The sequence below is a fragment of the Henriciella sp. genome, from assembly GCF_029936995.1.
GTDB lineage: Bacteria > Pseudomonadota > Alphaproteobacteria > Caulobacterales > Hyphomonadaceae > Henriciella.
On record NZ_JAPYRE010000008.1, the window covers coordinates 1 to 57,671 of the forward strand.

Annotated in this window: 37 protein-coding genes, 1 tRNA gene and 2 rRNA genes (1 of these 40 running past the window's edge); 17 read left to right on the top strand and 23 right to left on the bottom strand. The window is 59.9% G+C overall.

What is annotated here, in order from left to right:
- The 3 genes from Q1K31_RS15120 to Q1K31_RS15130 form a co-directional block, all read left to right on the top strand.
- Positions 1-357, top strand: a 23S ribosomal RNA gene (locus Q1K31_RS15120); the annotation flags it as partial.
- Positions 358-480: 123 nt separating this feature from the next.
- Positions 481-595: ribosomal RNA gene (gene rrf / locus Q1K31_RS15125) — 5S ribosomal RNA — on the top strand.
- A gap of 183 nt (positions 596-778) precedes the next feature.
- Positions 779-855, top strand: a tRNA-Met gene (locus Q1K31_RS15130).
- 780 nt (positions 856-1,635) lie between these two features.
- Here Q1K31_RS15130 and Q1K31_RS15135 read toward each other — a convergent pair.
- The 3 genes from Q1K31_RS15135 to Q1K31_RS16690 all read right to left on the bottom strand — a co-directional run bounded on the left by Q1K31_RS15135 (position 1,636) and on the right by Q1K31_RS16690 (position 3,551).
- Positions 1,636-2,076 (bottom strand): hypothetical protein, encoded by a 441-nt coding sequence (locus Q1K31_RS15135; RefSeq protein ID WP_300381343.1) that lies wholly within the window; start codon positions 2,074-2,076, stop codon positions 1,636-1,638.
- Entirely contained in the window at positions 2,069-3,244 is a 1,176-nt protein-coding gene (locus Q1K31_RS15140; protein WP_300381346.1) for a hypothetical protein, read from the bottom strand. Before Q1K31_RS15140 ends, Q1K31_RS15135 begins: the two co-directional genes overlap by 8 nt.
- A 112-nt stretch (positions 3,245-3,356) precedes the next feature.
- On the bottom strand, positions 3,357-3,551 hold the full coding sequence (locus Q1K31_RS16690; RefSeq protein ID WP_367187596.1) for a helix-turn-helix transcriptional regulator: 195 nt from the start codon (positions 3,549-3,551) through the stop codon (positions 3,357-3,359).
- A gap of 405 nt (positions 3,552-3,956) precedes the next feature.
- On the opposite strand from Q1K31_RS16690, the gene Q1K31_RS15145 reads away from it, so the two are divergent.
- The gene (locus Q1K31_RS15145; protein ID WP_300381349.1) at positions 3,957-4,202 is read left to right on the top strand and encodes a hypothetical protein; all 246 of its coding nucleotides are present in this window, start codon (positions 3,957-3,959) and stop codon (positions 4,200-4,202) included.
- A gap of 74 nt (positions 4,203-4,276) precedes the next feature.
- Here Q1K31_RS15145 and Q1K31_RS15150 read toward each other — a convergent pair whose 3' ends face one another.
- Entirely contained in the window at positions 4,277-5,098 is an 822-nt protein-coding gene (locus Q1K31_RS15150; RefSeq protein WP_300381352.1) for a hypothetical protein, read from the bottom strand.
- 88 nt (positions 5,099-5,186) lie between these two features.
- On the opposite strand from Q1K31_RS15150, the gene Q1K31_RS15155 reads away from it, so the two are divergent.
- On the top strand, positions 5,187-5,696 hold the full coding sequence (locus Q1K31_RS15155) for a hypothetical protein (protein WP_300381361.1): 510 nt from the start codon (positions 5,187-5,189) through the stop codon (positions 5,694-5,696).
- Here Q1K31_RS15155 and Q1K31_RS15160 read toward each other — a convergent pair.
- Entirely contained in the window at positions 5,693-6,907 is a 1,215-nt protein-coding gene (locus tag Q1K31_RS15160) for a site-specific integrase (protein WP_300381363.1), read from the bottom strand. The genes Q1K31_RS15155 and Q1K31_RS15160 overlap by 4 nt on opposite strands.
- 355 nt (positions 6,908-7,262) lie before the next feature.
- Here Q1K31_RS15160 and Q1K31_RS15165 point away from each other — a divergent pair, with 355 nt between their 5' ends.
- The 3 genes from Q1K31_RS15165 (at position 7,263) to Q1K31_RS15175 (ending at position 11,145) form a co-directional block, all read left to right on the top strand.
- Positions 7,263-8,243, top strand: a complete 981-nt coding sequence (locus Q1K31_RS15165; RefSeq protein ID WP_300381365.1) for a nitronate monooxygenase family protein — start codon at positions 7,263-7,265, stop codon at positions 8,241-8,243.
- Positions 8,244-8,332: 89 nt separating this feature from the next.
- Positions 8,333-9,529 (top strand): acyl-CoA dehydrogenase family protein, encoded by a 1,197-nt coding sequence (locus tag Q1K31_RS15170; protein WP_300381366.1) that lies wholly within the window; start codon positions 8,333-8,335, stop codon positions 9,527-9,529.
- A 95-nt stretch (positions 9,530-9,624) separates the two neighbouring features.
- The gene (locus Q1K31_RS15175) at positions 9,625-11,145 is read left to right on the top strand and encodes a BCCT family transporter (RefSeq protein WP_300381368.1); all 1,521 of its coding nucleotides are present in this window, start codon (positions 9,625-9,627) and stop codon (positions 11,143-11,145) included.
- On the opposite strand, the gene Q1K31_RS15180 is transcribed toward Q1K31_RS15175, so the two are convergent.
- On the bottom strand, positions 11,142-15,500 hold the full coding sequence (locus Q1K31_RS15180; protein WP_300381370.1) for a translocation/assembly module TamB domain-containing protein: 4,359 nt from the start codon (positions 15,498-15,500) through the stop codon (positions 11,142-11,144). The genes Q1K31_RS15175 and Q1K31_RS15180 overlap by 4 nt on opposite strands.
- The gene (locus Q1K31_RS15185) at positions 15,500-17,266 is read right to left on the bottom strand and encodes an autotransporter assembly complex family protein (protein WP_300381372.1); all 1,767 of its coding nucleotides are present in this window, start codon (positions 17,264-17,266) and stop codon (positions 15,500-15,502) included. The genes Q1K31_RS15180 and Q1K31_RS15185 overlap by 1 nt, the downstream gene beginning before the upstream one ends.
- 222 nt (positions 17,267-17,488) lie before the next feature.
- Here Q1K31_RS15185 and Q1K31_RS15190 point away from each other — a divergent pair, with 222 nt between their 5' ends.
- Positions 17,489-18,124: a 4'-phosphopantetheinyl transferase superfamily protein gene (locus Q1K31_RS15190; protein ID WP_300381374.1), complete on the top strand. Its 636-nt coding sequence runs from the start codon at positions 17,489-17,491 to the stop codon at positions 18,122-18,124.
- On the opposite strand, the gene Q1K31_RS15195 is transcribed toward Q1K31_RS15190, so the two are convergent.
- The 6 genes from Q1K31_RS15195 to Q1K31_RS15220 form a co-directional block, all read right to left on the bottom strand.
- Complete coding sequence (locus Q1K31_RS15195) at positions 18,114-18,698, bottom strand: GNAT family N-acyltransferase (protein WP_300381376.1); 585 nt, start codon at positions 18,696-18,698, stop codon at positions 18,114-18,116. The two genes, Q1K31_RS15190 and Q1K31_RS15195, sit on opposite strands and share 11 nt — an antisense overlap.
- Positions 18,695-25,957, bottom strand: a complete 7,263-nt coding sequence (locus Q1K31_RS15200; protein ID WP_300381377.1) for a beta-ketoacyl synthase N-terminal-like domain-containing protein — start codon at positions 25,955-25,957, stop codon at positions 18,695-18,697. The genes Q1K31_RS15195 and Q1K31_RS15200 overlap by 4 nt, the downstream gene beginning before the upstream one ends.
- Positions 25,950-27,362 carry an SDR family NAD(P)-dependent oxidoreductase gene (locus tag Q1K31_RS15205; RefSeq protein WP_300381379.1) on the bottom strand — a complete coding sequence of 471 codons (1,413 nt, stop codon included), beginning with the start codon at positions 27,360-27,362 and terminating at the stop codon, positions 25,950-25,952. Before Q1K31_RS15205 ends, Q1K31_RS15200 begins: the two co-directional genes overlap by 8 nt.
- 77 nt (positions 27,363-27,439) lie before the next feature.
- A complete protein-coding gene (locus tag Q1K31_RS15210) occupies positions 27,440-31,402 on the bottom strand; it encodes a beta-ketoacyl synthase N-terminal-like domain-containing protein (RefSeq protein WP_300381382.1) in 3,963 nt (1,320 codons plus the stop codon).
- 26 nt (positions 31,403-31,428) lie between these two features.
- Positions 31,429-32,844 carry a PfaD family polyunsaturated fatty acid/polyketide biosynthesis protein gene (locus Q1K31_RS15215; RefSeq protein WP_300381385.1) on the bottom strand — a complete coding sequence of 472 codons (1,416 nt, stop codon included), beginning with the start codon at positions 32,842-32,844 and terminating at the stop codon, positions 31,429-31,431.
- A 284-nt stretch (positions 32,845-33,128) separates the two neighbouring features.
- Positions 33,129-35,978: a phosphoenolpyruvate carboxylase gene (locus tag Q1K31_RS15220; protein WP_300381387.1), complete on the bottom strand. Its 2,850-nt coding sequence runs from the start codon at positions 35,976-35,978 to the stop codon at positions 33,129-33,131.
- Between the two features lie 240 nt (positions 35,979-36,218).
- On the opposite strand from Q1K31_RS15220, the gene Q1K31_RS15225 reads away from it, so the two are divergent.
- Both Q1K31_RS15225 and Q1K31_RS15230 read left to right on the top strand, forming a co-directional pair.
- Positions 36,219-36,860, top strand: coding sequence for a carboxymuconolactone decarboxylase family protein (locus Q1K31_RS15225; RefSeq protein ID WP_300381390.1), 642 nt, complete (start codon positions 36,219-36,221; stop codon positions 36,858-36,860).
- 19 nt (positions 36,861-36,879) lie between these two features.
- Positions 36,880-37,416 (top strand): VOC family protein, encoded by a 537-nt coding sequence (locus tag Q1K31_RS15230; RefSeq protein WP_300381392.1) that lies wholly within the window; start codon positions 36,880-36,882, stop codon positions 37,414-37,416.
- A gap of 8 nt (positions 37,417-37,424) precedes the next feature.
- On the opposite strand, the gene Q1K31_RS15235 is transcribed toward Q1K31_RS15230, so the two are convergent.
- Positions 37,425-38,294 (bottom strand): LysR family transcriptional regulator, encoded by an 870-nt coding sequence (locus tag Q1K31_RS15235; RefSeq protein ID WP_300381395.1) that lies wholly within the window; start codon positions 38,292-38,294, stop codon positions 37,425-37,427.
- 109 nt (positions 38,295-38,403) lie between these two features.
- Here Q1K31_RS15235 and Q1K31_RS15240 point away from each other — a divergent pair, with 109 nt between their 5' ends.
- Genes Q1K31_RS15240 through Q1K31_RS15255 form a run of 4 tightly spaced genes read left to right on the top strand, consistent with a single transcriptional unit; the run spans position 38,404 to position 42,754 of the window.
- Entirely contained in the window at positions 38,404-39,900 is a 1,497-nt protein-coding gene (locus Q1K31_RS15240) for a CoA-acylating methylmalonate-semialdehyde dehydrogenase (RefSeq protein WP_300381398.1), read from the top strand.
- 10 nt (positions 39,901-39,910) lie between these two features.
- The gene (locus Q1K31_RS15245; RefSeq protein WP_300381401.1) at positions 39,911-40,942 is read left to right on the top strand and encodes an enoyl-CoA hydratase/isomerase family protein; all 1,032 of its coding nucleotides are present in this window, start codon (positions 39,911-39,913) and stop codon (positions 40,940-40,942) included.
- Between the two features lie 44 nt (positions 40,943-40,986).
- The gene (gene mmsB / locus Q1K31_RS15250) at positions 40,987-41,877 is read left to right on the top strand and encodes a 3-hydroxyisobutyrate dehydrogenase (protein WP_300381404.1); all 891 of its coding nucleotides are present in this window, start codon (positions 40,987-40,989) and stop codon (positions 41,875-41,877) included.
- A gap of 4 nt (positions 41,878-41,881) precedes the next feature.
- Complete coding sequence (locus Q1K31_RS15255) at positions 41,882-42,754, top strand: ROK family protein (protein ID WP_300381407.1); 873 nt, start codon at positions 41,882-41,884, stop codon at positions 42,752-42,754.
- Here Q1K31_RS15255 and Q1K31_RS15260 read toward each other — a convergent pair.
- Both Q1K31_RS15260 and Q1K31_RS15265 read right to left on the bottom strand, forming a co-directional pair.
- Entirely contained in the window at positions 42,751-43,569 is an 819-nt protein-coding gene (locus tag Q1K31_RS15260; protein ID WP_300381410.1) for a DUF4198 domain-containing protein, read from the bottom strand. The genes Q1K31_RS15255 and Q1K31_RS15260 overlap by 4 nt on opposite strands.
- Positions 43,569-44,630: a DUF6607 family protein gene (locus Q1K31_RS15265; protein WP_300381412.1), complete on the bottom strand. Its 1,062-nt coding sequence runs from the start codon at positions 44,628-44,630 to the stop codon at positions 43,569-43,571. Before Q1K31_RS15265 ends, Q1K31_RS15260 begins: the two co-directional genes overlap by 1 nt.
- Positions 44,631-44,775: 145 nt before the next feature.
- Between Q1K31_RS15265 and Q1K31_RS15270 the strand changes: the two genes are divergently transcribed.
- The gene (locus tag Q1K31_RS15270; protein WP_300381415.1) at positions 44,776-46,956 is read left to right on the top strand and encodes a TonB-dependent hemoglobin/transferrin/lactoferrin family receptor; all 2,181 of its coding nucleotides are present in this window, start codon (positions 44,776-44,778) and stop codon (positions 46,954-46,956) included.
- Positions 46,957-47,012: 56 nt separating this feature from the next.
- On the opposite strand, the gene Q1K31_RS15275 is transcribed toward Q1K31_RS15270, so the two are convergent.
- The 6 genes from Q1K31_RS15275 to Q1K31_RS15300 all read right to left on the bottom strand — a co-directional run bounded on the left by Q1K31_RS15275 (position 47,013) and on the right by Q1K31_RS15300 (position 54,917).
- On the bottom strand, positions 47,013-47,960 hold the full coding sequence (locus Q1K31_RS15275; protein WP_300381418.1) for a hypothetical protein: 948 nt from the start codon (positions 47,958-47,960) through the stop codon (positions 47,013-47,015).
- Positions 47,947-50,622 (bottom strand): fimbria/pilus outer membrane usher protein, encoded by a 2,676-nt coding sequence (locus Q1K31_RS15280; protein WP_300381420.1) that lies wholly within the window; start codon positions 50,620-50,622, stop codon positions 47,947-47,949. Before Q1K31_RS15280 ends, Q1K31_RS15275 begins: the two co-directional genes overlap by 14 nt.
- 17 nt (positions 50,623-50,639) lie before the next feature.
- Positions 50,640-51,392 carry a molecular chaperone gene (locus Q1K31_RS15285; RefSeq protein WP_300381423.1) on the bottom strand — a complete coding sequence of 251 codons (753 nt, stop codon included), beginning with the start codon at positions 51,390-51,392 and terminating at the stop codon, positions 50,640-50,642.
- Between the two features lie 89 nt (positions 51,393-51,481).
- Positions 51,482-52,000: a hypothetical protein gene (locus tag Q1K31_RS15290; protein WP_300381426.1), complete on the bottom strand. Its 519-nt coding sequence runs from the start codon at positions 51,998-52,000 to the stop codon at positions 51,482-51,484.
- A gap of 758 nt (positions 52,001-52,758) precedes the next feature.
- Positions 52,759-54,048 carry an MFS transporter gene (locus Q1K31_RS15295; RefSeq protein ID WP_300381429.1) on the bottom strand — a complete coding sequence of 430 codons (1,290 nt, stop codon included), beginning with the start codon at positions 54,046-54,048 and terminating at the stop codon, positions 52,759-52,761.
- 5 nt (positions 54,049-54,053) lie between these two features.
- Positions 54,054-54,917, bottom strand: a complete 864-nt coding sequence (locus Q1K31_RS15300; RefSeq protein WP_300381431.1) for an alpha/beta hydrolase — start codon at positions 54,915-54,917, stop codon at positions 54,054-54,056.
- A 159-nt stretch (positions 54,918-55,076) separates the two neighbouring features.
- On the opposite strand from Q1K31_RS15300, the gene Q1K31_RS15305 reads away from it, so the two are divergent.
- Positions 55,077-55,724 carry a TetR/AcrR family transcriptional regulator gene (locus Q1K31_RS15305; protein ID WP_300381434.1) on the top strand — a complete coding sequence of 216 codons (648 nt, stop codon included), beginning with the start codon at positions 55,077-55,079 and terminating at the stop codon, positions 55,722-55,724.
- 76 nt (positions 55,725-55,800) lie between these two features.
- Here Q1K31_RS15305 and Q1K31_RS15310 read toward each other — a convergent pair whose 3' ends face one another.
- Positions 55,801-57,671: the 3' portion of a TonB-dependent receptor gene (locus Q1K31_RS15310; protein WP_300381437.1), read on the bottom strand. The gene runs 484 nt beyond the window's last position; the window shows 1,871 of its 2,355 coding nt (coding positions 485-2,355); its start codon lies off the right edge, out of view; the stop codon is at positions 55,801-55,803.

Genomic DNA, 57,671 nt, shown 5'->3' on the forward strand with positions numbered 1-57,671 from the left:
AGCAGGTCCCAAGGGTTCGGCTGTTCGCCGATTAAAGTGGTACGTGAGCTGGGTTCAGAACGTCGTGAGACAGTTTGGTCCCTATCTGCCGTGGGTGTTGGAAACTTGAGAGGATCTGTCCTTAGTACGAGAGGACCGGGATGGACATACCTCTGGTGGACCTGTCGTGGCGCCAGCCGCGCAGCAGGGTAGCTATGTATGGACGGGATAATCGCTGAATGCATCTAAGCGAGAAACCCACCTCAAAACCAGGTTTCCCTTGAGAGCCGTTCTAGACTAGGACGTCGATAGGCTGGATGTGGAAGCGCGGCGACGCGTGGAGCTAACCAGTACTAATTGCTCGATAGGCTTGATCTTGCGAAACTTCGTGTGTGGTGGTGAACGTACCAGCATACAGGTTTTCGGATCAAAACACCGACCTACCAAGTGGTAAGTTTAGTGATACATGTTGGTCTTTGCACCATTGCCCGTTTCCGCCGACCCGGTGGTTATGGCAGGGGTTCCACACCCGATCCCATTCCGAACTCGGTCGTTAAGTCCCCTAGCGCTGATGGTACTGCATCAACAGATGTGGGAGAGTAAGTCGCTGCCGGGTCAGCCGAAACGGGCCATGTTGCAAAACCAGAAAGCTTGCAGACAAAGTCTTTTCCTCACTTCTTCCGCCTCCGGGCGGGACGTGACCGGCCGTCAATTGCCGGTGCACGACGCTGTCCGGCCCCTTGCGGCCGGATTTGTGTTTTTGGGCCGGTGATTTATAGGCTGGTCCGACAAAAGCTGACGCGGGATGGAGCAGTCCGGTAGCTCGTCAGGCTCATAACCTGAAGGTCGGTGGTTCAAATCCACCTCCCGCACCCATCAAGCCCCTGATTTCCGAAAGGAAATTGGGGGCTTTTCTTTTGCGCAAAATGTAGCGCTTCGCCGTGTCAGACCAGTGTCAGAATATAAGCTGTGGAAAGCCGCGCCGCGCGCGCGCGAGTTTCGCGCACAGGGCAACGAAATGCAGCGAAGAAATGGAAAGGAAAAAGAGCGGTTGAGATCGACCGAGGGGAAGCCCTCACTTGGGCCGACCCGCTTTCCAGTGCGAATCCGTAGCGTGATCCGATCCTATGGGCGCGACGAGAAAAGGGAATGAGCGTCGGCGAGCTTCCTGCTCCCTGTTGCTGTCCTCTCGGTGAGGGACGGAGACTGTCAATGTTTTGACGGTTCCCGGTTTCTGAGTGGGGCGAGTGGTGGAGTACGTGCCGAAACAGATATCCAGCCGGGGCCGGTTGGCCGCTGGCAGATTCCGTGAGTGGTTCCGGCTGCTTCCGATCCATTGCCACGGGGATGGGGGCGGGGGGAGGACAGTGAGCGGAGGGCGTCCATTTTTGGCGATAAACGAGACGCGCGCGCGCGCGGCGCGGCCAGGTCACACTTCGCCCCGACTATGGTTATGGGGCGGGGCGCTCAGGCTCACCAAAGACAGTCAATCTTCGTCTCCACCATCACTCACCGAACCAAACGCAGAAGATCAGGCCGTGCAAGGGCAAGCCTACCGGTCGAACGACCCTTGCACGGCCTGATCTTCCACGTTCAATTGGATCAGCAAGCGACGGCGGCTCCGAAGACAGTTCATTCGTCATCCGTAGCGGAGTGCTAATTTGAAGAGGGGAGCTTTTCGAGGAGAAAAGCAGGGCAGTCCCGGACCACAGCAATCATAGAAACGAGAGTGAGCAACTGGCCGAAGCCATCGGAGTCGGCAGGCAATGGAGCGTACCAAACTGGGTGACCTTCTTTATCAAATAGGTCGCCGCGAGCTTCCGCCTGTTGTATCGCCTGACTAAGCGTTTCTTTGAGAGCTTCCAGCCATCCGTTTGGAAGAGGCCGTCTTTTTTCTCGCACATCTTGAATGAACCCGAGTGCAGCCTCGCGATCCAATTCTCCGTCATCGAGTTCAAACTGTTCAATGCAATCATCTCCGTCGAATAGAATGTGGTCCAATACATAATCGTTGGAGATGTTGAAGGTGGTGACGGCCCACACGAACCCGCAGTGCTTTTTCACCTGCTTATCCATCTTATTTATGCGCTTAGACATGCTCCGGCTCTCCTTTCGACAATAGGCCATATTTGCGGCCAGCTTTGGCCAGTTTCTTTTTGGTCTCGCTCTTGTTCTCTGAGTATGCATCGAGCACGCCAGCGAGTTGTCTCGCTGCAAAGTCATCGAAATTCTCAGGCGATATGTTGCGTCTGGCGCCCATTGATATGACCGACCCGGCGATCTGAGCGCGGATCATGTCTTCCCAATGTGCCAATTCGATTTCTTGGATGTGCTCTTCCGGGATGTCAGTGGTTAGGCCGAATAAGTCGCCCTTTAGAGCATCATGAGCCGCGTTCCAGATGGGATGCAGCGGCCAACGTGATCGGTTGTGATCGGTCGAAGAGGGCACGACGTACCGAACATCGCGGAGCATCCCGCGGAACATACGTTGAGCGGTGCCCTCGACCTGGGCCCATGTAGCTAACTTCCAATCGTCCTTTAGATGCTTCTTGCCTGCTCGAAGCTCGATCCGCCAAATGCGGCTTTGGTCTGCGACCGAGAAATCAATCTTCGGCTTACCTTCTTTCTCGCGCTTCCAATTGAAGACTTCGAACCAAATCTGATCACGCTTCGCCATGACTTCGGCGCGCTTGTCGTAGATTTGAAGCTGCCGACCTGGCATTTTGCCGACGGTGATGGTCTCAACGCGATCCGTCCTGCCGGCTTCTAACCACTCCGTAGTGATGGCATGCTGGTTCCGTTTGAACCGATGGCCCATCACGAAATTTGCGCTGACCGGCTCAAACTGTGGAGCGAGAAAGTCCATGGCGAAGTCCACTCGAGCAATGCTGACCTCATGCCATTGAACGGTAATGCCTAGAGCTTCCAACGTGGCGATCAGACGTTGCTTAGTCTCATTCCAGCCCCTCAAGGCAATTCGGATGGACGAGACGCGAACACGGATTCCCCATGCGTCTTTCTGGGTGGTCTTCTTCTTGAACCACCAATCTTCGCCGTATTGGCCGGTGTTGCCTCTATAAGCATAACCGCCGAGCATTCCTGACGCCGCCACATTGAACTTGATCCCATTGATTTCCAGAAGGGCAGGGACTTCGGTTTGAGCAGCGCTATTTTTTGCGTGTTCGAACTTGCTGGCCACTTTGGTAGGTAGTCCGGCCTTGAATGACACTTCCAGCTTGTCGAAACCTCGATGAATTAATTCCACCAGTCACTCCAATAGAAGAATGTATTTGTAGAGGGGCGTGTTACTAAGACGCCCCTTGCGATGCTGCGCCCTCCGCAGGCTGCGGATCGGTGAGCTTTCTGATTGAGAGAAATCAGTGTGCGCGGCATGGAGCCTCCTCCATGGAACGCAGCCATCTTTCGAGACTGGCTTTCGCGTATAGAACACGCGCACCGATCTTGATGCGGGGCGGTCCTTCGCCTTGAGCGAACCAGCGCGCCAAGGTCCTCTTATCGACGCCGAGCAGCTGTGCCGCTTCGTCTCGATCTAGATATTGGTCTTCAAACACGGACAATTGCCGTCTCCTCTGTTGAGGCGGCTTGAGTCCAAATTGTCAGTATTGCTTGCCCGAGGCCGCCGATGAAAACGTACGAGCTGAAATGCTCGCGCCCCTTGGCAGGGACGGTTTACGGGTCCCAATTTCTTCGCCCGAAGGGCGCGTCGTACCGAGAACACCGCTCAGGTAGTGGATAAGCTACCCTCGACAGCCAATGCACACTTATGAAGTGATGCAGTACTAAGAGATGCGTAAATTTAGCTCCCAGTCAACTAGAAACCTATGCATTGAGCCTAATTGTCGTTCCGTGGCTTCGAGTGTCGGGTCTTGTCACGCAGAAATGCGAAGGGGCGGCCTGTAAAATATGGGCGAAAGCACTCACCTTAGAGAAACGGTGCAATCAGCAGAGCGAGCTATATGATGTCACACACACCTTTCATTGAAACAGATCGATTCAAAACGATAGCCGAAAGGGTTGCACAAGAGCTTCAGCGCCAGCTCAAATCTGATTACGGGGATTGGGACGAACTACACTCAAAGCAATTCGGTATCGACATCAATCCGGCCGTCGTCTCTACGCTGATAGACGAACTTCAATTATACTATGATGCCTACGTCGAGTGGCGCGACTACGCCGAAAACCTGAAGAAGCGACAGCGTTGAGCCTACTAGTTTGTCTGCAATGCTCTGAGGGTTCCGTCCGCCGCACCGCTGTCGCGGACGGACGGACGAAGCCCTCAGATCCTTGAGACGTCGTAAGTCCCTTGATTCATGATGAACTTCAGACTCCCGTCTCTTCGCGTAGTTAACACCCGCCGTTGATTAGATTCCCAGTTCACGATACCGCCTTGTGCGCGTTGGAAATACCAGCTGCTCGTTTCTTGGGTCTGATACCCTTTAGCTTTGTCCGAAATCACGATGAATCGCGGCTTGCAATAATTGAACACCTCTTCGCAGCAACCGCTCTCCCTGCCGTGGTGCGAAGCAAAAAACACATCAATGCCAGCCAACGTTTCGCGAAAGTTCTGACTTCTTAGTAGCGCTCGCCATCCAGCTTGCTCAAGATCGCCTGTAAATAGAAAGTTCACTCCTGCAGCTCTGACAGACACTGCCATGCTGAGGTTGTTCTCATCATCGAACTCTACTGGCGAATTGGCGAAAGCCGTGAAATGACAGTCATTTAGTCCGATGTCGTTCGAGCTCCTGAGGCCGTTGTTCATCCAATTCTTTGCTGTTTGGACGAGAAAGCGGATCCCATTTCCCATACCATCTGCAGTTTTCAGTTTTTCGATAGCGGCGGGCGAGACCTGCATATTTCTGAAGAGAGTGGCGACATTTGTATTTCGAAAGAGATTCTCGATTCCGCTGACGTGGTCTTCGTCGTAATTGGTAACGAAGAGAGCGGCCAGGTCGGTGATGCCCGCGAGTCGGCAGTATGAGCCTGGATACCAATTAGTGGAACTATTGTGGCCGCAATCAATCATTGCGTGATTACCCATGCCGTCTGACAAAAGCGCGCAAGCGCCGTGTTCGACATTAAACACTCTTAGCTCTGGCATTCGTTCTCACCTCTATGAAATTCTCATACCAGTGGATATTGGTATCGGATGATTGCTATGCAAGCTATGGTTGAGCGCGAGGATGACTATGAATGAGTTTCTGAAGCAGATTTCGTCTTACAACTTATTCAACTACTTGTTTCCAGGAGCGATTTTCTGCCTGCTAGCCGATAATTTTTTCCACCACAAACTAATTTTAGAGGACCTCTTCGCGGCGTTTTTCTTTTACTATTTTATTGGTCTCGTAATCAGCCGAGTCGGGTCTGTATTGTTAGAACCCGTGCTGCGCGGTTTGGGATTTGTCCCAACCAATGATTACTCAGCTTTCGTTCAAACAAATACGGCCGATGAGAAGTTGGATGTCTTGTCTGAAGCTAATAACGTCTATCGGACAATGATCGCGCTACCTATATGCTTGGCCATCTATCAAGGCGGGTATGTCCTAGCGACCTCTCTGAGTATGCCTCTTTCTATTAGAGGCGCGTTTTTTCTCGTCGCGCTTCTACTCCTATTTTTGGCTTCGTATCGAAAGCAGAACGCCTATATCAGTAAGCGGATCGAGGCGCACAACTGTGTTAGTGGTACAAAAGATGGCTAGTCGATATCGACCGGTTGCCCTAGGGCGAAGTCAATTTGGGACACTGCATCGAACAATGCGCTATCAACTAGGTGAGCGTAACGCGCGGTAGTCTGCGTCTGCGAATGTCCTAAAAGCGCTCCAATAATTGGCAATGATTGTCCTTTAGAAACCGCGACGCTTGCAAAGGTGTGCCTGAGGTCATGTAAGCGTACATCGAACAACTCTGCAGCCTTAGTGACTGCAGCCCATGTCTTCTTTACGTCAGTGAGCGATTTTCCGGTCCCCCCTGGGAAGACATAGTTGGTCGTTGCCGTCTTTTTTCGAGCTCTCAGAATTTGCGATGCTGATGATGAAATTGGCGTGCGATGCAGCTTCCGCTGTTTGGTGGTCGCGGCGGGCTTAGTCCAGACCTTGAGCGAGTCATCAAATTGGTCCCACTGCGCATTCAATGCTTCTCCCCGTCGACACCCTGTAAACAACATGAATTTGATTGCTTCAGCCGACGATCTTTGAGGATGCCGGTCGAGTGCTGTGATTAGTCGGGTAATCTCTGACGCCGTTAGATATCGTTCCCTCATCGATTCGACATTGCGTTCGATACCCGCCGCGGGATTACCTTTGACCCACCCCCACTTGATAGCGAGATTGAAGTTTCGACGGAGGACTTCGATCACGCGGTTCGCACGGGTTGGCCGATCTTTCGTGATCTTACGATGTAGTGCCTCGCAATCATTAAAGGTAACGTCCGATACCTTCTTCTTACCCAGCGCAGGCAAGATGAGCTTTTCGAACATCGACTTTTGGTCTTTCCCACTGCGCTCTGCGAGCTTCGGCAGGTATTCCTTTTCGTATCGTATCCACATGTCTTCGACCGTGGGCGCTCTATGGTCGGCCTGTTTACGCTCTAGGGGATCAATGCCCTGGGCGACTTCCAGCTTGAATTGTTCGCATTGCTTTCGAGCGGCGAGGACTGTGAAAGTCGGGTGCTTGCCAATTGTGATGCGTCGCTCGCGACCTTTGAAAGAATAGTTCAGCACGAAGGCGATGCTGCCCTTTGCGGTGATCCTAACACCGAACCCGGTCAAGCGATCATCAAACAAGACTCGATTGCCATAGGCGGGCGGCTCCAAAGAGCGGACAAGCCGATCAGTGATACGGACGGTGCTTCGCCGTGTCAGACCAGTGTCAGAGCTTTCCGCTGTACGCGATGCAATCTGCTGACTTTCCATGTCACTCAATGTCCTGAATTATCTTAGAAATTACAGGGTAGTATGAGTTTTTCCGCTTAATAATCAACCCCTTGGGGTGAGGTCATTCTACTTCTCATAACCTGAAGGTCGGTGGTTCAAATCCACCTCCCGCACCCAATTAGGCCCCTGATTTCCTTGCCGGAAATCAGGGGCTTTTTTTGTTTTGAGGGTCAGGTTTCGCATAGGCGTCTGACCGGCGTAGTGGTGCATGGCGACGGTCATAAAGCGTATTGTCTTGTCCCAACGGGAACCTGAGACAACAGGTCCATTCAGACTAGTCTATGGCACTCATGTCCATTGACGTTAGAGGGATGGCCTCAGGAGGAGACAGAACATGGCGATCAAGACGCGGTTTACCGAAACGTTTGGTGTCCAGCACCCCATCGCGCAGGGCGGGATGCAGTGGGTTGGATATGCGGAGATGGTCGCGCCAGTCGCGAATGCGGGCGCTCTCGGTTTCCTCACGGCCCTGACGCAGCCAACCCCGGAAGACCTCGCGAAGGAAATCGCCCGCACAAAGGAGATGACGGACAAGCCCTTCGGCGTGAACCTGACGATCCTGCCTGCTATCAAGCCGCCCCCCTATGCTGAATATCGTGACGCCATCATTGAAGGCGGCATCAAGATCGTGGAAACGGCAGGCTACAAGCCACAGGAACATGTCGATCACTTCAAAGAACATGGCATCAAGGTCATTCACAAGTGCACGGCCGTGCGCCACGCGCTCTCGGCAGAGCGAATGGGGGTCGATGCGATCTCGATTGATGGTTTTGAATGTGCCGGCCACCCGGGAGAGGACGATATTCCCGGCCTGGTGCTGATCCCGGCCGCTGCCAACAAGGTGAAGATTCCAATGCTTGCCAGCGGTGGCTTTGCAGATGGCCGCGGCCTGATTGCCGCGCTGGCGCTCGGAGCGGATGGTATCAATATGGGCACGCGTTTCTGCGTCACCAAGGAAGCGCCGATCCACGACAACTTCAAGCGTCAGATGGTCGAGAATGATGAACGTGCCACGGAACTGATTTTCCGGACACTTCACAACACGGCACGCGTCATGAAGAATGCCGTGAGTACCGAAGTTGTCGACATCGAGCGCAAGGGCGGGGCGGAATTCTCCGACATCCAGCACCTCGTGGCCGGGGCCCGTGGGCGTGAAGCGATGGCCGAAGGCAATACGGATGGCGGAATCTGGTCAGCCGGTACTGTGCAGGGGCTGATTAATGACGTTCCGAGTGTACGTGAGCTCGTTGATGGCATCATGGCGGATGCCGAGGCGATCATTGACTCGCGGCTGGCCGGCATGCGGAGCACATGAACCCTGAAGATATCGGTGCAGGCTGGCTAAGTGTGCTACCCTCTCCCAAAAGGTGAGCCCGGTTGACCGGCCAAAGAGGGAGAGCGCGCATGGCTGTAAAGGCAGGAGACGCACAAACAGAAAACAGCACAGATCTGCTCGATCTGGCCGGACAGTACGGGCCTGAGCTTGCGCGGCGGGCACAGGAAATTGAGAAGGCCCGTAAGCTGCCGCAGGATCTGGCTGAACGTTTGTCCGCCGATGGCTTTTACGCCATGTGCAACCCGCCAGAATATGGCGGACGCGGGGAAAGCCCGCTGACTTATGTGCGTGCTGTCGAGGCTCTGGCCCGTGCAGATGCGTCGGCGGGCTGGTGCACATTCATCGCGACGACAGCCGCTTACGGCATGGCATTCAAAAAATCTGCTGCGGTGCAGACCCTGCTGAATGCGCCAGGCGTGATCACGGCGGGCATTTTTGCGCCGATGGGGCGCGCAGCGGCGCACGATCGCGCAGGCGTGAAGGGATACCGTATCAATGGACGCTGGGCATGGGGCTCTGGCTCGCAGAATGCCCACTGGGTCAGCGCTGGTTGTTTCATCAGCGATGCTTCAGGCAAGATCATTCCTGACGATGATGGCAAACCACAGCATATCTCACCGATCCTTGCCGCCAGCGATATAACGTTCATTGATACCTGGACGGTCTCCGGGTTGCAGGGCACTGGCTCGACAGACTTTCAGGTCACCGATGTCTTCGTTCCTGAAGAACGTTGTGTGCAAGGCTTTGGCAGCGCACGCGCCGACATGCCAATTTTCCGGTTTCCGGCTTTTGGCCTGCTGGGCGCAGGGATCGCGGCCGTTGCGCTAGGCACCGCGCGGGGCGCGCTTGATGACATTTATGACCTCGCGGTGGACAAGGTTCCGGCCGGGACCACCAGTGCGCTTGCGGCCAAATCCTCAACACACAGGGATATCGCGCGCGCCGAGGCTGCCGTGAGACAGGGCAGGGCCTTCTTCCTTGAAGCGGTTGAGGCCGCATGGGTCGCTGCCAAGGACGGTGATGTACCGATCGCACTGAAGCGCGATTTGCGGCTTGCAACAACGAGCGCCGTGGACGCCGCCAAAACCAGTGTTGATCTCGTCTATGAGCTGGCAGGCGGTACAGCGGTTTACAGGACCTCGCCGATCCAGCGGCGCTTTCGCGATGTCCATGTCGCGACGCAGCACATGATGGTGAAACAGGCGACATACGAACTGGCCGGCCGTCTCTTCCTCGCGCAACCGACAGATACGTCCCAGCTCTAGGCTCTCTCGCCGGAACCCTGCGCAGTTCCCCGGCATTGAACCTTGGTGATGTTGTTTTCAGACATGGCCAGACGATGAACCCGGACAGCCGAAGCGTGCGAACCTGGAAGGCTGTAACCGCCAATATGAATCCGCCTGTATTTATCGGAGCGGGCCTGGTGGTGATCGGCTTTTGTATATTCGGGGCAGGGTTCACCAATACCGCCGAGGCGCTCTTCCAGCAGGTGCAGACGAGCATCGCGCGTTATTTTGGCTGGTATTATGTGCTGCTGGTCACGGTTGTCCTGCTTTTCTCTTTCTGGCTGGGGTTTTCGCGGGTTGGGCAAATCCGTATCGGTGGTGCAGATGCCAGGCCCGAATTCCGCCGCACGAGCTGGCTTGCCATGCTCTTTACCGCGGGCATGGGGATCGGTCTTGTCTTCTGGTCGGTTGCCGAACCGCTCACGCACTTCGATGCACCGCGTCAGGCCGCTTCACAATCAGATGCCGCCATACGCGAAGCGATGCGACTCTCCTTCTTCCACTGGGGGCTACATGCGTGGGCACTTTACACCGTGCTTGCCCTGGCCATCGCTTATTTCCATTTCAACCGTGGGCTTCCGCTTGCGCCGCGGTCCTTGCTCTATCCCTTCCTGGGAGAGCGGATACATGGCTGGACCGGCCATGTCATAGATATTCTCTGCACGGTCGGAACGCTGCTCGGTGTGGCGACATCGCTGGGCCTCGGCGCCCAGCAGATCAATGCCGGACTCGACAAGCTGGCGGGGCTCGCTTTGTCGACAGGGGTGCAGCTAAGCCTGATTGCCCTGATTACCCTGGTTGCCACGATTTCCGTGGCTGCGGGCGTGAATAAGGGTATCCGTCGGCTCAGCCGCCTTAACGCATTTCTGGCCATCGCGCTGACAGCCTTCGTCCTGTTTGCAGGTCCGGTTGTCTATCTGTTGCAGACCTTCGTGACAGCTCTTGGCGGGTATCTTCAGAGCCTTCCCTCAATGAGCCTTTATGTGAACCTGGATCCGGAAGACAACTGGCAGGCCGACTGGACCCTGTTCTACTGGGGCTGGTGGATATCCTGGTCGCCCTTCGTGGCGATTTTCGTGGCGCGTGTGTCTCATGGGCGGACGGTTCGCGACTTCGTGTTTTCAGTCCTGTTCTTCCCCGCCTTGGTCACATTCCTCTGGCTGTCGATCTTTGGCGGCGCAGGACTGTTCATGGAGCACAGAGGAGAGGCGGCACTCCTGCCTGAAGTTGTCGAAACCCCGGCCATCGCCCTGCATGAATTGCTCGAGGGCTACCCATTCACGCTCATTGCCCAGACGGCGGCGACCCTGCTTATCACGATATTCTTCATCACCTCGTCGGACTCCGGCTCGCTGGTGGACGATATCGTTACATCTGGCGGACGCCTGCATCCGCCTAGGTGGCAGCGTATTTTCTGGGCGACATCCGAAGGGCTGGCCGCGATGACACTCCTTGTCGTGGGCGGGCTGCAAGCCATGCGGAATGCTTCGATATCCCTTGGGCTGCCGATGTCGTTTGTCCTGATCCTGGCTATGGCAAGCCTTGTGAGGTGCCTGCCACGGGACCCGCAGATCACGCGACCCACTGCCCTTTAATCCGTCTCGTCCGGCAGAGGCGCAGTGTCGTCAGGAACGGCTGTATCGGAGGCAGTGCCGAAGGAGTCATCTTCCTCGTCTGCCTCCACATCGGGAAGCCCCGGATCGGCGTCTGGCTGGGCATCACGCAAACCGGTCTTCTCATTGGATTTCTTGCCGGAGATCCCGGGGAAGGCCCCATCGTCGAAATCCCGCTTCCACTGGACAGAAAGCTGTTGCCCCTGTTCAGCGTCGCCGGTGGCCGCTTCGACCTCGATATTGTTGATAGGCTCCCACTCGATGGCAACGCCAGCGCTGCCGGAGGCCCCGGACCGGACTTCGAGATAGACATTTTCGGTCAGGTACTTGCCGCTTGTGACCTGGGTGCCACCATCTGCATCAGAACCAATATCAAATGTGTCGAGTCCAAGGGCTGTTTCGATCCCGCCAAGCAGGTTGAACCCGCCGCCACCGCCTGAGAGCTGTGCCAGTGCGGCTGCCAGGCGAGCAGCCTCAAGTCCGCTCAGCTGTGTTGGGGAGCGCCCGAAAAGAACGCGCGAAAGAACCTCGTCTTCCGGCAGTGCCGGCTCCGAAGTGAGGACGACTTCAGGGCTATTCAGCGTGCCCACTACGTTGAGGATTGCGAGGATGTCGTCTTTTGTTTCGTGCGTGGCTGATACATCAAGGCGGGATTGCTCCATGTCAGGCACAAGCCGGACCGAGCTTTCAGCGAATTCGAAACGCTTGCCGATAAAGTCAAAACGCCCGCGAACGATACTGGCCTGGCCGATAATGACAGGCTTGCCGATCGAGCCGGTAATGTCGGCATCAAGGGCAAGTTCGGCGTTTACGCCTCGCCCGTCGAGATCGATCTGGCCTGGGGCATCCAGGGTGATGTCGAGGCGGGTTGCGGCTTCTTCCTCTTCAACCTCTTCCTCGTCTTCTTCTATGGGCTCTTCAAAAGATACGTCCAGCGTGGGTGGGCCGCCGCCGCCCTGGATATTTGCAAGATTGATCTGGCCTTCATCGACAGTGAGATTGCCTATGATCTCTAGCAGTTCGGGCTGCTGTCTGACCTGCATGGCCCCGCTGATCGTGGCGCTTCCTTCACGCCTTTCAACGGCTACGAGGCTGTCGGCCTCGATCTCGACATTGCTTTGCGCAGAGCCATCAATGGCCATGGTGCCGTTGCCTGACAGGGTGCCACCTGAGCGCCCCACTGCGTTGAAACTCTGAAGGTTGACGGTGCCGCCACCCAGTCGTGCGTCAGCGTTGATCTTGTGAAGGACCATGCCGAGTTCGCCATGTTCGAACTCACCTTCAGAATACAGGAAGGTGCCTTCAAAGCTCTCATTGAGCTGGGGCAGGCGGCCCGACATATCGACATCAACAATACCCTTCAGGACCATTTGCGGAGGCACGAACAGCGCTGCGACGGCCTCGATCTGACCGTCGATTTCTGCCGAGAAGGGGATTTCTGCGCCCTCCTGAGGCTGGATAAAGGGCAGGTCAGTATATGTGTTGACCGGAACTTCTGTATCCAGTCTTGCCTCGAGCGCTTCATTGTCAAGGGCGCGAACCGTTAGGTCCAGTATGTCTGGCCTCAGGTCGCCATCTATGAAGAGGTCGACCGGGGCAAGGTCAGACCCGGGCCGGGCGATGGACTTCAGTTCCGCCTTCACAGGCCCCGCCAGACCGGTACCTGATTCCTGCAAGTCGACATTGATGTCCAGCGCGCCATCGAGACCCGGGCGGCCTGCCAGGACCAGGGCAGGCGCAATGGCCAGTCCCTGGCCGTTGACCTGTATCGAGGTTTGCCCGCGCGTGGTGATGGCGGGCTCCAGTGTGCCGCCGAGTGTGGCAAACCGGGCCGAGGCATCGAACCCGTCATCATGAGTCGTATAGCGGATAGGCTCCTGTGTGGTCAGGCCAAGGTCGCCGACCAGCAGGGAGAGCGAGGCTGTGAGATCAAGAGGCCCGCCACTGAGGCCAGTGATGTTACCATCCATGTCGAGGCCGGTTTCATAACTCAGTTCGTTGAGCTCGGTCCGCCCGTCCATGTCGATCACAAAGTTGATGTTTTCCGGCGTACCATTGGCCCGGAGCACAAGAGCATCAGCACGGGTCGGTCCGAGCGTAAGCGTCTCCAGGGTTGCATCGAGGATGAGTGTTTCGCCATCAATGCTTGCATCGGCTTCAACGCCCTGAGCGGGGAGGCCATCAGGCAGGTTGCCGGCTACGGTCAGGTCACCGCGAATGGCACCGATCTCGCCGCCATTGCCGCTGAGGCTCGCCTCGGCGATAAGGTCACCCCATTCGCCCTGGAAGGAATTGACCTGCCACTGGCTGCCATTGAGCGAAACATCCGTATCAACAGCCAGAGGGCCATTCGATGTACCTGCATCAAGATTGGCAACGGCATTCAGGGCCCCCTCTGCATAGCGCCCGTCTGCGGACAGGGAGACGTCACTGAACGTCATGCTGTCGCTTGATAAGGAGGGCGCGTTGATGGTCGTGTCGAAGTTGAGATCATCCAGCGCCCCGCTGACACGGGCGCGTCCATCCAGCCCTGAAAGGGCATACCCGCCGACACTCGCTTCGCCTGCACTCAGATCCGCATTGAGTGTGACCTGCTGGTCACTGGAAATCTGCCCCTGACCGGTCAGCAGCAATGAGCCGGATTGCGCCCGGAATGAATTGAGTTTGACAGCGCCGTCCCCGCGCAGGCGGCCATCCGTTGAGACAATGGCCGTCCCATCACTCCAGTCGCTGAGCGGGGCAGGTAGCTCGCCATAATTACGTGCAGTTGTATTCAAGCTGAAACGTGTGTCGCCGTTCGCGCCTCTATCCGCCTCGAACTGGCCATCAAGATTGACCGGCCGGGCAAGTTGCGCCTTTGCGCCATCAAGCTGGAAACTACCGGAGAGGTTGGCGCTCAGGCTGGGCTGAAGGCGCACAGTGCCGGCTGCGTTTACACGTCCGGCTTGCCCGCGAACGAGGCTCTGGCGCAAGGACAGCGTGCCGGAATCGAGCGCATATTCAGCATCAAGCTGTACCACCGGCTCTGAGCCGGCAATGTCACCCGTCATGCCCGGAAGCTTCGCGCCGCGCCCTGTCAGGGTCGTGCGCACGGATGCAGTCGGGGCATCATACACAGCCACCAGCGGGCCGGCCACGGCATCTGCACGGAATGAGGGCACATCCACACCGCTTGCCTCAACATCGCCATCGAAGCGCGCTGCGCCCTGGTCGTAAACGAGATTACCATCCAGAATGGCCTGCGAGACCGAGATATTGTCTGCATTTGCGTAGCGGGCAGGATTGTCGGCAACCAGACGAATATCGGCGCTGTAAGCTCCTGTCTCCTGCTGGCTGGCCTCGGCATCGAGCTGCAAACCGTCGGCATTGGCCGTCACTTCCAGCAGGCGTTGCTCGTCTTCATCGCTGAGAACACGGCCATTGATGGTGATTGTATCCCCCAGCGTGTCAGCGATAGAGGCGCTCAACGGGTGCAGGCCGGGATGGGCTTCAATCTCGAAGCCGAGGACATCATTTTCTGTATTCGCATTGACCTGCACGACAGATTCTTCGCTGATCAGGACATTGGCGTCAGCCGCCCATTCTTCCAGCGTGCCGCCAGCTTCGAGCGTGGCTGAGAGGGACTGTCCCTCTTCAAGCTGTGCCAGGGAGGCGAACAGGCCGCCCGCCGGGCCGTCGAGATCCAGATTGCCACGTACACGCAGGTCTTCAGACCATGTCAGGTCAGCGCCGAGCCGGTCTCCTTCACCGTCGAGCGGAAGAACGGAGAGTTCGGTGCGCCCCCCATCCTGCCCGACGAGGCCCTGCGCATTGATTTCAAGACTGAGCGCACGCGGCAGCAGGCCCTCATCCGTGCGCAATTCACCGATACGCAGCCGGTCGAGCTTGCCCGCCCGGAGCGGCATGGAGCCGCCACTCTCGTCCTGTGGCGGCTTTTCACCTGCCGAGACAATGTTGGGCTGTCGCTGGACGTGGATAAGGTCTGCCTCGAATGCCTCGACCCAGATCGAGCGCTTGCGCAGGGCAAGCGGCTTCCAGTCCATCAGCACGTTTTCCGCCACGAGCCAGATGCCTTGATCGTCTGCCACGGTGAGACGTTCGATGCGGAACGTGCCGAGCAGGTCACCGTCCAGGCCCTCGACCTCGATCTCCTGGCCAGAAGGATCGGCAGCCTCGATACGTGTCTCAACGAAATTCCGGCCAATGCTGGATTGTGCCGCAAAGCGAAGCACCAGTAGCAGGACCAGGACGAGTCCCAGCAGCACGCCCAGCCCGATCAAACTCCATTTCAGGATCGGGCGGCGTTTCGTTCGGGGCTGTGCAGTTTGCTCACTCATTAAAAGGCCTGTCCAATGGATATGTAAATCTGGACGGGATCGTCAAAATCGGTTGGGTTCAGCGGCGTCGCGACGTCAAAGCGGATGGGCCCGGCTGGCGTTGTGTAGCGCACACCTATACCGGCACCATAGCGGGCATCCTGGAAGTTTGAGAACTCATCGGTCGATACGCTGCCCGCATCAAGGAAGGCGACAATGCCAATGTTCGGGCGGATCCTGTAGCGTCCCTCGATGGAGGCTTCGACAACGGATTTGCCGCCGAGTGGAGTACCGTCATCAGAACGCGGGCCGATAGCCTGGTAGGCATAACCACGCACACTGCCCCCACCGCCAGAATAGAAGCGGTCATCCACGGGCACGTTGGCGGCTTCTGTTCCGAGAACCGCCCCGGCTTTCAGGCGTCCGGCAAGAACGAAGCGGCGCTCTTCGTCAAATGGCACGTATCCGCTGATCTGGCCGACGGAACGGACATAAGGGTTGGCTTCATCCCCGAAAGCGTAGGTCGGCTCCACGCGTCCGTTGATGCGAAAGCCCTTTCGCGGATCGAGAAGACTGTCTGTCTTGTCGAGGCGGCCATCCGCAAAGACGGATACGATCTGGAGATCGCGCTCACCGAATTCATCCTCTTCCCGGCCAATCTCGGCGTTCACGCCATATGAATAGGTGAACTCCGGGCTCTTGATGACCTCGAAAGCGGCGCCCAGTGTGACGGCCTGGCGGTCATAGGCGTCAGTCGTCTCGTCAATCAGGCCGGCATTGAGGACAAGTCCGCGCCCGTAGCCGAATTCATTCGGGCGGCGCCATGTAACATCGAGGGAGCGCTCGAGTTCGGCCACAGTGAGTTCGGTCGTCAGCGTATCGCCCCGTCCGCTTAGGTTACGGCGGACAAACTCGGCATTAACACCAAAGCCCTCCGCGGTTGAGTAACTTGCCCCCAGTCCGATTGTGTTTCGTTCGCGCTCGGTAAGCTTGACGACCACATCACGGATTTCGAGCCCGGAATCGGTCGTGCCGGAAGGTTCATCTGCCAGCGTTGCACGCGCCACACGGAACAGGCGCGTTTCGACAAGCCGTGAATTCAGGCTGGCCAGTGCGTCGGGCGTGTAGGTTTCGCCTGCCTCATAAGGGATCAGACGGCGCAGATAACTGGGCTTTGTGGCCGCGTTGTCTGTGGGAAAGACGGTTTCGCCAAATGCCACGCGTGGTCCGGCATGCACGCCATAACGGACCTGTATGGTTTCAGCATCGCGGTCACCAACTACGCGTTTGTCGTGTACTTCAGCGTAAGGGTACCCATCTTCGCGAAGGCGGCTCACGATCCAGCGTTCAGCGTCGATGACCTGTGAGGGAATGGCGGGCTGGCCCTGTTTAACGGGCAATTCGCTTCGGATTCTGGAAGCGGTATCTTCCACGGGAGGCGCACCGGTGAATGTGACCGCGACCCGGCCAAGTGCAAAGCGTGGTCCCGGATCGACCCGGAGGATAGCTTCCGGTGGCTCGGTATCTTCAATGCTCAGGTCGATTTCCGGGTCATAGTGACCGATACTATTAAGTGCCGCGCGCGCGCTCTTGGCTGCGCGGCGTCCCTGACGGCGGACTTCGAGCACGGTCTTGGCGTCTGCCTCATCAGGCATGGCGCCGCGGACCGTGTCTTCGGTTTCTTCCGTGACGTAATCACCCTTGAATTCAACACTGACGTCGCCCCAACCGGGCAAAGCGGTCATGACAGCCGCTGCAGCCAGAATGATTGTCTTACGTATCGTCATTGAACTCGAGCTGTGCTGACAGAGTACATAAAAGCTGACGCAAACCTGGTCAGCCAGTAGGCACAAACTCGCTCCTCTGCTTCACCCCTACATATAGAATATAATGCTGTTCTGGCCATTACGTTGCGTCCATGATCTGCAGTCCGTATGTCGGCCAGGTATATCCAGCCGGCAGTATCGCATTGCCGGAAAGAGAGCTTTTACGTGGGACAACGGCCTGGCATGTCACTCATACCTGTCTGGACATATGCCGAAAATATTGCGGGCCCAGGGGCCTTTTCTCCCGCGGGGCCAGAAGAAGCTGCGCGTGTGGAAAAGCTTGCTGATCCAGCGCGACGGCAGGAAATCCTGCACGCGCGTCACCTGATGCGCACACTTCTGGCCGAGACATATGAGCGGCAAGAATCCAGTGTCGTTATTCACTCTTTTGACGATGCGCCACCGCGCGCCGAAGGTTTTGAGGATATTGCCGTCTCATGGTCACGCTCCGGGCCGCACGCCCTTGCGGCATGTCTTCCGAATGGACGTCTCGGCGTGGACCTGGAGCGGATCAGGCCGGTGCGCTGGAAGGCCATGCTGGACATGATTGCAACGCCCCCGGAGCGGGCAGCGCTTGCGAGCATCAGTGAAGAAAAGACAGCACTTGTCGCGTTCTACCGTCTCTGGTGTGCAAAGGAGGCTTTGCTGAAATGGCGCGGAACAGGGCTGCGCGGCGGTGCGAAAACTGTATCAGTGCCGGAGGCTGTCATAACGGGCGACAAAGAAAAGGTGGTCGTGACCGAAGGCGGGATAGAGGTTCATCTTGAGACACTATGTCCAGACGAAGACCTCATCGCCGTAATGGCTTTCAGCGATTAAAGACAGACTTGAACATCCAGCCGGCCAGCGACTTGCCGCTGGTATGGCGTTCATCCTGCATGTCAAAGACCATTAGCGCAGTCATACCGAAGGCTTCTGTCTGAATGCCTTCCTTCATGATGTCGAAGCCCATCGAGCCGTAGAATTCCCGCATCGACGGCTCGGCGAGGATCGCGATGTAGCGTTGTTTTTCCCACGCCACGTAATCGAGAACGGCGCGCATCACCGGGCCAAGCGTCTTGGAGCCGCGCCGTTCCGGTGCGGTCACGAGTTTGGAGACGATAACCGCTCCATTATCTGGATATGGCAGGGCTTCATGCAGCTGGAAGAGGGCATATCTGCCGGACATTTCAGTCTGGTTGACCGGGATAACCTGGGCGCTTGAGACTAGGTCTGCCCCGTCGAACAAGGCAAATGTGACACCCGCCCTGTCGGCTTCGTCAACCAGCAGGCGGGCTTGCGGATCTGCGCCGGGCAGCTGGAACTGTTTCTCAGCGCAATAGACGCGGTAACGCAGGTGCTGCACCAGTGGCAGGGTGCGCTCGTCGACAACGATCAGTTCTGCATTGGTCATTGTTCTTCAAACCCGTCATCCGTAACGCACCAGGTGCGGCTGGCTGGATCGAAACTGAGGTCGTAACGTTGGCGTCCGCCCGGTCCGGTCACGAAGGGTGGATCAAGCTGGACCTTTCCCGGATGGATTCCCCATTTACACGCGAAGTGTTCTTTTACGGCAACTGCCTTGACCAATGCGCTGCCCGTCAGGCCTTCACATCCCCAGGCTTCGGCGACGGTGCCAGGCAGCCAGTCACACGCGATGACATCGGCCGGGGACAGGCGGGTCAGCTTCCCGTCTGTCCGGCTCAGCGGGGCGGGGTGTGCATCGCTTTCGCCTTTCAAAAAAGCCTTTCTTTCCAGGGCGCCAAGCGTTGATAGCGGCCCCTTCGGATAGGCTTTCTCGATAAGGTCGAGCCGGGCCCAGAGATCGCTCCCGAGGAAAGCCTCGATCGTGACAGGCAGGTCGCCTGTGAGAAGGTCGCGCTGGCCGGGTACGCCCCGGATCGTGAGGTCGCCCGTTGCCGGTAGATCCGAACAGATCACAAGCCGCTCGATGCGGACAGGATAGATCGCGCAATCTTCCACACCATCAAACCACTCCTCCGGGGTCTCATGCGGGGGGCCGTGGACCAGTGCGTCGAGGATGACGGCATCGAAGGCGTCCCCCGGACAATCTGCAAGTGAGAGATCGACCGTCGCTTCGAACCCTTTGCTGTCGCGGCGTATCCCGGTGACGGGTCTGAGGCCCGGCCCATGGAAGAGATCGGCAGTTTCATACGGATCGGGAAGGGGCTTGCCATGATCACTGGGCTTCAGGCGCGATGCGGGCGCGCGTGTGCGTGTCGCGATCTGTCCGGAGGACAGAATGGTCCAGGGTGCATCCGGATCGCTTTCAGCCCGCCCGCGCAGGCGGGCCTTTCCATCCGGTGTGACACGGGTTTCCACACGCAGGCCATGATCGGGGACGCTGGCCCACTGGCGGGGAGAAAAGCCGGTCAATTCAATCGGATAACCGGAAAAATCCGCCGCGCGGGCCTGACGCAACAGCATCCCGGCCTGAGAAAGAAGTGGCAGGGCGGGCAGGGTATGGGTTGGCCGGTGCGCGCCCACCCAGGCCGGAATTTGCGGTCTCAAGGTGGTGTGAGAGCGGTGTAGCAGTGGTGTGGGAGCGGTACAGAATCTGATGCTCACTCCACGCATTTCATAGATACGCAGGCCATCGACCCAGAGCGAGCCCGTCCCCCGGATGATCGTCGCTTCGTCCTGTTCCTCCACCCCGTCGATCTCGATGGTGGCGGTCACCTGTTTTGCGGTCGGGTTGACCTGGCCGCGATAGGTCCAGACGAGGTCTTCGCCGGGCTCAACCGGTTCCCAGTGTGGCTGCTCGAAACGCGCCGCCAGTCCCTTTAGGTCGCCAGCACGCGCGAGCAGCTGGACCAGCATGTCGAGGCCGAGCGATCCGGGCTGAACCGGATCCGAGAAGAAGTGGGCCCTGAAATACCAGGCATAGGGGTCGACGAATTGCTGCGCGCGGATGCGGCCAAGCCCGGCTGCGCCGCCTTCAGGTTCGAACCGGTCGATCATGTCGAACAGGGCAAGACGGCCCGTCGAGACTGGCAGAACGGTTTCTGCCTCGCTTGGCGGATCGGCCGGGGCGTCGATGAAGGCGCGGGCTGCGTCGCTGGCTTTCAGTCCGGCTTGTGCGGCGAGCGAGGCCTTGGTGAAAAAGCCGAAGCTCGTCTCCAGTGTTACGACAGGGGTGCCGTCGGCAAGCGTGGCTTCAAGCTCGAAGAAGACAATCGTCATCGGGCCGACGCGTGAGGCGCGGGTCAACGTCGTGCGCGTGCGGATGGTGCCGTCTTCCGGCCATATCTGGCGGGCCGTCCTGCCAGCGCCGTCGAGATTGCGGAACCGGGTTTCGCCCGAGAGCGCAAAGCCGGAATAGGAAGCAAGCCAGCCGCAGGGCTGGAGGATCACTTCGGTCAGGACCGAGAAGGGCATGGTGCCGGTCCCGCCATCGGTGAAATACCAGGCGTCAGGCGGGATGTCGTATTCGGCGATCGCCGTAAGCCCTGCCGCCTGCTGGCCGGATGGGCCTGTCACGGAAAGGACCCGGCTGACCATGTGATAGGGTGGCTGGGGGAGGCGCGGCACGGCGCCCCTGTGATCGAACGGGGCATACATCGAGCCGAAGGCGTTGCTCGGTGCGCCGGAACCGCACTCGATCATGGCGGCTTCATCGCCGCGCACATCGCCCTCGTCATTGACGTAATGCGGCACCGATTTCGCTTTCGCCATATGCGGCCACTGGCGGCGCAGGCGCACGCCAAAACGCGGACAATAGAAGACCTTCCGCCCGTCAGACCGTGCGAGAAGGCTTGCAAAGACGACAGGCTCCTCGCCGTCGATGATCTCGTCGATGAAGACTTCATAGGTCACGTCATGATCGGCGTCCGGGGTAACCTGTCCGCGGCAGTAGAAGGTTGCCGCCTCTCCCGGTGCGGGCTCGAAGACATGGCTGTCGCGCTCGATTGTGAAGCCAAGTGCTGCGGCGGTGAACTCCAGCGTCTGGACAGCCGCCTCGGCCATCAGCGTGCCGGGCATGCAGGGGTCTTCGTGGAAATGCCCGTCATAGAACCACGCATCCTTCGGCACATGCTGGCATGCCTTCAGATAGCCCCGGCCCCAGGGCCCGCCTTGTGGCTCAAAAGTCTCGACATCGTCGAAGAGGGCGAGGCGTCCGGCTGGCAGGCGTGCCGGCCTTGTATGCGGGGCGGCACGTTCGAAGCCTGCGCCGAAACAGCGATAGGTGTCCCCGGCCCGGAAGGCGGCGACGTCCGCACTCGTGAAGGCGGTTTTTTGTGAAGGCGTGGTCCTGTCGAGTCTCGGTTCGGCTGTTGGCGCGCCATCCTTTTCCGCGTCCCAGAGCACACCCTTGGAGTTGGCCAGTTCCTCATCGGTGAAGAAACCAGCCTGCCCGTTGCGCACTGACAGGATCAGCCGGTCATCGGCGTAGCAGTCATACTCGAAGAAGAACATGCGCACGCCGGAAAGCTCGGCATGGCCCTTGATGGAGATCTGGAAGCGCACTGTCTCGCCGATGCGTGGCAGGCCGGTCTCGTGGAAGGTCAGCTCGCAGCCGAGCAGGCGGTAGACGCGATCCGAACAGTTCAGCATGTCCGCGCCCATCCATGAGATAAGCGCGAGGTCGGCCTGTCCGGCCTCGATCAGCGGGCCGGGGCGCAAGCGGCCATCGCTGACGGCCCAGAGGTCTTGCGTGACATCGGTCTCGGTCCAGATCGTGCCCTTGCCCTGTACCAGCGCCTCGGCGTCGATCCCGGCAATGCGGTCGCAGAGCAGCATGGGCGGGCGCGGCATGCGTACCTGACGGACATATTTGTCCTGAGCGGTAAAGGCCTCGCCGAAGACTTCGGAAATGTTTCCGGCAGCCGCGTGTTCGATCTGCTGGCGGGTGAAATTCGGGCCAACAGGCTCACGCCAGAAGAGCGGTGTGACGCCTTTTATTGTTGCGGGAGCAGGCGCGGGTTTTCGAGCCGCAGGACGAGGAGTCGGGCGTGTCGCTGGCCGTTCGAGAACGGCCGTCTCAATGGCAGGGCCGGGCGGTTTCCAGCTGATGCCGGGCGCAAGCGGGAGTTTGCGGCCTCTCGGAGGTTTTGACGCAGGCGGTGTGAAGGGCTTCAGCCCCGGCCTGCGCGGCGGTGTCAAAGTGCGCCGGGCGAGAGGAGACGGCAGGCGCGGCGGCGGCTTGTGCGCCGGGAAAGTGATCTCGCCGGGGCCAGTCCTTCGGAAGGGGATGGTGTTGGCGCGTGTGGCCTCAAGCCGGGCCTTCACTCTCTCCATCTTCACGTCATGCCCGGTTGCGAAGACAGCTGCGGCCAGCGTGGCAATGTCGAATAGTGCGGGCTGGCCGAAACGGTCTGTGGCAAGGGCCGTCACCTCATCGCCCAGCGTTTCCCGGATGGCCCCGGTCAGCGTATCGCGCGGGCCAATCTCGATGAAGGTGCGCACGCCGTCCTTGTGGGCCCGCATCAGCGTCTTCGGGAAGTTCACTTCCGCCACCGCCTGCCCGGTCAGCATACGCGCGACCGTCTTTCTGTCCGGGCGGTATGGGCCGTTCACGGCATTGGCATAGAAGCGCACGCCTTTGGGCGCTTTCGTCTTGCGGGTGTGCAGGCGGCGCCATGTCTTCTCATAGGGATCCATCATCGGCGTATGGACGACAAGATCGTGCGGGACACGGATGGCCGATCCGCCGAGGCGCTTCAGCACGCGCTGGCAGGCTCTAGCATCGCCTGCGATGACACCGTCTGTCGGGCTGTAGAGAATGGTAAGGTCGCAGCGTGGCTCATCCTTCATGGCGCTACGGATTGCGGACTCACTGGCCTGTACGCGCCATGTTTCCCAGCTTACAGGGGCATTGTCTTTCCATGCGGCCTGTGCGGTTTTGAAGTCACCGGCGAGGTCATCAGTGTACATGCCGCTCTCGCCGATCGTGCCCATCAGGCCGTCTGCGTCGGTCCAAGCGCCGAAGGCGATCAGGGAATTGGTCTCGCCGGATGAGAGCCCCATCGCGACGGCGGGCTTGAGGCCGAGTATGTCGGTCAGCAGCATGTGCTGGGCCTGCGAAATCAGGGTCGTGGCGCGCAGCTGGTCATAGGCGGCGGCAAGGTCACCGGCTAGCAGGCGGGCGACCTCCGGGGCCGCCGGGAACTTCGCAGCGAGTTTCGGGCCAAGCTCTGGGAAGGCGGCAAACAGGCCCTGGCCCATGCCGGAATAGGCTGCCGCTGCCCCTGTAAAAACGAAAGCGAGCTCGCCGGCAGGCTTGCCCTTGCCGTAATGCAGGCCCTCGCCTTGTGGAACTGCACCGGAGACAAGTGCTGCGATGGCCTCGGCCCGGCGTGCGGCCAGCGTGGTCTCATCGGTTGCGATGATGGCAAGGCGGTGCTTGCCAGTGCAGGCCTGCTGGCCCTTGCGAAGCGCATCAAGCAGGGCCGAGCGTGTGGAGGCGGCGTAGGTTTCAAGATGCGGGGCCGGGCGCAGCAGATCCGGGGCCGGGTGCGGCCTCGCCTTCAGCTTCACCCTGCCGCCAGAAACGGTGATGGTGCGGGCCTTGCGTGTGAAGACCGGCGTGATCCCGGCTGTCTCAAGCGCCATGCCGCGAGAAGCAAGTTCGGTCTCGACCGCCAGCCGGGCCAGCCCGCCTGCGGCATGGGAGACCCCGTAGAGGCGTTCGAGCAGGGTTTCGTCCGGGAGGCTGCCGGTCAGTTTCAGGGACTTGAGTGTGACGGGGGGGGTCGCATCTTTGGCCCGTTTAAGGATGAAGGCCGCAGCGGCATCTCCGCCGGGTGTGCCTGTGGCGGTTTCGTGGACAGGGTCGGCTGAGAGGTCTGCGGACGCGACGATGGCCGCATCGATCTCGCCAGCTTCCAGCGCTCGCATGGCGAGTTCCAGCGCGCGCAGGCCGGATGCCTCTTCTTCCATTACGGCAAAGCCCTGGGCACGCCAGTCACCACGCACATTGAGCCGGTTGGCCGAGACGTTGGGCATTGCGCCCAGCACGTCACCGGGTTTCAGCGGTGGAGAGATATTATTGCGGAGAGCATCGGTTTCAGCCACCTCCGGGGAGAGGCCGAGCCGTTCGGCGATCCGGGCGCGCAGCATCCAGCGGGCAGCCTCTGGCGCGCAGGCAAAGCCGGTGAAGACGCTGACGCGGGCACCGTCTTCAAGTGGGAAACGCGCAAGCGCTTCATCGACGGCATCATAGAGGGCGAGCTGCTGGCCCTGGGCTGAGGCGAGCTCGCTCGGCGGTGTACGCAGCGGCTTCGGGCTGGCGGCGGTCTCCTGCATCGGGCCGCGTGCGGTTTTGGGGGGGCGCGAGAGGCGTTGCAGGACGGCAGCGACACCCCGGTCCGGGCCGAGTGAGAGGCCGGTCGCGCAGATGGCGGCTTGTGGTCTGGACCTGCTTTGCTTGCGGGCCTTGGGGCGCTTTCCGTTATCGGCGGCGAGGATGAGGTGGGCGTTGTTGCCGCCAAAGCCGAAATTGCTGACCGCCGCGATGCGGGGGCGGTCTTCCGGCCACGGGCTCTTGCGGGCGGGGGTGAGGTTTACGCCGTCGAAGCCTTCAAGCGCCTCCCCCTCCAGCCGTGTCGGCGGGATGATGCCTTCATTCAACGCAAAGCTCATCTTGATCAGGCTGGCGATGCCGGCAGCCGTGATGAGATGGCCGAGATTGCCCTTGAGCGAGCCGATGGGCAGGGGGCTCTTGCCGGTGAAGTGCGCGGCTGTCGCCAGTAGCTCCACCCGGTCGCCTGTAGCGGTGCCGGTGGCGTGGGCTTCCAGCAGGCCGATGTCGCAGGCCGGGTCGAGGCCGGAGACCTTCCAGGCGGCGGCCATGGCTTCGGCCTGTCCGCCTTCGTCCGGCGCGAGCAGGGATTTACGGCGTCCGTCATTGGAAAGCCCGATGCCCCGGATGACGCCGTGGACGGTGTCGTCTTCGGTGCAGTCTGCAAGCCGCTTCAGAACGAGGGCTGCTGCGCCCTCTGCCGGGACGAGCCCGTCGGCCCCTTGCACGAAGGGGCGGGATTGCCCGGTGGGGCTGAGTGCGTTGAGGGCGGAAAAGCCCTGGTGCAGGATGAGATTGTCCGCACCATTGACGGCGGCGGCGATGGCGACATCCAGCGAGCCGTCCTGAAGCCGGTCGCAGGCTAGCTTCACGGCATAAAGCGAAGAGGCGCAGGCGGCATCGAGGGCAAAGGCAGGGCCTCTTGCTTTCAGGGCCTGGGCGAGCAGGCGGGCCGGGCCGCCTGTATTGAAGCGATTGGCGGGGTCTATCGTGGAAGCGCCCGATTGCCACACGTCGCTCGCATAATCGCAGAGCGCGCGGCTCGGATAGCCGAGATTGCCGGTAATGACGCCGAGCTTCCGGGCTTTCACTTTAGGGGCGCCAGCCTCAAGCCAGGCGGCGCGGCCTGCATGGAGCAGCCACTGGAAAAGCGGATCGAGGCGGGCTGCATCGATATCGCCGAGCTTATGGGCGGACGGATCGAAGACATCCTCAAAATCTGTGACGAAGCCGCCACGATAGCCCATCTGCGCCTGTTCGGTATCGGTGACGCCCCATTTGCCTTGCGGGGCAGAGGCAAGAAGGTCGCGATCTTCCAGTATAGCCTGCCAGAGGGCAGCCGGGCTCAGCGCGCCGGGCAGGACGCAGCCGCGTCCGATAATGGCAATCGGTTCGAAACGCGGCTTACCCATGCGCGATCTCCGACCCGATCACGAGTTCGGCCGGACAGGCGCTTCCCGCCAGCACGGCATCGGCAAACAGGCGTGCGCCTGCATCACGCGGGATAAGCGAGACACCCATCTCCGCGAACTTCGCCTTCAGGCTGTCTGTCACCATGCCGCCATCCCACGGTCCCCAGCCGAGCGAGGTGATCGCAGCCTGCGGATTAGTGGCTTTCAGCCAGTGGGCCATGCGGTTCAGGATCTCGTTGGCCATGGCATAATCGGCCTGGCCAGTATTGCCGTAGCGTGCAGCAACCGAAGAGAAAAAGACCACTGTTTTCAATGTGCTTATGTCCAGCTCCGAGAGCAGGGCTTCAAGGCCGGAGATTTTCGGTGCGAAGACGGTCTCGACCTGTGCGCGGGTCTTCTCTCGGATCAGCTTGTCAGCAAGCACGCCCGCGCCGTGGACTAGGCCGGTAACGCGGCCGAGGTCACGGTGAACATGGGCAAGCGCTTCCCTGAGGGCCGCCGGATCGGCAATGTCTGTCGGAATGTAGAGGGCCTTGCCGCCGGCCTGTTCGATGGCGGCCAGCGTCTTTCGGATTTCGGCGCCTGAAAGCAGGGCGCGTACTTCCCTGTTGAGCGCGGCAGGCGCAATCTTATCGCCATTGGCCTTTGCACGCATGGCCAGCGCGCCGCGCAGGGCCTTTTCGTCTTCCGTTGGCTCCAGGTCATCCGGCCACTGGGTTATGGCGGACCGTCCAAGCAGGGCGAAGCGGGCCTGCGTGCGCCGCGCCAGTTCTATGATGCAGTCAGCGGTCACGCCGCGCGCACCGCCCGTGACCAGGAAGACATCCTGCGGCCCGGCCTGGCCGGGCTGGGCGGCGGGCAGCCGGTAAGGTGTATCCCCCGGAACGACGCGGCCCCTGCCGGAAAGCCCGGCACACAGGGCTGCGCCACCGCTTAGCAGTTCTTCGACAAGGCGGTCGCTTGCCGCTTTTGCCCCAAGGTCTGCAATGTCGATATCAATCGCGCGGATAAGGGCTTTCGGAAACTCGTGGGTGGCTGTTCGGGCAAGCCCGGTGAGGCCGCCGCGCCAGGCGCGATCATCGCCCGGCTGGAAGCGCCCGCCTGTATCCTGCAAAATGATGACGGAGCCGCCCTCGGCCTCAAGGCGGCGTGCTTGTGCCGACAGGGCTTCCAGCGCGCCTGCATGGGCGTCGAGCGCCGTACCTGTCAGACCGTGGGCAAGGATAAGGCCGTCAGCGTTGCCAGACGGTGTGGCCACCTGGCGGAGCCTGAACCCGGCGCTGGAAAGGGCAGGAACAAGCACGTCTGCCAGCGCTGCATCGCCGCCGACATATTCGATCAGCCCCGCTTCGCGCAGGCCCGGTGTTACGCGGCCCACAGGCTGTTGTGATGTATAGCTGACCATGCGCAGCGAGAGCGTATCCGGCTGGGCGGCTGGCGATGGTGCGGGGCGGCGGGCGCGTTCAGGCGCCGGCGCGCCCCCTAGCCAAAAAAATCGGCGATCTTCCGGATCGAGCGCAATTCTGCAATCTGCTCTGGTTCGACTTCCGGCAGGTTGGGCATCTGCTCACGCAGGGCAGACAGGATTTCCACCTGCTTGATGGAGTCGACACCGAGTTCGCCTTCAAGGTCCATGTCGTCTTCCAGCATGTCGGCCGGATAGCCTGTCTTGTCGGCAATCAGGCTGCGGACGAGTTCGGCCATGTTGCATGTGGCGGCAGGGGCGGGTGCAGGGGCTGGCGCCTGTGTCGCCGCCATTGCGGGGGCATGGGCCGTACCATTGGTCATACCGTTCGTGCCGGAAGCAGCGGCAGCACCATTCCGGGCCGGTGCAGGCTGGGCCGCGGCGGTTGCCGCCGGGGCGAGGAAATCCGCGATTTTCCGGATCGAACGCAATTCTGCAATCTGTTCGGGCTCGATCTCGGGCAGATCAGGCATCTGCTCGCGCAGGGCTGAGAGGATCTCGACCTGCTTGATGGAGTCGACGCCTAGCTCGCCCTCAAGATCCATGTCGGGCTCCAGCATATCCTGCGGGTAGCCGGTCTTCTCGGCCACAAGCGACGCCACAAGGCCGCTGAAATCCTGTCCCGCCGGAGGCTGTGCAGGCACCGGGGCTGGAGCAGCCGGAGCAACGGGCTGGGCGGCAGGGGCTAGAGCCGGGGCAGAAGCGACAGGCGGTTGTGGCTGAGGGGCGGCCTGCTGGACCGGAGCAGCTTGCGGTGCTGGCTGGGATGGGGGTGTTGGGGCCTGTGTCTGTGTCTGGGGTGCAGGATTAATGGCCGGGGCCGGCGGCGGCGCGATGTGGCGGCGTGTGGTGTTCTGGTCGATCATCTGTCCAGCACCCGCAGATCCCAGCACATTCGCTGACGCCTGGAGATAGTTCGCGTGGGCGACACGCAGGGCCTCGATATAGTCGGCATGGGCCGCTGTCATATTGGCGTGAATGCGTTCGGCGGCGTCGCTGGCGGGGCGGTCATCATACTGGGACACGGGCGGTACTCCTGGCGGGGTCTGGGAAGGTTGCGGGGCGGCCTCTGGCTGGGCCGCTGACAATGGCTTGGGATCTGTGACGGACGGCGGGCTGGCCGCGGGTTCGGGATTGGGCGGCGGCAGGCCGGCTGCCCCGCCTTCAGGCGGATAGGGCTTGCGGTAGTTCGCGCCAGTGAGGTCGATCGTGTGCTTTGAGCGCGGTTTGCGCGGAGCGGGCGCGGGCATGTTGGCGAACAGCGCCTCGAAATCGACCGGATGACCGAGGACAGCGAGCTTGCCGAGCCCGGCGAGGAAAGCGGCAAGGCCGTTGCCCTTCCTGTCATCAAGCGAGACGGCCTCTGCCCGGCCGGGAAGGATCTGGCCGACAAGTGTGGTGAGCACTGTGCCGGGACCAGCCTCGACAAAGGTGGTAACGCCATCCGCGTGCATCGCTTCGACGATGGCGCGGAAGCGGACCGGGCTTTCGATCTGTGTGGCGAGCAGGTCGCGTTGTGCCTTGTAGGCGAGCGGATAGCGTTTTGCCGAGACATTGGCATAGACCGGGAAGCGGGCTTTCGAAAACTCTGTCTTCTCAAGGGCCTTGCGGAATGGACCGACTGCACCTGCCACGATGGGTGAATGAAACGCAGAGGCGACGGGCAGGCGCCGGGCCTTGATACCTGTCGCCTCTATCGCCACTCGTGCGGATTCTATTGCTGCGACAGGGCCTGAGAGGACCGTCTGTGTCGGCGCGTTATCATTGGCGATGACAACATCCGGGTGGCTTTCAAGCAGGGTGGCAAGGTCTTCGGCAGCGGCCTGCGTGGCGAGCATTGCGCCTTCATTCGAGGCGGCGGCCTTTGCCATAAGTTTCGCGCGTTTGTGCGCGGTGCTCAGTGCGTCTTTCGAACTCAAGCTGCCTGCAGATTGCAAGGCCATGATTTCCCCGAAGCTGTGGCCGGCGGCCATGTCCGGGGTGACGCCAGCCTTGTCCAGCACGCCAAGCGTTGCCAGCGTGGCGGCAGCAAGCGCGGGCTGGGCGTTTTCCATCGCCGTCAACGTATCGGCTTGCGCCTTGGCTTCCTCCTCGGTGTAGGCAGAGGGCGGAAAGGCGAGATTGTGCAGCGCCTGCGGCCCGGTCTTCTTGTGACTGGCCGCAAGGTCCCAGGCGGCCAGTGCTTCTGGGAACGCAAGCGCAAGATCGCGTCCCATCCCGACATACTGGCTGCCCTGACCCGGCATCAGGAAGGCCAGCTTGCCCGGTTTTGCGGGCGTGAGCGCGATGCTGGTGCCTTTGGGGAGAGGTGCGGTTTCGGCCTGGCCCGCACGGATGAGTACCGTAATTTTCGCTGCCTTGGTGGCAAAGTCCCCTGTGTCGGTTGCCACAATCGCGGCGCGGCAGGGGGCGTCCGGCTCGAAGTCCGCATGGCTCTCGCTGGCAGTGATGGCGAGGTCTTCCTCGTGTACCATGCGCTGGGCGTAAGCCTCTATGGCTTTGGCCAGGGCTTCGCTGTCGCGTGCAGACATCATGACCAGTTCCGCCGGAAGGGCGCGTTCGGGCATGACTGCTGCGGGCCCGTCATATTCCTCCAGCGTAATATGGAAGTTCGAGCCGCCGAACCCGAATGAACTGACCGAGGCCCGGCGCCTGTGGTCTGATTTGCGCACCCAGGGGCGCAGTTCCCGGTTGGGATAGAAAGGCGATCCGGCGAGTGCCGGGGCAGGCGCATCGACCTTGAGGGTCGGCGGGTAGGCCTTGCGGCTGAGCGCCATCGCTGTCTTGATGAGGCTGGCCGCACCGGCGGCTGCCTTGGTGTGGCCGATCTGCGATTTGACCGAACCAATGGCGCACCAGGGCTCCTCCACCGGCTCTCCGTCAGGCGCGAAGACGAGCTTCAGCCCCCCAATCTCGGCGGCATCGCCGGCCTTGGTGCCGGTGCCGTGCGCTTCGACAAGCTCCACAGTCCGGGGGTCGTACCCAGCCTGATCGTAAGCGCGTTTCAGGGCGCGTGCCTGGCCGGTCGGCAGGGGCGCGTAGATCGCCGTGGCGCGTCCGTCAGAGCCAGCCCCAAGCCCCTTGATGACAGCGTGGATACGGTTGCGGTCTCGCTCGGCATCGGCAAGGCGGCGCAGGGCGAGTATGCCGATGCCCTCGCCGAGCATCGTGCCATCGGCCCTGTCAGAAAAAGGCCGGCAGTCCTCGCTCATGGAAAGGGCCGGGGTTTTCGAGAAGCACATATACATCAGGATGTCGTTCAGCGCGTCCGAACCGCCAGCGAGCACCATGTCGCTGTCGCCTGAGTTCAGCTCATGCAGGGCGACCTGTATCGCCGAGAGCGACGAGGCGCAGGCCGCATCCGTGACATAGTTGCTGCCGCCAAGGTCCATCCGATTGGCGATGCGCCCGGCGACAACATTGCCGAGCAGGCCGGGGAAGGTGCTCTCTTTCCATTCAGAGAAGTTTGAAGAGATACGGTCAGCGATTTCCTGGACCTGGGCTTCAGGGAGGCCAGCCTCCCGCAAGCCTTTCACCCATGACGGGCGTTGCAGACGGCCTGACATATGGCCGACCAGTTCGGTCGCCGACGCGACGCCGAGGACGCAGCTGGTTCGCTCGCGGCTGATCGTGCCATTGCTCGCGGCTTCGGCCTCGTCGAGCGCTTGCTGGGCCACGATGAGGGCAAGTAGCTGGGCGGTGTCGGTCGCCTCGATCTGGTTGGGCGGGATGCCAAAGTCGAGCGGGTCGAAGCCCTGCGGCGAGAGAAAGCCCCCGCGCCGGCCATAGGTCTTGTCACGGGCGCGCGGATCGGCGTCGTAATAATCCTCGATCAGCCAGTGGGTCGGCGGAACAGGGCCGAGCGTATCGACACCCTCGGCAATGTCGCGCCAGTAGCCAGCCGTGTCGCCGCGGCCGGGGAAAATGGCGCCGAGGCCGACAATGGCGATATCTGCCGGTTGATTTTTGCTGCTGCTCATTCTGATCAGCCCCTCAACTGATATACTTATTCAAATAGGCCGGGCGTATAGACAAAGGATGACGATGGGATGTCATGACCGCTGGCCCGCATGGCCTGCATACGGGTGATATGGGCGGCGCCGTCGAGCAGGTTCCAGGCAATCTGCTTGACTGTCCGGTTCTCAAGTGCCTCGAGCGGAGAGCCTTTCACCCATTCATTGAAAGCGCCCATGGCCGGGCCGCACCAGATCTGGAAATCGCGGGTGCGGGCGGCCTCGCCCTCGCGGGCCCATTGTGCCCCGAAGAAGAGATAGCGCCGGAAGACGAGCGCCATCTGGCGGCGTGCGTCGCCTGCGGCGCGCTCGAGTTCCGCCGGGTTGGTGCGCTGCATGTAGTTCTCGGTCTTGCTCCAGGCTTCTGCGTAGGTCTCGCCAAGAGCTGTCTCGATGAATTTCTGTTCGTCAGGTGAGCAGTCCTTGAAACCTGTGCGAGACTGGTAGATGGCCCACATACGGTTGCCGCGCATGGCAAACAGTGTACCGCGTTTGAGCACCTGCACCTGCACGCCCTGTTCGAACATGTCGGCCGCAGGGGTCATGGCGATGTCGGCCGGACCGGCACCGGCCAGCAATTTGCGGCCTTCCAGTGACAGCCCGGACTCGATAGCGGCCTGATTGACTGAGCCTGTGAGGATGTAGGCGGCCCCCATCTGGTAGGCGGCAGCCGCCGCCCAGGGTGTGCCGATCCCGCCGGCGAGACCAATCCTGATAAGATCGGGCGAGAGGCCATGTGCTGAGCAGATTTCTGCGCGGGTCTGCGCCAGTGAGGAAAACAGCGGCCCGGCGGGGCGGTTGTCCGTGTGACCGCCACTATCGGACTCGGCTGTGATGTCGCCAGCGACTGGTACAAGGCGGGCCAGCTCTGCCTGTTCAGGTGTGATGTCACCAGCTGCGACCAGCTCCTGAAGAAGCTTTTGCGGAGCGGGGGCCATGAAATGGCGGGCGACCTCTGCGCGGGAAACCTTTGCGACGACATGCGTGGTTCGCATGATCTCACCATCAGGGCCACGTGAGAGGCCACGGGCGCTGTAACGCACGATCTCTTTTGAGAGCGCCATGAAGGCTGAAGCCGACACACGCGCGACGCCGCGATCCAGGAAAAGGTCTACGACTGCACGTTCATAACCGGGCTGTTGTGGTGAATGGATAAGATTGGCGCCCCAGGCCGGAGCATCCTTGCCGAGGCCGGCCTCGATCTCATCAAGGCCCTCGGCGATCGTTTCTGGGCGCAGGCCGGCGCTGCCATAGAAGCCCATCAGCCCGGCCCTGACGGCCGCGATGACCATGCTGGGCGTTGCAATGCCGCGGGCCATTTCACCAACGACATAGGCAAACCGGCTGCCGTGCTGGCGTGTGAAACTGCGGTCGCCGAGCCACTCGGGATGGATGTCAGCCGGGCTCATCGTGGAACTTGGGGAAGGTAATGATGTCCGGTTTTCAACCTTCGAGGTTGAAGCGGATTTGTCCGAGTGGAGCCATGGTGAATTCAACACAGCGCTTCATTCCCCCTCTGGTTGCAAATGTAACCGTGAATCGCGCTATGCTGCAATGCAGGATCGACGCCAGAGGGGGCATTTTCTCCAAGGCTGTGTCTTTCTTGTGTGGGCTTCCCAGTAAAATGCTCAATACTGTTGCAACTGCAAGGAATTTGCCCTGCGTGCGAAAGCCCTGTCATGGCGGGGCTGGCCTAGCCCCAGGCACCGTAGACATGACAATTTGCAACCGAAATCCGCCGTATCAGTTCGCCTGCCAGGCGAAGGGGATGGAGAATTTCATGATGGAGCTTGTCATAGCCAGCCGCACTCGACTGGCTCGCCTCGAAGCCCCGTTCTGAAACACCGGAAATGATATCCGTTTCGTTCCGGGACGCCGGGAAGATCGTCTCCAGCATTTCGACGGCCTCACCGATCCTCAAATTCAGGATCAGGCCGATGATTTCTTCCAGGCTGATATCGTGACGGGCCGAAAGGTTGCGCATGCGCCCGACAAGGCTGAGCGCATACATCATGACGGCCTGACGGGTGGCGTGCAGCACATGGGGCTCAAGCCGGGACTCGTGGCGTGTCTCCACGCTGGGAGCATCATCAAGCGCAGCGAGCAGGTTGTCGAACTTCATGAGGTCGAGAGCCAGAATATCGGCAATGCGGTTCAGGCTGGTCGTTGTCCGGTAGTCACCGAGCACCCCGGCGATGCGTTGCATGGCATCCTCGCTATGCACATCCCCGTGCTTTGCCAGCGCCAGCCAGACTTGCGGGTCGTAGACACTGGCATAGCCGCGCAGCACAGGCAGGCTGGTCAGCATCCTGGCTTTCGTGGCGAGCATGACAAGCGCATGCATACGCGGAGATGTGTTGATGAGATCCTTCAGGCGTCCAGCTTCGCGCTGCATTGAGGAACCGATGCCACAGGCGGAATTGAGCGGCACGCCGAGCTGCTGGAGCATCGCATTATGCGAGATGGCGCGGATGGCCGAAGGCCCGGCCATGCTGCCGGCCCGTTTGACCGGACGCGACCCGGCCTTGACCAGGAAACCTGCCGTGAAGCCGCCGAGGAGCTGGGCATAGTCGCCCTCCACAAAGAGGGTTTCATGCCAGTTCCTGAGCGTACGGTAAGCGTCCCAGACAAAATCCGTGCGGACATAGAAAGGGTCATCATACGAGGGACTGGTTGGTGACAGGACATGCTCACAAAAGGCGGCATAGCTGGCTTCGGACAGGTCTGGCGTTGCGAAGTGCATGAAGCCGTCGCCGCCCTGGAAGCTCACTTCGTGCATGGGGTGCAGGCCGCGTCCGACAAGCTCACTACGTGTCCAGCGGGTGAGCAGGTGGTCGAAACGCTGTTCGAAACTGCCCGGATAGGCACCCCGGCCCATCGACTCGCCATGCGTGTTGAAGAAGAGAAGGCCAGTGCCGGGCAATTTCTCACCAAGCGCGCGTCCGATCAGACTATGAATGCGCTCGATCGCCATGTTGCCGGCAATTTGCCCGATAAAGCGCCCGGAATCGGAAAAACCGAGCTGGATCGAGAGATAGCCGCGCTGTTTCACATAATCGATGAAGGCGGGCTCCTCGAGCAGGCGTTCGACGAACCGTCCGCCGGTCTCAAGGGCCTCGGGTGTCTCGAAGAGGGGCGAGATATCGAGTGCATGATCAACGCCATACTGGCGGGCGAGATGCAGTGCACCCATTACAGTGGCCGGGTTTTCGCTCTCCGCAATCAGGAAGCGGATCGGCGAGCCGGCATCAATATGTTTGAGAATCTGGGCGCACATCATGAACTGGCGGCGCGCGGTCGACTGCTCGATGAACAGGTCGGCGAAGTTTACATCGCGCACCTTGTTGCTCGCGGCCATTTCGGAAAGCTGGCTGAGCGCCAGGCGGCCGAAATCCTCGTCCTCTGTTTCCAGGCCGAGGTCCCGGGAGAGCACACTGCGCACCTGGGCGGCGTTGACCCGCAGGTGGATGCGTGCCGTGCCGAGTTGTAGCGCCTCGATTTCGGCCCGCAGGACCTGTAGCGCGGCAGCTGTATTGTCCGGGGTCGCCTCGTCCTCGATGAGGCCTGTGAGGGGGGCGATTATTTCCGCACTGTCGGTTATCCGGTCGGTGGTGTCTTCCGTGAGGAAATTGGCTGCGCGCACCAGCGTATCCGGATCGAGCAGGTCTCCCTCAAACAGGGTTGCAGCTTCAGTCGTGAAAGCCCGCGCCTTTGCGAGACGGTCAATCAGGGCATCCAGCTTGCCGCCAGCATCGATGCCGGAAAGCCGGTCTTCGTAATAGGCGAGCTGGGCCTGCTTTTCGCGGAGCCTGAGCGCGATGGACTGTGACCAGTGAATATCGGTGCGTCCATCAAGATCGTAGCCGACCCAGCTGGCGATTGTGGGCAGGACGGGCGCGAAGCTGCGCCAGGTGTCGGGAAAACGTGCCCGGGCGATCTCGGTGACCAGCCCGGCATAATGACGGGCGGCATCGCGGGCATTTGCAATCGCCTGTTGGGCTTCTTCATGCTCACTGGCCAGCGTTATTTGTTCCGGCCAGTCCTCATTCGAGGCATAGGCTTCGGTCTTCAGGCGGGCAAGCGTGGTGTCGTCATTGGTCGAGACATGCGCGGCGAAAGCCTCCCGGAGCGTACGCGAGAGTGCGAAGGTGGGGTGAGCGGTGAAGACGATGCCGCCATGCGCGGTGCCTGCCGCCCTGGTGAAGGCCTCGCGCCCTTCATCAGCGGCGGCTTCCAGCCGGGCTCGGACCTGCGACCACGGATCTCCAGCGCCGACGGCCTCGTGCTGCTCGCGGAAACGTCCGGCGCGTTCACAGAGGAGATCGAAGTGGATGGTATCGACAAGGCCGGTCAGCTCTTTCAGCGTGTGACGCCCGCTGTCGAGATCCTGGAACAGGTTGAGCGCCAGGGAGAAGACGGAATTGGTCAGCGGGTCGGTCTCGATCTTTGACGCGTCGGCACGCAGGCGATCCAGCAGTGTGTCCCGGTCGATCGGAAGGGCTGTCGTCTTGCCTGCTGTCTGGCCGGTCTTTGGGTCTGTCATCCTGGCTCCGTGGTCTTGTCGAGGGTACGGCACCTGCCGCGGGGATAACCAGAACTGGAACTCTCGAAGCGCTGAAGTCAAGCCAAGCGCGCGCATAGCTGGGATGTGGCATGTGAGCGCCGGACATTTTGGCGGGGTCTGGACCGATTGACGCTGTGTCAGCATGGCGTCCGGAGAAAATTCATGGCTCAATAATGAAAACGCGCCCGTGAGAGGCGTAGATCATGGGAGGATGAAGCGATGCCAAGGCTGAAACAGGTTGCCCGCAAGGATGCCGATCCCTTCGCGCAGAAACTTTATGACGTCCTTTTCGGGGACCGCGACCCTGTTGCCGAGCCAGGCACTGCGACAGGCACGCCGGGCAACTGGTGGACGGTCTTCGCGCTGGTGCCGGACGCGTTCAAGCACACGACGGAAGGCTTTCAATTCTACCGTTCGAAGAACCGCAAGATTGACCCGAAGCTGCGCGAACTCGGCCAGATCAGGGCCGGCTGGGCGCGTGGTTCGCAATTCGTGTTTTCACAGCATTGCAAGGCAAGCCGGGATGTGGGCTTGAGCGAGGCACAGATCGAGGCGATCCCGCACTGGCAGGTAGCTGATTGCTGGTCGAAGTTGGAACGGGCGGTGCTTGCCTACACAGACTGCCTCGTCCTTCAGGGCGGGCGCGTGCCCGACGGGATTTTCGATGCCCTCAAGGCTGAACTTTCGGACGAAGAGATTCTCGAGCTGACCTATGTGACGGCGACTTATGATATGCATGCCACGATGAGCCGGGCGCTCAGGCTCGAATATGACGATGTCGACGAGCGCATCGTCGAGGTTGCCCCGCCGGAGGGCTCGAGCGCCGATGTCATGAGCATGGTCGACGAAAAGAAAAAGTAAGGACGGGAGGAGTAAGGAAATGGGCTATCATCACCTCGCGCTGGCCGCGCGTGACATGAAGAAGATCCACGCTTTCTATGAAGGCATACTCGGCTTTAATCTCGTAAAGGTCGAGGTCGGCCCGTCGCCGGGCGGTGGCTGGGCGAAGCATTTTTTCTACCGCATGGAGGACGACTCGAAGTTCATCGCCTTCTGGGAGATGCACGACATACCCGGTACGGAAAATTTCGAGACCAACCTCTCCAAGGCGGCCGGTGTGCCGGACCACATCAACCATATCTCGTTTGACGTGAAGGATATGGACGACCTCGAACGGCGCCGGAAACAGTGGCTCGATGCCGGGCTGGAAGTGATGGAGATCGACCATAACTGGTGTTATTCGATCTATACCAAGGACCCGAACGACAACCTTGTCGAGTTCTGTGCCACCACGGGCAGTTTCACCGAGGAAGACCGGAAGGCGGCGCTCGCAGAGCTTGAGACGAGCGAGCCGAATTTTTCCAAGCCGCCCGCGAGTGTAAAGGTCCACAAACCTGAAACGACGGCCGATGCCTGATTGAGGAGCTAGGGCAACTCGCGCAGGAGGCCGGAGAGATAGTCTGACAGGAGCCGGTTACGGGTCAGCCCGGCAACATCTTCATGCACGGCGAGCCAGAAGGTCCGCGTGACACGGATGTCATTGGTGAGCAGGCTGACCAGCCCATCCATCTTGCGCGCCAGGAAGGCGGGCAGGATTCCAAGCCCGGCACCGGCAGCCACCATCTCCGCCTGGGCGAGAATGCTGGGGCTGCAGAGCTGCGGCGTCAGGCCGGGCAGGACTTCGTCATAATAGCGAAGCTGCGAAGAATAGATGAGGTCGTCCACATAGCCGATCAGGGGATGCGCGCTGAGGTCTTCACGGCTCTGGATCGGGGCGGATGTCTCAAGATATGAGGCCGCTGCGTAGAGGTTGAGGGTGTAGTCGCTGAGCTTGCGGATACGCAGGCGCCCGGCTGTCGGCCGTGTCAGCAGGATCGACATGTCAGCCTGGCGTTTGGGGACGCTGACAAAGCCGGACAGGGCGATCAGGTCTATGTCGATGCGCGGATGGGCCTGGCGGAAATCCTTCAGCGCCGGGGCGATGATGGCGGTGCCGAGGCCCTCGGTGGCACCAAGTCTTATCCGCCCTGCCGCGCTTTGCTCGGTTTCGCTGGCGGCCATGACATCGAGCGAGACCGATTCCATCGCTTCGACCCTTGCGGCCAGCCGCTCACCGGCAGGTGTGAGCGAGTGGCCCCGGCGGGTGCGCTCGAACAGGGTGAGGCCAAGCTCCTGTTCGAGCTTCTTGATGCGGCGGCTGATTGTTGTGGCATCCATATGCAGGTGGGAGGCGGCCTCCTCCAGCTTGGGGCGGCGGCTCACATCGAGAAACACACGGAGATCGTCCCAGTTCATCAGGCCTATTAACCTGCATTCATGCAGGTGTCAGCTGCGGTATTTGGGGTTTAACAGCAAATATTCAGCCTCTAGGGTTCACTCAGACACATGAAGGAGGATCGCGACCGTGCGCGCAGTAAATCATTTCATTTCCGGCAAGAGCGTCGAGGGCCAGTCTGGCCGTTTCGGCGATATCTACAATCCGAATACCGGCGAGGTGCAGGCAAAGGTCTCTCTCGCGTCCGATGCGGAAGTCGACAAGGCGGTCGAGGCGGCAAAAGCGGCGCTTCCGGGCTGGATGGCGACCAACCCGCAGCGCCGGGCGCGCATCCTGTTCAAATTCAAGGACCTGCTGGAGCAGAATATCGACGAGCTCGCCGAGCTCTTGTCCTCCGAACACGGCAAGGTGGTTGCGGACTCCAAGGGCGACGTCCAGCGCGGCATCGACGTGGTCGAGTTCGCCTGTGGTATCCCGCACCTCCAGAAGGGCGAGTACACTGAAGGCGCCGGGCCGGGCATCGACGTCTATTCCATGCGCCAGCCTCTGGGTGTCTGTGCGGGCATTACACCGTTCAACTTCCCGGCCATGATCCCGTGCTGGATGTTCGCCGTGGCGATCGCCTGCGGCAACACTTTCGTGCTCAAACCCTCCGAGAAAGACCCGTCCGTGCCGGTGCGCCTTGCGGAACTGTTCATGGAAGCTGGTGCGCCGGAGGGTGTGCTGAACGTGGTGCATGGGGACAAGCAGGCCGTCGATGCCGTGCTCAAGCATCCCGATATCCAGGCCGTGAGCTTTGTCGGCTCATCGGATATTGCGCAGTATGTCTATTCCACTGGCACTGCGCACGGCAAGCGCGTGCAGGCCATGGGCGGAGCGAAGAACCACGGCATCATCATGCCGGACTGCAACATGGAGCAGGCGGTCAAGGACATTGTCGGCGCAGCCTATGGCTCGGCCGGCGAGCGTTGCATGGCGCTTCCGGTGGCCGTGACCGTCGGCAAGGATACAGGTGACGAGTTCGTCGAGCGCATGATGGAAGCTGCGCAGAACCTCAAGGTCGGCATCTCGACTGACAAGGACGCGCATTATGGCCCGGTCGTCTCGGCGGCGCACAAGGCCAAGGTCGAGGACTATATCAAGATGGGCGTCGATGAAGGCGCGGACCTGAAGCTCGATGGCCGGGGCCACACGCTGCAGGGCCATGAGAATGGCTTCTTCGTCGGCCCGAGCCTGTTCGATCATGTGAAGCCGGAGATGAAGACCTACAAGGAAGAGATCTTCGGGCCGGTCCTGCAGGTTGTCCGCGCCGAGACGCTGGAAGAGGCTGCCGCCCTGCCATCCAACCACCAGTACGGCAATGGCGTTGCGATCTTCACCTCCAACGGCCGCGCCGCGCGTGAGTTCGCCGCCCAGGTCAATGTCGGCATGGTGGGCATCAATGTGCCAATCCCGGTGCCGGTCTCCTATCACACATTCGGTGGCTGGAAGCGCTCGGCCTTTGGCGACACCAACCAGCACGGGCCGGAAGGTGTGAAGTTCTGGACCAAGATCAAGACGGTCACACAGCGGTGGCCGGAAGGTGATATCGGCGATCAGGCCTTCGTCATCCCGACGATGCAGTAGGAGCGTCTGAATGGCTGATAAATCCGTAATCGCACGCAAGCAGGGCAAGGCCGGACGGCTGACGCTGAACCGGCCCAAGGCCCTGCATTCGCTGAACGCCGAAATGGTCGCACTGATGAGCGATGCGCTCATTGACTGGCGCGATGACCCTGACGTTGACCTTGTCGTTATCGATCACGCTGAAGGCACGCGCGGCTTCTGTGCCGGGGGTGATGTGCGGATGCTGGCGGAGTCCGGGGCCAAAGGGGGGGAAGAGGCGTGTGCTTTCTTCGCCGCCGAGTACCGGCTGAACACGTTGCTGGAAGAGTATGAAAAGCCGGTTGTTGCCATTCAGGATGGTGTCACGATGGGCGGCGGCGTCGGTATCTCCGTGCACGGAGATTTCCGTATCGCCACACCGAACACGATGTTCGCCATGCCGGAATCCGGCATTGGCCTGTTTCCCGATGTCGGCGGTGGCTGGTTCCTGCCACGCCTGCCAGGCGCACTGGGCATGTGGCTGGCGCTTACAGGCGCGCGGCTGAAGGGTGAGGACGTTCTGGCGGTCGGCGTTTCGACGCATTTTGCCGAAAATCCGGAAGGACTTGCAGATGAGCTCTGCGAGAAAGGGGTGTCCGCGCTCGATCCGCTCAAGACGAATGCGGAGCCCTCTTTCACCGAGCACATCCCCGAGATCGATGCCTGTTTCGCCAAGGAGAGTGTCGAGGCAATCGTGACTTGCCTGGAAGATGGCAGCGACTGGGCAAAAGGACAGGCGGAAACGCTCAAGTCCAAGTCGCCGCTCACGCTCAAGATCGCGCACCGTCAGCTGCACGAAGGGGCCAAATGCAAGGACTTCCGCGAGAATATGCGTATGGAATACCGTATCGCGTCGCGGCTCGTCCTGACCAAGAGCTTCCATGAAGGTGTGCGGGCCGTGCTCATCGACAAGGACAATGAGCCGAACTGGCAGCCGCCGAACCTTGAATCGGTCAGCCCGCAGATGCTCGACACCTTCTTCGAGCCGCTAGGCGCGGGCGAGCTTACTTTTATCGAGAAATAGAAAAGGCGATGGCCTGATGAGAGCCATCAGCAGGGAGACAGATCATGAGCAGACTTGCATTCATCGGCCTTGGAAACATGGGTTCGGGCATGTGCGCCAACCTGGTGAAGGCCGGCCATGAGGTACATGCTTTCGACCTGAACCCGGATGCTGTGAAACAGGCAGTTGCAGCCGGGGCGACAGCAGCGGAGTCGATTGCCGCTGCGGTGAAGGGGGCTGAGGTTGTCGTGACCATGCTGCCGGCGGGCAAGCATGTCGACCAGGTCTATTTCGGCGAGAATGGCGTTGCGGCCAATGCCGGGCCGGGCACGACCTTCCTCGACTGTTCGACCATTGCTGTTGAGGAATCGCGTGAGGCCGCGAAGAAGGCGGCCGATGCGGGCTTTTCCTATATGGATGCGCCCGTGTCCGGGGGCGTCGCGGCAGCCGAGGGCGGTACACTCACCTTCATGGTTGGCGGGCCGAAGGAAGGCTATGAGAAGGCAAAACCCGTACTCGACGCGATGGCCAAGAATGTCTTCCATGCCGGCGATGCCGGGAATGGGCAGGTCGCCAAGATCGCGAACAACATGCTGCTCGGCATCTCGATGATCGGGACTTGCGAGGCGTTCAACCTGGCTGAAAAGCTGGGGCTCGATGCGCAGACCTTTTTCGATATTTCCTCGACTGCCTCGGGCCAGTGCTGGTCGATGACGAGCTATTGCCCGGCGCCCGGCCCGGTTCCGGCGGCACCGTCGAACAGGGACTACAAGCCGGGCTTTGCGGTTGCCATGATGCTGAAGGACCTGAAGCTCGCGCTCGCTTCGGCTGAAGGGGCCGGGGCTGACACGCCACTTGGCGAGCACGCGCAGGATATCTATGCAAAACTCGACGAAGACGGTCATGCGGGGCTCGACTTCTCCGGCGTGATGAAGCGTATCCGCGGCGAGATCTAGACGCGTGACAGGTCTGCACGGTGGTATCGATGCAGGTGGCACCAGCTTCAAGTGCGGTGTTGCGGATGCCGCGGGCAGGCTGGTCGCGACGCGGCGTGTTCCCGTCAGTCTGCCAGAGGAGACGCTGGAGGGCTGCACCGCCTTTTTCCGCGAACAGGGGCCGCTCCAGAGTCTCGGGATTGCCAGCTTTGGCCCGGTTGATATCGACCCGGCCTCGCCCGGCTATGGCACGATACTGAAAACCCCCAAACCCGGCTGGACCGGGACGAACCTGCGGACGGCCTTTGGTGAGCAACTGGGGCTCTCGGTTCATCTGGACACGGACGTAAATGGCGCGCTTCGTTCAGAAATGTCTCTCGGCGCCGGCAAGGGCGCTGCGTCGGCTGCCTATGTCACGATCGGCACAGGTATCGGTGCAGGACTCTTTGCGGGCGGTGAGATTGTCGCCCGTCCGTTGCATCCCGAATTCGGGCATGTGCCGGTGCGCCGTCATCCTGATGATGTATCCTTCAGGAGTAACTGCCCGTTTCATGAGGATTGTCTCGAGGGGCTGGCCTCGGCGGCTGCGGTGGCCCTGCGTCATGGCGATCCGGCCATGCTGGCAGAAGACCATCCCGGCTGGGAGGTCGAGGCTGACTATCTCGCACAGGCCTGCCGCATATTGAGCCTTACAGCCCGGCTGGAGCGGATCATCCTTGGTGGCGGCCTCATACAGGCGGGGCATCTGGTGACGCGGGTGCGAGACGCCTATGCCCGCCAGATGGGCGGGTATCTGGATGAGACACCCGCCGATGTGACGCGATTGATCGTCCCTGCCGGGCTCGGACAGGATGCCGGTCTTCTCGGCGCGATCCTGCTGGGTATGAGGGCGCGTTAGTTTCCAGTCTCTGCTGCGCCAGGGATTTCGAATGTCAGCGTCGTCGTATAGCTGCGCACATCGGTTTCGGCACCATCAGGTGCCTCGGCGATATGACGGGCCAGAAGAACATAAACGCCGGGCGTGAGCGCGGGCAAAGCGGCTTTGCCATTCTCACCGGATGACAAGGCCAGACCGTCTTCTCCGGAGGCATAATGGCCGTACGCGTCAATCAGCATGATTTCATCGCTTGAGAGGGGCTCACCGTCAAAACTGAAAGAGGCGGTGAGAGGGTGCCCGCTTTCGAGGGGGGCTTCGCCATCCCCGAGCATCAGCGACAGCCGGCCACTCGTGGCTAGCATCGCCGGGCGCTCAGCAGTGCCCACCATGACAAAGCTTTCCGAGACAGTCGCCGTTTGTGATGTCAGGATCTCCGCATCATCGGGGAGGCTGTCAGGTGTTTCACCATCCGGGCCAAGGCGTACATACTCGCCGGCGCTGAGAGCGACCTTGCCTGTCCGGCCAAGACGCTCGCCGGTGGTCAGCCTGTAGAGGCCCGGCGTGCCGGGTGTGCCTTCCAGAATAGTTACGGCCTTGAATGTTTCGACCGTTTCAAAACTGGCAGCTTCACCATCCGGACCGGTCATCGCGAAGCTATCGGAAACGAGCGCAATCTCCGGGGCCGGGAAAGCGTCACTGAATGAAGCGAACGCGGTGATGGTGGCATCCTCCTCGGCAGTGAAAGTGTTTGGCAGGAGAAAGCCGGCGTGGGCGAAGGCGGGCGCTGCCGAAAGTACAGCCGACGCACCGCCAAGAATAATATACCTGAGGCCCATCAGTTCGCACTCGCCAGTGTTGTGGTCGGGCGCAGACGGGTGGCGAGTTCACCGATCTCCGGCGTGACATATTCCTGGATCAGTGCACGGGCTTCCTCGCTGGCGGTTTCGAGGGGTTTCGTGCCGTCCCGAACCTCGTTGGCGAGGTCGAGTAGCGGGCCGTAAAGGTCGCCTGTCTCGCCCTTGATCGTGATAGCGAAGTGGTCATTCTCGGTTGCAATCGTGTTCCATTCCTCCCGGACTGCGGCCCAGAAGGTCTTGGTGGCGTCCCAGTAATCCGTCGCGATCCCGACATCGAAATCACTGCTCGCCTTGTAGGTGTTCACACCGATTTCATGGACCAGTGCCTGCGGGGCTTCGCCTGTCAGGATGAGCTTGGAGTTATCCTGTTCATGCACCCAGCCAAAAGGGGTAATGACATGGCGGTTCATGGCATCGACGGCGTGATAGTCATCGCGGGTCGTCATGTCCCGGCGGGGCAGGGGGCGCCATTCATGTGGCGGAGTCCATTCAGCGACGCCATTGTCATAGCTCCAGTCGCCAACCGCGCCATACCGCGGAGAATCATCGACCTGGTAGACGGTTTGCGACCACGCACCGTCGCTCTCGTCGGGGGCAACATCGCGCATCTCCCAGGCATTGCCGCCAATAAAGACCATTACTTCTTCGGGTTCATACTGCCAGTCCTGGCGCCAGTGCTTGACCGGGAATTTCTCGTCACCGCCCACGACGAGGATGTGTTGCAGGCTGATGAAGTCTCCACGGTCCTCGATAACGCGAACAACTTCATGCGCGCCGGACAGCTTCGGCTCTTTTAGCTCGTAGCCCTTAAGGAGGGGCACGGTCTCGGTGAAATCGAAGGTGACCTTGTAGTCGCCCGCCATTGCGAGGATGGCCTGGCGGTCCTGTTCGAACTGGCTATCCATCTCGGCTGAAACGGCGCTGGCAGGCGCACGCAGCTTGGTGCCGGCACTGGATGCGCTGGTGGCTGTACAGGCTGTCATGAGCGCAATGGCGGCCGTCGCGGCCAGTGTTGCTGCATTGATGCGTGCGGTAAGCATATTGGTTCCCCTTGAGTTTTCTGCCCCGTCTGGAGTGGATCACGAAAGACACTAATGAATATGAGAATCACTTGCAATCTCAAAAGCCATCTGCCACAAGCCCTGAATTGCGAATGAGTATCAAAAGCATTTAGGGGTAAAAATCATGCGTACCAAGTCTCGCGCGGGCTCGTTGGGAAGCTCCGGCCTGAGAAGCGCCTTGTTCATATCTGTACTGACGGCGATTGGCGCCGGGCCGGTATTCGGACAAGCGGTTTCAAAAGGGGCACAGGAAGAGCCGGAGCTGCGTGCGGAGACGATCACTGTTTATGGTACGAGTAACCCGATCCCGGTCTTCGACTATCCAGGCCAGGTGTCTGTTATTGACCGTGACGAGATTGACCGGCTGGCTCCATCGGCCATTTCGGACATGTTGCGCGATGTGCCTGGCCTCGAGTTCAGTGGTGGCCCGCGGCGCACTGGCGAGACGCCAAGCCTGCGGGGGCTTTCCGGCCAGAATGTCCTGATCCTGCTGGATGGGGCGCGGCAGAGTTTTGCGTCCGCCCATGATGGCCGCTTTTTCACGGATCCAAGCCTTATCGGCAAGGCAGAAGTCGTGAAAGGACCGGCGTCGGCGCTTTACGGGTCAGGCGCGGTGGGGGGCGTACTGGCTTTCGAGACGGTGGACGCCGCCGATCTTCTGGACGACGGCCAGAGCTGGGGTGTGCGCCTGCGCGGGGGATATCAGAGCGTGAACGAGGAGAGCTTCGGAACGGTCACTGCATTCACCAGGCAGGGAAAGTTTGACGGGCTCGCCAGTTTCAGCCTGCGCCAGTCCGGCGATATCGAACTGGGATCCGGAGCAACGCTGCCATCTGATGACGATATCCAGACGGGGCTCCTGAAAGGCAGTTACGAGATCACCGATGCTCTGTCTGTGGAAGGGTCATGGCAACGTTTCGAGAATACCGCAATCGAGCCGAACAATGGTCAGGGGACAGCTGGTACAGGGGATTCTGTACTGGACCGGGATGTGGAGAAGGAGATCACAACAGATGCCTTCCGTGCGCAGGTTAATTTCAATCCGGTCTCAAACAAACTGATTGATGCATCGCTTACGGGATATCAGACGACAACCGAAGTCGATGAATATGACCAGACCATCCCGCGCACGACGATCCGCGAGATCGAGACGACAGGTGTCAGCGCGCGCAATGCGGCTCGCTTCAACGCGGCCGGGATGCAGCACACGATTACAGTTGGCGGAGACTGGTACAGAGACGAACAGACGGGGATCGATACAGAGACAGCCGATGGCACGCGTGGGGGCGTCCCGAATGGCAAGTCAGAATTTACCGGCGTTTTCGCACAGCTTGAATCCAGCCTTGAGACTACGGCGGGCGACTTCCTTTTCATTCCGGGCATACGTTACGACAAATTCGAGAACAGGTCGGCGCTCAGTCCGGATGAAAATTCCGATGAAGCCGTATCGCCGCGATTTGCGGCGAGTTATGCGCCGATGGAGTGGTTGCGTATATTTGGCAGCTACTCCGAAGGTTTTCGCGCGCCTTCGATCAATGAACTGTATCTCGATGGTACGCACTTCGAGGTGCCGCATCCCATCCTGTTCAATCCGGGCATGGGCAGCTTCGTCTTTGTAACGAACGAATTCGTGCCGAATCCCGATCTGGTGCCGGAAGAGACCGAGACGGTTGAACTGGGTGCAGGCGTGGATTTCGATAATGTCTTTGCCAGCCGGGACCGGCTTCAGGCCAAGGTCAGCTATTATGAGAGCGAAGTGGAGAATATGATCAACCTCTCGGTTGACTTCGCCTACGATCCGACATGTTTCGCGCCGCCTTTCTTCCCGTGTACTGCGGGCACATCGGAGTCGGCAAATATCGACAGTGCGGAGATCGAGGGCTGGGAAGGTGAGCTGCGTTATGATTCCGACCGCTTCTTCATGCGGGCCAGCTATTCCTCGATCGATGGGCGCAACGCCGTGACGGGCAGTGATATCGGATCGCTGACGCCAGACCGGGTGGCGGTGAATTTCGGGCTCAAGGTGCCGGAGTGGAACGCCCGGTTCGGCTCGCGCATCCAGCACGCGTCGGACTTCTCGCGCCGCGAGGCAGATGGCGGGGGCGGCTTCACCACCGTCGAACAACGCGACAGCTATGCCGTGCTCGACCTTTATGCGAGCTGGGCGCCTGAGTTCGCCAGGGGGCTGAGCTTCAATGCCGGTGTCGATAACGTGTTCGACGAGGATTATGAGCGCATCTTCCAGGGCGTCTCCGAACCTGGCCGGAACTACAAGATCGCAGCCACCTGGCAGTTCGGTGGCTAGTGTGGTGCTCTATTCAACGGCGCGAACTCACCTTCCGAATTATGGTTTCGGCGGAATTACTCTGCGGTGATGATGACGGTCACTTCGTCGGAGTAGCGTCCTGCAACTGAATTGCCGGGATTACCTGCGATGATGAATTCAAGACGGTGCTGGGAAACCGTGTTTCCCGTCAGGTCTGGGGCATTGCTCGCTATCTCGTCCATAACGACGGCCTTGCCATCGAGTTCAACATCATAGGCAATACTCATATCGGCATGTTCGTGAATGAGGTTGCCGCCGTTGAGCGAACGCAGTCTGACTTCGTAGCCGACATTCGCGCTTACGGAGAAATCCACGTTTTCGCGTCGACCCTTTCGCAAGGATCCGAAGTCGAGATCGCGGCGATTGCTGCTGGCGCCAGGATCCGAGCCGAATGAAGCGCTGATACGTGGTTGGACTTCCGCACTCACCTCCAGGCGTTGCTCGTCTACGAATTCAAGCATGCCGTCGCTGTCATCGTAGAGTGCGATCTTGAGAAAACCGCGATAGAGCCCGGCCGCTACATCCTGACCTGGAGGAATGATCAGTTCGACCTGCTGGCGGGCGCCTTGTCGCCCGCCTTGTGTTCGGCCGGACAGTTCCACGCGTTCTGCGCTTCCATCCGTCTGGCTGCCAAGTGCGCGTACATCGAAATCAAGTGCCTGGTTGCCGGATATGAGCTGACCTTTGCCACCATCGGGTTCGACGACAAGGACGTAACGGCAGCCGCTGTTGTCACTGAGGATGTCGATTGAGGCGCGTTCGGCATGAAGCGTCTTGCTTCGGCTATCATAGCCACGGCTATAGGGGCCACGGTAATTGATAAAGCCATTGCTGGAGATAGCGAGCTTGCACGGCTGATTTACCGAACCGTTCTCCAGCAGACTGGGCCCCTGGGCGTCTGCGCGGCCTTGGGCAGACGGAGTTGTTGCTAGCAAGGCAAGCACGGCTGTCACGAGAACCGTAGAACGATTAGAGTGTAGCATCGGCAGTCTCCCATCTGTCCTGGTTGGCGGCCACCTGGCCGGGGCCGGTCGGATTTTCCGGTAGTAGCTGTATCGGGGTCTCAAGGCGCAGAATGCCGACATCACCTTCGGGAACTGTAAACCGGGCAATCATTCCGGCTGGTGAGTCAAACTCGATACGGATGTGTTCGCCATGCTTCAGTCCATCGACATAGAGCCGTCCTCCGGCATTGGTGAAGATCGGCTTGCGTTCACCGTCTTCGTTAATAGCGTAGCCGGCTGCATATTCGACTGGCGTGCCTGTGGTGTCGACGAGCACGGATGTAATCGCAACGTTCCTGTCATCGCCGAGTTCGACGACATATCCGCCTCGATAGCTGGGTTTGAAATGGATTGCCTGTCCCCCGAGTGAGACACCTGCAGGCGCATCGGGGGCATCAATCTCGATCGTACGGACGTAGTAGGCGTTCAGATCGGGTACGACGGCCGGGCCAAACATTGAGGAGTGGGCGGCATATTTCCGATCTGTCGTGAATATGGACCCTTGCGGGTCGGCCGCGAGCTCGAAGTCTCCAGCTTCCTTATTGGCAGCAAAGATGGCGAAGCTATCGTAAACGGGTCTGGACAAGGCAAAATGTCCATCGGCAAACACCAGGGCAGTCCCCAGGGACACATCGGTGATGTTCTCTGATCCAAATGAGCTGTTCAGTTCCGATCCGGCAACGCTCTGTTGGATACGGCCCTCGAAGCGATTGCCTGTATAGGAAAGCTCGCCTTCAATTTCGTCGATACCGGACTGGCGTTGATAGCCCGCCCGCCATCCCAGCGAGCCGACGCCGCGTTCGCGGCGATTAGTGTAAGAGGCGCGGGTGGCGCTGTCGCGCGTATCGTGGCCGAATTGGGCAAACCCCTTATCGAGACGGAGAGTGAAGTTGATACCTGCAGAAAGCTCGGTTTCATCGCCACGATCTTCGTGCCGAACATTAGCGCCGAGCGTGCCGTAGCGCGTGCGCCAGTTCAGGCTTGCCCCGAGAGAGGTAGAGGTCGTCTCGGCCCGGCCATAGCGCTCTGTCCATCCTGCGAACAATTGCAGGCGAAGGTTATCGCTGAGGTTTGCGGAGCCGCGTGCAGCCAGATCATATTTGAAGTTCGCCTGTCCTCGGCCCAGCGCTTTGTACTGTTCGTCAGCATAGCTTGCGAGAAGATCAAAACGGGCGTTGCGGTCCGAATCCGTGCCGCTCCACTGGTACTGGCCGGTTATGGCTGTGCCGCTTTCGCCATCTGCAGAGCTGTAATGAGCGAGTACCCCGAACGTCCCCAAACGATTGGTATAGAACCCTTCACCGCCAATATTCGTAACGTCACTATCGGCCTGAAGGCTGACACCGGCGGTGAGTTGGTCGGTCCAGCCTTTCCGGTAAAAGCCGCTTATCGCGACGTTATCGAAGTCATACTCGCGTTCGCCGCCAACGATATCACTTGTCGGTCCTATGCTCAGGGCGAAGTCGGTGACTCCCTTCTTGAGCAGATTGAAATCGTAGAATGCGGAGAAGATCACCCGATCTGTTTCACCACTGTCGTATTCGATCTCGAGGACAACATCATTACCCGCTGCGCTCTGCAGCGGCAGATCTGTCAGGCTGTAACGTCCTGGCGACAGCCGGATTTCACGTTGGAACTGACCATTGATATAAATCGAAACTGATGCAGGGCGTTGTAGCTCAAACTGCTGGGAGGGATTTGTGCGGAATTCTTCGTAGGGTTTGAGGCCGAAATTTCGAAACCCGGCAATACCGAGCAGTTTCGGGTTGCCCTGCAGACCGGTGGAAGGAGCGTGAATATCGCCAGCCTGGACGCGAACCATGCGGTCAACGAAATCCTTGGTCAGTCGCGTATCGTTCCGCACCAGACTTTCGTTCGCGATGTCATTATACCTGATACCGGTTTCAAGTACGAAACCATCGTGGTTGACCACCGCCTCAACGTTGGTCTCGCTTGCGTAGAGTCCCTTCTCGAGAAACTCGCTGTCATGGACGTACGAAGTCCCAGCCGCGACATTCACGATGGCGCTCGTTGTAGCCTGCTCCGCAATCTTCAGTCCGATAGAGGGATCGCGGCGCGGCTGCAGAGCGATCGGGACCACCGAGCGAATTTCCAGTGGTACGTCGATAATGAGGATCAGAACCGTATGGTCGAACTGGGCCGGTATCCCGAAAGACGTGAGCTCTCCTGTGCTGATCTGATCCTTTCCTTCGGCAAAGGCCTGTAGCTCGCTCTGCTTTTCTTCTATCAGGAAAGGCATCAGCAGGGGCAGAAAGCCCTCTGTATCGATCAGGGTCTCGCCGCGCTTAAGGCTGCGTGTCATGACAACATCGCCCTGATTTAGCCCCGAAATGATTACCGGATACGGCAGGGCAACCTCCGCTTGGGAAGTGCGCCCGAACATAGCGGCATAGATCTCGTCAATGTTGGCGTCTTTGCTAACCTTCTGGGAGCGGTCGCTATCGTTTGTGCCTGGCGCTTCCGGTGCAGCAGTTGCGGTAGGAGCTATGGGGCCGAGATTGTAGACCAGAAAGCTGGTTGTAAGGAGCCACCGGCCAAGCGAACCGGGCTTGCGCGGTGCATAAGGATGGCTGCGCCTGACGGCAGACTGCCTGAACGGTGTGCGGGATGCGCCGGCCACTTTCTGCACCAGCCTCCTCAAAATTGCAGGTACCGAGTTTCCATCGATACGTTTACGGGGCCGACTGGAAGGCTCTCAGGCCAGGGCACATCAATTATGGCCTGTGTGCCAGCAATCAGGTTACGGTTCTGAAGCGGGGCAACATCTTCACCGGACAGTTCCACCTCTCGTCCGCCGGCACTGACCATCAAGGACGGGTTTTCCAGGATGGCACGGCGTTGGCCGGAACTTTTGAGCGTCATGCGCAGAACCTGCGATCCGTCTTCAGCTGTCGCAGCTTCACTGGCGATGACTTCCGCATGCGGCGCGCCTTCTTCGGGCACAATGTACAGGGCGGCTTCGTAGCGCAGGCCCATCTTTACGTCGGTTACATAGGTCTGCCCGGTATCTTCGCGGGCATAGGGGATCGGAAGCTGTGATACGATAAGTCGATACGCCAGCTCGACTTCAGGGCTCGGGTTGCCGATCCACTGTACGCGGATGGACTGGCTCTGGCCGGCTGGTAGCACGAGCTGCGGCGGCGTCACGACAAAATTGTCATACTCCGGCCGACGTACTTCCTTTCCCGTATCGTCGGCTGAGCGCTGATACATCTCGAGTTGAAGTGCGACAGGTTGGGACTGGGTATTGGTAACGATAAATGTTCGCGCACTGCCTGGCCCGTTCGGTGAGAACTGGGCAACAATGGGAGAAAATTCATAGGCGGTCGCAGCTGGCGGAAACGCCAGAAGCACGATTAGCGCCAGAATGAAACCGATACGGTAGAACATCACAAACTCTCACGGGCGTCTTGGAGAAGGAACAGCCAAGCGGTGATTTCGAAGTCGCTCACCGCTTGGCTGTGAAAGGAGCCTGCGTCTTACAGGATAGCGGTGAGTGTGAGCGTCAGCTCATCCTCGTAGGTTCCGGCAACGGCGTACTCGTTGAGCGAGTCAAACGAGAGATCCATGTTGCCTGTACGAATGCCACCGTTCGTGAGAATGTTTTCCCAGTTCGGGCTGCTGGCGATAACCGCTGCGGTAGCCTGCATGGAAGCTGAGTTGACGGTGCCGCCACCAAGGCCGTTCTGGTCGAAGCCGAAGTGCTCGATATCATAATCGATCACGACTGCGCCGCCGCTTTCATCGTGACGCATGCCACCATACAGCGACTGAAGCGTAACTTCGTATGGCGAGTTACAGGAGTAAGCGATGGCCAGGGAGCCCTGGTTGCCGGTTTCCAGCATGTCGACATCGAAGCTGGCTGAGCCTTCCGGAACCAGTTCGCAGTTGCTGTCGACTTCACCACTGAGGTCGATGACCAGAGACTCAGAGTCCTGGGCGTAAGCTGCACCACCGAAGAGAGCGACGGCAGCAAGGGCTGTAAAAGTGCGTTTCATTGTGCTATCTTTCCAAAGTCGGAGTTTTGTTGCTGCAAAACTCCGGTGTTCTGCACTGCCACTATTGGCAAAGCAGTTGGTCCCGCGCATGCGGGAGGGTTGGCGTTTCCGCCATGGTGGACTGTGGCGCTTTATGTGCTGCAGTCCCTACACCCAGCTTTTTCACTTCGGGAAAAAACTGGGCGATTCGAAATTTTCAGATTTTTTTGAGATCTAGACGTATCAAGACTTTCTTTGAAGTCCGGTCTCTAATCCTCCTGTCCCACAAGCTATTAATTGCGTCCCATTCCATGCGTTTATGCATGACCCTTTCAAAGGGCAACTTTGCCGAGCGAATTGGGTGAACCAAGGCGGCACAGCAACGTTAACCTCTTGTTAAGATATGGCCATAATTTCTCAATGAGATCAAGTTAATTAATAGAATTTAATAGTTTTGACCAAGATAATCGTGACGATTTAAAGACTTCAGCTCCGTGTGCGGTTTGTCACAGAGATATGCGAAACCGGGACGTCGTAAGCTGAGTTCTGTAATAAATCTTACAGTCATGAGGGTAAATGAAATTCGCCTTAGTCTGATGGGCTCGTTTGACAACCCTGCCGATGATCCCTGAAAAAAATTTTCAGAAAAGTTCCGGATTTCGGGCTAGCTAAAGCCGAATTTTTCTTTCTAGAGGCGGTTATTGCTCCATATCCCTAAAAGCGAAGAACGGCGTAGAAGAACGGCGTAAGAGACCGGATCGCTTAGAGCGGTTATCAACTCAGGCCGCCGCGCGGATCGCATCGTCACGGTATTTGAAGCCCGCCAGTACCAGCAGGATGATGCTGGCCGCATTGAAGCCGAGGATGACCTTCAGGGCTGAAGCCAGCGGCGCCGCATGGCCTGCGGCTAGGAACATGTCGCTGACGGTTCCAGCAATCACGGGCCCTCCGCCAATGCCGATCAGCGTCAGGCTGAACAGGGTGAAGGCAGCAGCAACCGAGCGCATACGGACCTTCACCAGCTCCTGTGTCGCGGTGTAGGCGATCGAGGCATAGATCAGGCCGACAAAACTCGGCACGAGGTTCCAGACATAGGCCATCTCCACACTGCGTGCGCTCAGCATCATCCACGCGAAGGGCAGGGCGACCGCGCTGCAGGCCGCGATCATCCAGGGGCGCCAGCGCAGATCATTGGCCGACAACTTGTCACACACGGCACCGAGGATCATGGCGCCTGCGCCGCCGACACCCCCGATCAGGAGGCCGAGCGGCAAAGAGACCTCTGAGACGGTGACGTCGAAGGTGCGCTGGAGATAACTGGAGGTGAAAGCCACGAAGGCGTTGGCGGAAATACAGATCATCAGGCAGCCAAGAAGCAGCAGTATGTAGGACTGCTGGGACAGCATGAACTTCAGTGTCTCGGTGAATTTGGGCGCATCTTCATCCTCCGTCGTCTCGCGTGCATCCGCGAAGCCCCGTACGGGTTCGGGGACGGTGAAGCGAACGACAAGCGCGAGCAGGAGCCCCGGTATCCCGGCGGCGAAGAAGGCCGCGCGCCAGCCGAACTGGTCATAGACGAAGGCGCCCAGAATGTAGCCGATCATGATGCCGAAACCGATGCCGGTCGTGTAGACGCCCAGTGCGAAAGCACGCTGCTGAGGCGGGTAGAGGTCGGCGATCATGCTGGTCGCAGGCGGGGTGCCGCCGGCTTCGCCAACGCCGACACCGATGCGGGCGAGAAGCAGGTGCCAGAAATTCTGCGCAAACCCGGTCAGCGCCGTCATGCCCGACCAGACCGTCAGGGCGAGGGAAATGATGTTTCGCCGGTTGCCGCGGTCGGCCCACATCGCCACGGGAATGCCGAGTGTGGCATAGAAGGCGGCGAAGGCGAGCCCGGTGAGCCAGCCAATCTGTTTGTCCGATAGCCCGAACTCGGCTTTCACCGGTTCGATGACGGTAATCAGGATCTGCCGGTCAACATGGTTGAAGGTGTAGACGAGCGTCAGGACGATCAGCACCCAGGTGCGGTTGATCGCAGGCTTGGGTGTTGTAGCGGTTGGTATGGTCATTCAGGTCATGCGCCCAGGTGTTTGAGGAAATCGGAAATGGCGGAAACGGCTTCGGGCTCGTCGAGCAGGGGGGCGTGGCCGACATCGGGCACAGTAACGAGCCGGGCATCGGGATGGCGCGTGACCATCTCGTTCGCCGTTTCTGGCGACAGGATGTCTGACATCTCGCCGCGGATCAGCAGAAGCGGGACGGCATAGGCTGCTTCGAACATCTTCCACATCTGCGCGCGGGTCTCTGGATCCGGTTTGACCTCACCGACCGTGCGCGTGATTTCAGGGTCATAGTCGAGAATGACGCGTCCATCCTCGCGCTCGCGATAGGTGCGTTTGGCAAATGCCATCCAGTCCGCGCCGGTGAGTTTCGGGAAGATGTCACCCTGTACGCGCGCGACCGTGTCTGCAGCAGCCTGCCAGCTCGGCTCGGGCGCGACGGTGTTTGCATAGCCAGCGATCCGGTCGAGCCCGACCTGCTCCACTACCGGGCCGATGTCATTCATGACGATGCCGCGGATCCGCTGTGGAACTGTGGTGGCCATGACCATGGACATCAGTCCGCCCATGGAGGTGCCGATAAGGGCCACTTTGTCGAGCTTCAGATGGTCCAGCAGGGCGATCATGTCGCTTGCATATGTTGCTGGTGTGTAAGTGGCGGGCTCTTTTGCCCGCCCGGACTGGCCACGCCCGCGCACATCGACAGCAATAAACCGGCAGAGCCCGTCCAGCTCGGCGATCATCGGCTCGAAATCCTTATGATTGCGCGTCAGCCCGTGCATGCAGAGCGCGGCCAGCGGGGCATCCTCCGGGCCATAACTCCGGGCATAGAGGTCGAGCCCGTCCGCCGAGCGATAGCGGATATCCTTGCCTGTCATTTTTCCTCCCTTGGCATTGTCTCTTGCAATGCTTATTCAACAGTTGTTGAAACATACTGAAATCAGGCACAAGCACAAGCCGGGAAGCAGGCCATTTGGTCATTTTGGCGAGACGCCTAGATAATAGTGATGCCCCTGGCGGGCGCGTGGAGAAAAGAAATGGCGAATGCCGACACCAAAGTCTCACGCAAGGATGCAATCCTTGATGCCGCCGAAGCCCTGTTCGCCGAACACGGCTATGACGGCGTGACGCTACGTGCCATTGCGGCAAGGGCCGGCGTCGATGTGGCGCTGGCAAACTATCATTTTGGCCGCAAGCATGAGCTGTTCGAACAGACGTTCCAGCGCCGCGCCGAAATCCTCAACACATGGCGACTTGAAGCGCTTGAGGCCTGCCGCCGCGAGGCTGCACCTGCCGCACCCAGTGTGCGCGACATCATAGACGCCTACCTGCGCCCGCTTATGACTGGCCCGCATCTGAAAGAGCCGGGCTGGCGCAACTATTATGGCATGGTCGCTTACGTGAACAGCTCCGTGACATGGGGCGGCCAGCTGATGACACGCTCATATGATCCCGCGATCGGGAGCTTTATCGACGCTCTCAAGGAAGCCCTTCCGGAGGCTGGCGATGAAGCGATCTACTGGGGCTATCATTGCCTGTCCGGTGCGCTGACGCTGGCCTTTGCCCAGACCGGTCGCCTCGACCATCTCTCGCATGGCAAGGTGTGCTCGACCGACCTTGAGGGGGGGTACCTCCAGATGGTCGACTTCATCACCGCCGGATTCGAGCGGATCGGTCGGCCCTAGAAACGCCTGCATAAAGAAAAGGCGGCGCCTCTTGCGAAGCGCCGCCAGTTGTGAATGGGCAGGGAGTGACCCGTTCCTAGTACTTGTAGTCGATGCCGAAGGTGACCGTGCGCGGATCGCCATAGAAGGCGGTCAGCGTGCCCTCGAGGCCGAGCGTCGGCGTGAAGGTGCCATCCTGGTTGACGGTCACGAAGTTATAGCCGGCCACGATGTATTCCTCGTCGGTGAGGTTTTTGCCATTCAGGCTGAAGCCCCAGCGCCCGTCGGCGGTTTCCCAGCGGATGCTGGCGTCCCAGAGGGTGAAGGCCTCCTGGTCGAGGAACGGGTTCGGGCTTTCGAACTGGCTGGATTCACCACGGTAGGAGAGTTGCGTGTTCAGCAGCAGGTTGCCGCCCTTGAAAGGAGTGTCGTAGGACAGGCGCCCATTGGCCGTCCAGTCCGGCGTGTTCTGAATCACCCGTTCGTCGGCGACATTGTTGCCGAAGGCGTCGATGAACTCGTCATACTCGGCATCGAGATAGCCAAGCGACCAGCCGAGGTTCAGAAGGTCGCCATCACGCGCCATGTCTTCCGCAATGGTGGCCGTGCCCTCGAACTCGACGCCCGAGATGGTCGCTGCACCCGCATTCGTGGTGACGCCCGTGAAGGTGTCGTTGACGCCGTCGCCATCGGTATCGACGCCGATCGAGCCGGGCACCTGGACATCCTTGTAGTCGGAATAGAACGCCGCGATCGAGTAGTTCAGGCGGCCGCCCAGCTGGCTGGCCTTGTAGCCGATTTCATAGGAGTCGACCTCTTCCGGATCGAACTGCATGAACTGGTAAATCTCAGCGTCTGAGACCGTGCCGTCCTGGTCGAGGTCCGGTGCGGCCGTCGTCTGGCCGCGCGGATCGAAGGAGCCTCCCTTGAAGCCCTGTGAGTAGGTCGCATAGACGTTGGAGTCCGGCGTCACATTATAGCTCAGCGAGACGCGCGGGCTGAAATCGTCGAACGTGGCTTCGCCCTGGAAGTCGGAGGTCACGGCAATCGGCGTGGCATTGCCACCGAAGAACTCGGAGAAGCCGCCGACATAGGTGCGCCGCAGGACCGTTGAGGTCCGTGTGTCCTCGGTATAGCGGCCACCGAGCGAGACGGAAAACCTGTCGGTGACGTCATAGGTGAAATCGCCGAAGATTGACCAGGTCTCGGTGCCGACATCGCCAAAGGTCTGCGCGTTAAGGCCCGGCAGGCCAAGCACGTCGCCGGTGGTCGCCAGTAGCACGTCAAAGACAGTCGAGGCATTGGCGTCGAGATAATAAAGCCCGATCAGGCCATTCAGGCGGTCACCCGAATAGAGTAGCTGGAGCTCTTCGGAAAACTGGTCGTTCTTGTAGATGGCAGGCACGTCCAGATCGGCTTCCGGCAGGGAGTCGAAGTCGATCGGGGAGGTGCTTTCATCTTCGCGGTAGGCGAGAATGTTCTTCAGCGTCCAGTTATCAGTCAGCTCGGCTTCGGCGACGATAGAACCGCCATAGGCTTCCACTTCTTGCGGGACGACGTCGAGCCCGGCGCGGGTATCGAAGACATCGCCAAGAACGGGATAATCGAAGGGTGGGAACTGGTCGGGGATCAGGCGGTGACCCTGGCGGGCATTCGACTTGTCGAGCGAGTAGTCGGCCGCCGCCCGGATCTGGAATGTGTCGGTGACATCGTACTCTGCAGAGACGCGCGCACCGAACAGCTTCTTGTTGTAGTTTTCTTCGCCCGTGAACAGGTTGTCGCCATAGCCATCACGGTTGAAGCTCGCCACGGATGCGCCAACGCGGAAATCTTCCGTGACCGGAAGGGAGGTCGTCACGACCGCGTCGAACCGGTTATAGCTGCCGGCTTTCAGGTTGACTTCATAGGTTGGATCATCGGAGAGGCCGCGCGTGACGTACTTGATCGCGCCGCCAATCGTGTTGCGGC

Excerpts from the sequence above, each read along its gene's own strand:
- Q1K31_RS15135 (WP_300381343.1), bottom strand. The coding sequence starts at position 2,076 with ATGTCTAAGCGCATAAATAAGATGGATAAGCAGGTGAAAAAGCACTGC.
- Q1K31_RS15145 (WP_300381349.1), top strand. The coding sequence starts at position 3,957 with ATGATGTCACACACACCTTTCATTGAAACAGATCGATTCAAAACGATA.
- Q1K31_RS15150 (WP_300381352.1), bottom strand. The coding sequence starts at position 5,098 with ATGCCAGAGCTAAGAGTGTTTAATGTCGAACACGGCGCTTGCGCGCTT.
- Q1K31_RS15155 (WP_300381361.1), top strand. The coding sequence starts at position 5,187 with ATGAATGAGTTTCTGAAGCAGATTTCGTCTTACAACTTATTCAACTAC.
- Q1K31_RS15160 (WP_300381363.1), bottom strand. The coding sequence starts at position 6,907 with ATGGAAAGTCAGCAGATTGCATCGCGTACAGCGGAAAGCTCTGACACT.
- Q1K31_RS15165 (WP_300381365.1), top strand. The coding sequence starts at position 7,263 with ATGGCGATCAAGACGCGGTTTACCGAAACGTTTGGTGTCCAGCACCCC.
- Q1K31_RS15170 (WP_300381366.1), top strand. The coding sequence starts at position 8,333 with ATGGCTGTAAAGGCAGGAGACGCACAAACAGAAAACAGCACAGATCTG.
- Q1K31_RS15180 (WP_300381370.1), bottom strand. The coding sequence starts at position 15,500 with ATGAGTGAGCAAACTGCACAGCCCCGAACGAAACGCCGCCCGATCCTG.
- Q1K31_RS15185 (WP_300381372.1), bottom strand. The coding sequence starts at position 17,266 with ATGACGATACGTAAGACAATCATTCTGGCTGCAGCGGCTGTCATGACC.
- Q1K31_RS15190 (WP_300381374.1), top strand. The coding sequence starts at position 17,489 with ATGTCACTCATACCTGTCTGGACATATGCCGAAAATATTGCGGGCCCA.
- Q1K31_RS15195 (WP_300381376.1), bottom strand. The coding sequence starts at position 18,698 with ATGACCAATGCAGAACTGATCGTTGTCGACGAGCGCACCCTGCCACTG.
- Q1K31_RS15200 (WP_300381377.1), bottom strand. The coding sequence starts at position 25,957 with ATGGGTAAGCCGCGTTTCGAACCGATTGCCATTATCGGACGCGGCTGC.
- Q1K31_RS15205 (WP_300381379.1), bottom strand. The coding sequence starts at position 27,362 with ATGGTCAGCTATACATCACAACAGCCTGTGGGCCGCGTAACACCGGGC.
- Q1K31_RS15210 (WP_300381382.1), bottom strand. The coding sequence starts at position 31,402 with ATGAGCAGCAGCAAAAATCAACCGGCAGATATCGCCATTGTCGGCCTC.
- Q1K31_RS15215 (WP_300381385.1), bottom strand. The coding sequence starts at position 32,844 with ATGAGCCCGGCTGACATCCATCCCGAGTGGCTCGGCGACCGCAGTTTC.
- Q1K31_RS15220 (WP_300381387.1), bottom strand. The coding sequence starts at position 35,978 with ATGACAGACCCAAAGACCGGCCAGACAGCAGGCAAGACGACAGCCCTT.
- Q1K31_RS15225 (WP_300381390.1), top strand. The coding sequence starts at position 36,219 with ATGCCAAGGCTGAAACAGGTTGCCCGCAAGGATGCCGATCCCTTCGCG.
- Q1K31_RS15230 (WP_300381392.1), top strand. The coding sequence starts at position 36,880 with ATGGGCTATCATCACCTCGCGCTGGCCGCGCGTGACATGAAGAAGATC.
- Q1K31_RS15235 (WP_300381395.1), bottom strand. The coding sequence starts at position 38,294 with ATGAACTGGGACGATCTCCGTGTGTTTCTCGATGTGAGCCGCCGCCCC.
- Q1K31_RS15245 (WP_300381401.1), top strand. The coding sequence starts at position 39,911 with ATGGCTGATAAATCCGTAATCGCACGCAAGCAGGGCAAGGCCGGACGG.
- mmsB (WP_300381404.1), top strand. The coding sequence starts at position 40,987 with ATGAGCAGACTTGCATTCATCGGCCTTGGAAACATGGGTTCGGGCATG.
- Q1K31_RS15260 (WP_300381410.1), bottom strand. The coding sequence starts at position 43,569 with ATGGGCCTCAGGTATATTATTCTTGGCGGTGCGTCGGCTGTACTTTCG.
- Q1K31_RS15265 (WP_300381412.1), bottom strand. The coding sequence starts at position 44,630 with ATGCTTACCGCACGCATCAATGCAGCAACACTGGCCGCGACGGCCGCC.
- Q1K31_RS15270 (WP_300381415.1), top strand. The coding sequence starts at position 44,776 with ATGCGTACCAAGTCTCGCGCGGGCTCGTTGGGAAGCTCCGGCCTGAGA.
- Q1K31_RS15275 (WP_300381418.1), bottom strand. The coding sequence starts at position 47,960 with ATGCTACACTCTAATCGTTCTACGGTTCTCGTGACAGCCGTGCTTGCC.
- Q1K31_RS15285 (WP_300381423.1), bottom strand. The coding sequence starts at position 51,392 with ATGTTCTACCGTATCGGTTTCATTCTGGCGCTAATCGTGCTTCTGGCG.
- Q1K31_RS15290 (WP_300381426.1), bottom strand. The coding sequence starts at position 52,000 with ATGAAACGCACTTTTACAGCCCTTGCTGCCGTCGCTCTCTTCGGTGGT.
- Q1K31_RS15295 (WP_300381429.1), bottom strand. The coding sequence starts at position 54,048 with ATGACCATACCAACCGCTACAACACCCAAGCCTGCGATCAACCGCACC.
- Q1K31_RS15300 (WP_300381431.1), bottom strand. The coding sequence starts at position 54,917 with ATGACAGGCAAGGATATCCGCTATCGCTCGGCGGACGGGCTCGACCTC.
- Q1K31_RS15305 (WP_300381434.1), top strand. The coding sequence starts at position 55,077 with ATGGCGAATGCCGACACCAAAGTCTCACGCAAGGATGCAATCCTTGAT.